The sequence below is a fragment of the Flavobacterium sp. 40-81 genome (assembly GCF_001898245.1).
Classification (GTDB): Bacteria; Bacteroidota; Bacteroidia; order Flavobacteriales; family Flavobacteriaceae; genus Flavobacterium; species Flavobacterium inviolabile.
In genome coordinates this window covers 1-57,671 of the sequence record NZ_MKTM01000013.1, presented here as the reverse complement: position 1 = coordinate 57,671, position 57,671 = coordinate 1, and the positions used below count along the sequence as shown (strand labels likewise).

At 38.4% G+C, this 57,671-nt stretch carries 48 protein-coding genes, 2 tRNA genes and 1 pseudogene (1 of these 51 running past the window's edge); 21 read left to right on the top strand and 30 right to left on the bottom strand.

The window, feature by feature from the left end; all coding sequences use genetic code 11:
* The 3 genes from BGO42_RS04625 to BGO42_RS04615 form a co-directional block, all read left to right on the top strand.
* A protein-coding gene (locus BGO42_RS04625) for a MarC family protein (protein ID WP_177731398.1) crosses the window boundary here: on the top strand, positions 1 to 264 show its 3' portion. The gene continues 312 nt to the left of window position 1, outside the view; the window shows 264 of its 576 coding nt (coding positions 313–576); its start codon lies beyond the left edge, outside the window; it ends in the stop codon at positions 262 to 264.
* Between the two features lie 62 nt (positions 265 to 326).
* On the top strand, positions 327 to 527 hold the full coding sequence (locus BGO42_RS04620) for a hypothetical protein (RefSeq protein WP_246297037.1): 201 nt from the start codon (positions 327 to 329) through the stop codon (positions 525 to 527).
* A 4-nt stretch (positions 528 to 531) separates the two neighbouring features.
* Entirely contained in the window at positions 532 to 1,140 is a 609-nt protein-coding gene (locus tag BGO42_RS04615) for an FAD-dependent oxidoreductase (RefSeq protein WP_273246505.1), read from the top strand.
* Between the two features lie 36 nt (positions 1,141 to 1,176).
* Here the strand turns inward: BGO42_RS04615 and BGO42_RS04610 are convergent, their stop codons facing one another.
* From BGO42_RS04610 to BGO42_RS04600, 3 genes are all read right to left on the bottom strand, one after another.
* Positions 1,177 to 2,754 carry a S41 family peptidase gene (locus BGO42_RS04610; protein WP_273246506.1) on the bottom strand — a complete coding sequence of 526 codons (1,578 nt, stop codon included), beginning with the start codon at positions 2,752 to 2,754 and terminating at the stop codon, positions 1,177 to 1,179.
* A gap of 1 nt (position 2,755) precedes the next feature.
* Positions 2,756 to 3,184: a deoxycytidylate deaminase gene (locus tag BGO42_RS04605; RefSeq protein WP_177731392.1), complete on the bottom strand. Its 429-nt coding sequence runs from the start codon at positions 3,182 to 3,184 to the stop codon at positions 2,756 to 2,758.
* Positions 3,185 to 3,350: 166 nt separating this feature from the next.
* Entirely contained in the window at positions 3,351 to 3,944 is a 594-nt protein-coding gene (locus tag BGO42_RS04600) for a HupE/UreJ family protein (protein ID WP_177731390.1), read from the bottom strand.
* Positions 3,945 to 4,087: 143 nt separating this feature from the next.
* On the opposite strand from BGO42_RS04600, the gene BGO42_RS04595 reads away from it, so the two are divergent.
* Positions 4,088 to 4,519: a tellurite resistance TerB family protein gene (locus BGO42_RS04595; protein ID WP_177731389.1), complete on the top strand. Its 432-nt coding sequence runs from the start codon at positions 4,088 to 4,090 to the stop codon at positions 4,517 to 4,519.
* 53 nt (positions 4,520 to 4,572) lie between these two features.
* Here the strand turns inward: BGO42_RS04595 and fbp are convergent, their stop codons facing one another.
* Positions 4,573 to 5,586 (bottom strand): class 1 fructose-bisphosphatase, encoded by a 1,014-nt coding sequence (gene fbp / locus BGO42_RS04590; RefSeq protein ID WP_177731387.1) that lies wholly within the window; start codon positions 5,584 to 5,586, stop codon positions 4,573 to 4,575.
* A gap of 106 nt (positions 5,587 to 5,692) precedes the next feature.
* On the opposite strand from fbp, the gene BGO42_RS04585 reads away from it, so the two are divergent.
* The 7 genes from BGO42_RS04585 to BGO42_RS04555 all read left to right on the top strand — a co-directional run bounded on the left by BGO42_RS04585 (position 5,693) and on the right by BGO42_RS04555 (position 17,622).
* Complete coding sequence (locus BGO42_RS04585; protein ID WP_273246507.1) at positions 5,693 to 6,166, top strand: GNAT family N-acetyltransferase; 474 nt, start codon at positions 5,693 to 5,695, stop codon at positions 6,164 to 6,166.
* A gap of 48 nt (positions 6,167 to 6,214) precedes the next feature.
* Positions 6,215 to 7,468, top strand: a complete 1,254-nt coding sequence (locus tag BGO42_RS04580) for an aspartate kinase (protein WP_177731383.1) — start codon at positions 6,215 to 6,217, stop codon at positions 7,466 to 7,468.
* Positions 7,469 to 7,594: 126 nt separating this feature from the next.
* Entirely contained in the window at positions 7,595 to 11,017 is a 3,423-nt protein-coding gene (locus BGO42_RS04575) for a DUF8818 domain-containing protein (protein WP_273246508.1), read from the top strand.
* A gap of 147 nt (positions 11,018 to 11,164) precedes the next feature.
* Entirely contained in the window at positions 11,165 to 11,758 is a 594-nt protein-coding gene (locus BGO42_RS04570) for a TetR/AcrR family transcriptional regulator (RefSeq protein WP_177731380.1), read from the top strand.
* A gap of 128 nt (positions 11,759 to 11,886) precedes the next feature.
* Positions 11,887 to 13,011, top strand: coding sequence for an efflux RND transporter periplasmic adaptor subunit (locus tag BGO42_RS04565; RefSeq protein WP_273246509.1), 1,125 nt, complete (start codon positions 11,887 to 11,889; stop codon positions 13,009 to 13,011).
* Positions 13,012 to 13,034: 23 nt separating this feature from the next.
* Positions 13,035 to 16,202, top strand: coding sequence for an efflux RND transporter permease subunit (locus tag BGO42_RS04560; protein WP_273246510.1), 3,168 nt, complete (start codon positions 13,035 to 13,037; stop codon positions 16,200 to 16,202).
* Positions 16,203 to 16,218: 16 nt separating this feature from the next.
* A complete protein-coding gene (locus BGO42_RS04555) occupies positions 16,219 to 17,622 on the top strand; it encodes an efflux transporter outer membrane subunit (protein ID WP_273246511.1) in 1,404 nt (467 codons plus the stop codon).
* A gap of 72 nt (positions 17,623 to 17,694) precedes the next feature.
* Here the strand turns inward: BGO42_RS04555 and BGO42_RS04550 are convergent.
* Positions 17,695 to 17,768 (bottom strand) — tRNA-Ala (locus tag BGO42_RS04550).
* A 90-nt stretch (positions 17,769 to 17,858) separates the two neighbouring features.
* On the opposite strand from BGO42_RS04550, the gene BGO42_RS04545 reads away from it, so the two are divergent.
* Both BGO42_RS04545 and BGO42_RS04540 read left to right on the top strand, forming a co-directional pair.
* Positions 17,859 to 18,629, top strand: coding sequence for an enoyl-CoA hydratase/isomerase family protein (locus tag BGO42_RS04545; RefSeq protein ID WP_273246512.1), 771 nt, complete (start codon positions 17,859 to 17,861; stop codon positions 18,627 to 18,629).
* A gap of 3 nt (positions 18,630 to 18,632) precedes the next feature.
* Positions 18,633 to 18,803, top strand: a complete 171-nt coding sequence (locus BGO42_RS04540) for a hypothetical protein (protein WP_177731351.1) — start codon at positions 18,633 to 18,635, stop codon at positions 18,801 to 18,803.
* A gap of 34 nt (positions 18,804 to 18,837) precedes the next feature.
* Here the strand turns inward: BGO42_RS04540 and BGO42_RS04535 are convergent, their stop codons facing one another.
* The gene (locus BGO42_RS04535; protein ID WP_273246513.1) at positions 18,838 to 19,461 is read right to left on the bottom strand and encodes a 2OG-Fe(II) oxygenase; all 624 of its coding nucleotides are present in this window, start codon (positions 19,459 to 19,461) and stop codon (positions 18,838 to 18,840) included.
* A gap of 91 nt (positions 19,462 to 19,552) precedes the next feature.
* Here BGO42_RS04535 and BGO42_RS04530 point away from each other — a divergent pair, with 91 nt between their 5' ends.
* Positions 19,553 to 20,005, top strand: a complete 453-nt coding sequence (locus BGO42_RS04530) for a 6-pyruvoyl trahydropterin synthase family protein (protein WP_177731347.1) — start codon at positions 19,553 to 19,555, stop codon at positions 20,003 to 20,005.
* A gap of 11 nt (positions 20,006 to 20,016) precedes the next feature.
* Positions 20,017 to 20,778 (top strand): UDP-2,3-diacylglucosamine diphosphatase, encoded by a 762-nt coding sequence (locus BGO42_RS04525; RefSeq protein WP_273246541.1) that lies wholly within the window; start codon positions 20,017 to 20,019, stop codon positions 20,776 to 20,778.
* Here the strand turns inward: BGO42_RS04525 and BGO42_RS04520 are convergent.
* The 4 genes from BGO42_RS04520 to BGO42_RS04505 all read right to left on the bottom strand — a co-directional run bounded on the left by BGO42_RS04520 (position 20,772) and on the right by BGO42_RS04505 (position 27,551).
* Entirely contained in the window at positions 20,772 to 21,224 is a 453-nt protein-coding gene (locus BGO42_RS04520) for a hypothetical protein (protein WP_177731345.1), read from the bottom strand. The genes BGO42_RS04525 and BGO42_RS04520 overlap by 7 nt on opposite strands.
* 157 nt (positions 21,225 to 21,381) lie before the next feature.
* Complete coding sequence (locus BGO42_RS04515) at positions 21,382 to 22,314, bottom strand: bifunctional riboflavin kinase/FAD synthetase (RefSeq protein WP_273246514.1); 933 nt, start codon at positions 22,312 to 22,314, stop codon at positions 21,382 to 21,384.
* Between the two features lie 99 nt (positions 22,315 to 22,413).
* A complete protein-coding gene (locus BGO42_RS04510; RefSeq protein ID WP_273246515.1) occupies positions 22,414 to 24,492 on the bottom strand; it encodes a T9SS type A sorting domain-containing protein in 2,079 nt (692 codons plus the stop codon).
* Positions 24,493 to 24,683: 191 nt separating this feature from the next.
* Positions 24,684 to 27,551 (bottom strand): T9SS-dependent choice-of-anchor J family protein, encoded by a 2,868-nt coding sequence (locus BGO42_RS04505; protein ID WP_177731339.1) that lies wholly within the window; start codon positions 27,549 to 27,551, stop codon positions 24,684 to 24,686.
* 428 nt (positions 27,552 to 27,979) lie between these two features.
* Here BGO42_RS04505 and BGO42_RS04500 point away from each other — a divergent pair, with 428 nt between their 5' ends.
* Entirely contained in the window at positions 27,980 to 30,682 is a 2,703-nt protein-coding gene (locus tag BGO42_RS04500) for a zinc-dependent metalloprotease (protein ID WP_273246516.1), read from the top strand.
* A gap of 53 nt (positions 30,683 to 30,735) precedes the next feature.
* Here BGO42_RS04500 and BGO42_RS04495 read toward each other — a convergent pair whose 3' ends face one another.
* The 4 genes from BGO42_RS04495 to BGO42_RS04480 all read right to left on the bottom strand — a co-directional run bounded on the left by BGO42_RS04495 (position 30,736) and on the right by BGO42_RS04480 (position 33,609).
* Positions 30,736 to 31,176 carry a hypothetical protein gene (locus tag BGO42_RS04495; RefSeq protein ID WP_273246517.1) on the bottom strand — a complete coding sequence of 147 codons (441 nt, stop codon included), beginning with the start codon at positions 31,174 to 31,176 and terminating at the stop codon, positions 30,736 to 30,738.
* A gap of 114 nt (positions 31,177 to 31,290) precedes the next feature.
* Entirely contained in the window at positions 31,291 to 31,857 is a 567-nt protein-coding gene (gene pth / locus BGO42_RS04490) for an aminoacyl-tRNA hydrolase (RefSeq protein ID WP_273246518.1), read from the bottom strand.
* Positions 31,858 to 32,025: 168 nt separating this feature from the next.
* Positions 32,026 to 32,637, bottom strand: a complete 612-nt coding sequence (locus BGO42_RS04485; protein WP_177731331.1) for a 50S ribosomal protein L25/general stress protein Ctc — start codon at positions 32,635 to 32,637, stop codon at positions 32,026 to 32,028.
* A gap of 30 nt (positions 32,638 to 32,667) precedes the next feature.
* A complete protein-coding gene (locus BGO42_RS04480) occupies positions 32,668 to 33,609 on the bottom strand; it encodes a ribose-phosphate pyrophosphokinase (protein WP_177731329.1) in 942 nt (313 codons plus the stop codon).
* 160 nt (positions 33,610 to 33,769) lie between these two features.
* Between BGO42_RS04480 and BGO42_RS04475 the strand changes: the two genes are divergently transcribed.
* Together BGO42_RS04475 and BGO42_RS04470 are read left to right on the top strand one after the other, a co-directional pair.
* Positions 33,770 to 33,849, top strand: a tRNA-Leu gene (locus BGO42_RS04475).
* Positions 33,850 to 34,877: 1,028 nt separating this feature from the next.
* Entirely contained in the window at positions 34,878 to 35,189 is a 312-nt protein-coding gene (locus BGO42_RS04470; protein ID WP_273246519.1) for a hypothetical protein, read from the top strand.
* A gap of 87 nt (positions 35,190 to 35,276) precedes the next feature.
* On the opposite strand, the gene BGO42_RS04465 is transcribed toward BGO42_RS04470, so the two are convergent.
* Complete coding sequence (locus tag BGO42_RS04465; protein ID WP_273246520.1) at positions 35,277 to 36,899, bottom strand: recombinase family protein; 1,623 nt, start codon at positions 36,897 to 36,899, stop codon at positions 35,277 to 35,279.
* A 266-nt stretch (positions 36,900 to 37,165) separates the two neighbouring features.
* On the opposite strand from BGO42_RS04465, the gene BGO42_RS04460 reads away from it, so the two are divergent.
* Positions 37,166 to 38,224, top strand: coding sequence for an HNH endonuclease domain-containing protein (locus BGO42_RS04460; protein WP_273246521.1), 1,059 nt, complete (start codon positions 37,166 to 37,168; stop codon positions 38,222 to 38,224).
* Between the two features lie 180 nt (positions 38,225 to 38,404).
* Here the strand turns inward: BGO42_RS04460 and BGO42_RS04455 are convergent, their stop codons facing one another.
* Entirely contained in the window at positions 38,405 to 42,268 is a 3,864-nt protein-coding gene (locus BGO42_RS04455; protein WP_273246522.1) for a protein NO VEIN domain-containing protein, read from the bottom strand.
* A gap of 111 nt (positions 42,269 to 42,379) precedes the next feature.
* Positions 42,380 to 43,069, bottom strand: coding sequence for a DUF4339 domain-containing protein (locus BGO42_RS04450; protein ID WP_273246523.1), 690 nt, complete (start codon positions 43,067 to 43,069; stop codon positions 42,380 to 42,382).
* Between the two features lie 551 nt (positions 43,070 to 43,620).
* Here BGO42_RS04450 and BGO42_RS04445 point away from each other — a divergent pair.
* Positions 43,621 to 43,803: pseudogene (locus BGO42_RS04445) on the top strand (type I restriction-modification system subunit M N-terminal domain-containing protein); the annotation flags it as partial.
* Positions 43,804 to 44,672: 869 nt separating this feature from the next.
* A complete protein-coding gene (locus BGO42_RS04440; protein ID WP_273246524.1) occupies positions 44,673 to 45,746 on the top strand; it encodes an ankyrin repeat domain-containing protein in 1,074 nt (357 codons plus the stop codon).
* 219 nt (positions 45,747 to 45,965) lie between these two features.
* Here the strand turns inward: BGO42_RS04440 and BGO42_RS04435 are convergent, their stop codons facing one another.
* The 13 genes from BGO42_RS04435 to BGO42_RS04375 all read right to left on the bottom strand — a co-directional run bounded on the left by BGO42_RS04435 (position 45,966) and on the right by BGO42_RS04375 (position 57,336).
* The gene (locus BGO42_RS04435; RefSeq protein WP_273246525.1) at positions 45,966 to 46,478 is read right to left on the bottom strand and encodes a hypothetical protein; all 513 of its coding nucleotides are present in this window, start codon (positions 46,476 to 46,478) and stop codon (positions 45,966 to 45,968) included.
* A 4-nt stretch (positions 46,479 to 46,482) separates the two neighbouring features.
* Positions 46,483 to 47,442: a hypothetical protein gene (locus BGO42_RS04430; protein ID WP_273246526.1), complete on the bottom strand. Its 960-nt coding sequence runs from the start codon at positions 47,440 to 47,442 to the stop codon at positions 46,483 to 46,485.
* Positions 47,426 to 47,950, bottom strand: coding sequence for a hypothetical protein (locus tag BGO42_RS04425; RefSeq protein ID WP_177731321.1), 525 nt, complete (start codon positions 47,948 to 47,950; stop codon positions 47,426 to 47,428). Before BGO42_RS04425 ends, BGO42_RS04430 begins: the two co-directional genes overlap by 17 nt.
* A complete protein-coding gene (locus BGO42_RS04420) occupies positions 47,943 to 49,133 on the bottom strand; it encodes a PilN domain-containing protein (protein ID WP_273246527.1) in 1,191 nt (396 codons plus the stop codon). Before BGO42_RS04420 ends, BGO42_RS04425 begins: the two co-directional genes overlap by 8 nt.
* On the bottom strand, positions 49,133 to 51,046 hold the full coding sequence (locus BGO42_RS04415; RefSeq protein WP_273246528.1) for a type II secretion system protein GspD: 1,914 nt from the start codon (positions 51,044 to 51,046) through the stop codon (positions 49,133 to 49,135). The genes BGO42_RS04420 and BGO42_RS04415 overlap by 1 nt, the downstream gene beginning before the upstream one ends.
* A gap of 3 nt (positions 51,047 to 51,049) precedes the next feature.
* The gene (locus BGO42_RS04410; protein WP_273246529.1) at positions 51,050 to 52,453 is read right to left on the bottom strand and encodes a GspE/PulE family protein; all 1,404 of its coding nucleotides are present in this window, start codon (positions 52,451 to 52,453) and stop codon (positions 51,050 to 51,052) included.
* Positions 52,450 to 52,932 carry a prepilin peptidase gene (locus BGO42_RS04405; protein ID WP_273246530.1) on the bottom strand — a complete coding sequence of 161 codons (483 nt, stop codon included), beginning with the start codon at positions 52,930 to 52,932 and terminating at the stop codon, positions 52,450 to 52,452. Before BGO42_RS04405 ends, BGO42_RS04410 begins: the two co-directional genes overlap by 4 nt.
* Positions 52,933 to 52,939: 7 nt before the next feature.
* The gene (locus tag BGO42_RS04400; protein WP_273246531.1) at positions 52,940 to 53,374 is read right to left on the bottom strand and encodes a type IV pilin protein; all 435 of its coding nucleotides are present in this window, start codon (positions 53,372 to 53,374) and stop codon (positions 52,940 to 52,942) included.
* A gap of 72 nt (positions 53,375 to 53,446) precedes the next feature.
* The gene (locus tag BGO42_RS04395) at positions 53,447 to 54,568 is read right to left on the bottom strand and encodes a type II secretion system F family protein (protein WP_177731308.1); all 1,122 of its coding nucleotides are present in this window, start codon (positions 54,566 to 54,568) and stop codon (positions 53,447 to 53,449) included.
* Positions 54,565 to 55,020, bottom strand: coding sequence for a hypothetical protein (locus BGO42_RS04390; RefSeq protein ID WP_177736184.1), 456 nt, complete (start codon positions 55,018 to 55,020; stop codon positions 54,565 to 54,567). Before BGO42_RS04390 ends, BGO42_RS04395 begins: the two co-directional genes overlap by 4 nt.
* A gap of 22 nt (positions 55,021 to 55,042) precedes the next feature.
* Positions 55,043 to 55,390 carry a hypothetical protein gene (locus BGO42_RS04385; RefSeq protein ID WP_273246532.1) on the bottom strand — a complete coding sequence of 116 codons (348 nt, stop codon included), beginning with the start codon at positions 55,388 to 55,390 and terminating at the stop codon, positions 55,043 to 55,045.
* Complete coding sequence (locus BGO42_RS04380; RefSeq protein WP_273246533.1) at positions 55,365 to 56,579, bottom strand: hypothetical protein; 1,215 nt, start codon at positions 56,577 to 56,579, stop codon at positions 55,365 to 55,367. Before BGO42_RS04380 ends, BGO42_RS04385 begins: the two co-directional genes overlap by 26 nt.
* Positions 56,563 to 57,336, bottom strand: a complete 774-nt coding sequence (locus BGO42_RS04375; RefSeq protein WP_273246534.1) for a toxin-antitoxin system YwqK family antitoxin — start codon at positions 57,334 to 57,336, stop codon at positions 56,563 to 56,565. Before BGO42_RS04375 ends, BGO42_RS04380 begins: the two co-directional genes overlap by 17 nt.
* Positions 57,337 to 57,671: the final 335 nt, after the last annotated feature.

The window sequence follows — 57,671 nt, the reverse complement described above, 5'->3', positions numbered from 1 at the left end:
GTACCAATCGCATTTCCGCTGATTGCCGGTGCCGGAACCATGACCACTTTATTATCCCTTCGTTCGGAATACCAGACGATCAATATCATCTTTGGTATTGTAGCCAATATATTAATTGTGTACCTGGTCTTAAAGTCATCTGCCAAAATTGAAAAAACATTAGGTAAAAACGGATTGGGCGTAATCCGAAAGGTATTTGGAGTAGTGCTTTTAGCGATTGCTGTTAAATTATTTGCAGCTAATGTTAAAGGTCTCTTTATTTAAGCAGATTTTTATTAATTTCACCGCCATAATTTAACTACTCGTAGTTCTTTTTTTTAATTACAATGAAAATTTTCTCATACATACTAATTGCTGCTGCAATAGGGTTAATCATTTTTAATGTAACTCTTTTAGATTTTTCAAATCTTTTCGAAGGCAACAGTTTAGTGGCGCTAATAGGAATCGTAGCTTCTTTATGTGCTGTTTGTATTTTACTTATCTTTAAGATGTCGAAAGCCATCGAAGAAAAAACAAAAGGAAACTAGATTCATGTTTGATGTTTTAATTATTGGTGGCGGTGTAGCCGGGGTATCCTGTGCCCTGATTTTAGGCTCCGCACACAAGAAAAATTTCGTAGCCGATAAAAAGATCGGTATTATCACCCATCAAAAAGCGTCAGCATTACAAGATGCGCTTTTTAACAACGCCTATGGCATTCCTGCCGGAAAACCGGGCGCTGAAATCCTGACCGAAAGTACTGAACACCTGGCGATGACCTATCCGCACATCGAGCAGATTGCCGATGAAAAGGTTATTAGCGTAACCGGAAGTTATGGTAATTTTACGGTAACTACCAACAAAGCTTCTTATCAGTCAAAAATAATTGTAGTTGCCATTGGTGCTTCCAATCTGTTTAGCATTGAAGGTTTAACACAGTATATTGAACCGCATAAAAAGTCATTGGCAGAAAAGAACCGAATTCAATTAAAAAACAACGACCATCTTGTTGCCGAAGGCATTTATGCAGCCGGAACATTAGCCGGATGGAGAAGTCAGCTGGCTATTGCAGCCGGAAGCGGTGCTGCTGTTGCCACCGACATCCTGACCTTATGGAATGGCGGCATTGAAACCCATTCACACGACAGTATTCGAAAATAATACCAGCATATAAAAAAACAGGGAGACAATGTCTCCCTATTTTTTTGCACTTAAAACAGCCTTAATCATCGGATCCTGTTTTAAGATGATCTGATAATATTTTTGTTCGTTAAAGAGCTGTCGCACAAACTCCGCTGCCAAATATTGTTTTACCACATCCTGGTGTTTTTCAAGATTAAAGATCAAACCGCTTTTGGAAAGGTGCTTTCTAAATCCGTTAAAGTAATAATCGGTATTCCTGATTTTCTCTTCAACCTGAACAGCGTTTAACTTTTCAAATTCTTTTCTGTTTTTATCAACTTCTTCAAAAACGAAATAGCTTACAATTCCGGATTGCATGATCATTGTTAAGGCTTCATCGCCGTGTTTTCCTTCCAGCGGAACAAAGATGTCCGGAATGATTCCACCGCCGCCGTATACAATTTTGCCTTTTTTGGTTTTAAATTTCAGGCTGTCCGCCACTTTAATACTATCAAAGGCATACAGCTCACCGCTTTCAAAACGTTTTTCGAAATCACTGAAATAATCATCCGCTCCTTTATTATAAGGTTTCTGGATAGAACGTCCGGATGGCGTATAATAACGTGCCACCGTTAAGCGAACGGCAGAACCGTCGCCCAAAGGCATTTCACGCTGTACCAATCCTTTACCAAAAGAACGTCTGCCTACAATTATTCCCCTGTCGTCATCCTGAATGGCTCCGGCTAAGATTTCACTTGCAGAAGCACTGTTTTCATCAATAAGCATGTATAATTTACCGTTTTCAAAAGCGCCTTTGGAAGTGGCATAGGTTACTTCTTCTGTTCCTTTACGGTTTTTGATCTTTACGATCTGTTCTTTATCTTTCAGAAACTCATCGGCTATTTCCACTGCTTTTTCCATATAACCGCCGCCGTTGTTGCGCACGTCAACGATCAGCTGCTGCACTCCGGCCGCTTTTAACTGCAGCAAACCTTTGTGAAATTCATCATAGGTGGTTTCGGCAAACCGGTTAATTTTAATATATCCCGTTTGATTGTCCAGCATTAACGCCACATCAACACTTTTAATAGGCACAACATCGCGGGTAACCTTTACTTTGAATTTTTTATTTTCACTTTTTCGGTAAATCGTCAGCTCTACTTTAGAACCCACTTCCCCTTTCAGTTTTGAAAAAAGGGTGTCGTTGGAAATTTTTCTTCCGAAAAGTTTGGTATTCCCGGCAAACAAAATCCGGTCACCGGCTTTTATCCCGGCTCTTTCAGACGGCCCTCCCGCTATGGGTTTGATTACCGCTACCGAATCCTTATAGGTATAAAAGTTAACCCCGATACCTACAAAATCCCCTTTCATGCTTTGGGAAATGGCTTCAAATTCATTTTTTGCAATGTATACCGAATGCGGATCCAGTTTTTCAAGAATACCGTTAACCGTAATATCCACAATAGAATCGGTATTCACTTCATCGACATATTCATTATTAATAAAATCAAGCAGTTTGTTGAGCTTGTTTTTACTTGCATTGGATGAAAATGTAGCTGTGGGTGCCGAAAAATTCAGATAGCCGCCAATAAGTACCCCAACGGCTATGGCCGTAGCGATGATAACGGGCAAATATATTTTTTTGATTCTCATATTATTCCAAGTCTGTAATATGATCTACTTCTACGCCTGCCTTTCTCAGGAAATCCAATCCGGCATCGTCTTTATAGCCTTCATAATAGACCACTCTTTTAATTCCCGCCTGGTGAATCAGCTTACTGCAGTCTTTACAGGGCGAAAGTGTTATATAAAGTGTCGCTCCTTCGCAGGACTGTGTAGAACTGGCTACTTTTAAAATAGCATTGGCTTCTGCATGCAGTACATACCATTTTGTCATCCCCTCATGGTCTTCACAACAGTTTTCAAATCCTGAAGGTGTCCCATTGTATCCATCGGAGATAATCATCCGGTCTTTGACAATTATTGCTCCAACCTGTTTTCTTTTACAATATGATAATTGTCCCCATTCTTTCGCAATACGCAAATAGGCTTTATCATATTTATTCCGCTTTTGTTCTTTCATTAATGATTGCTTTTAAGCCTTAGCTAAAACGCTATGGTTTCCCGTTTGCCCCGATGGCAATACATGCTTGTTACTGCAACAAGCTATCGCGAACAGCCGGCATTTTAGGCTTTACAAAAATACGCAAACGTTTCGCTACTGATACTGAAAAGATAAGCATTTTTTATTAGCGCTTCCAAATTTCGCTTTCGATAATCATCGGCAATACGACTCCAATAACAAAAGCAGACATTACCAGCGTCCAGTCGCGTTTTGAAAAACGGAAAAATGTCTGAATAATATACGATAAAATCAGCACAACCAGTACAACAATGATCTGTGCGCCTTCAATTCCCAAAGCAAATTCCAGCAACGGCAGCAGTTTGTCTGAAGCACCACCCGGAAGCAGTGTTTTAAAGTAGTTGGAAAAACCCAAACCGTGTATAATTCCAAAAAACAGAGTTACAAAAGCAACAAAGCTCACACTTTCATTCTTACCCGATTTTCCGGCAGTAAACAAATGAAAAAGTGCCGTAACCAGTATGGTTATTGGTATTAAAAATTCGACCAGGCTGGCTTTTATATAAACAACGCCATACACAGAGAGCAATAACGAAAGGGTGTGTCCTAAGGTAAACAGGGTTACCAGAAGCAACACCCGTTTCCAGTCTTTAAAAGCATAAGGAACAACAAGAGCAATAAGAAACAACACATGGTCATAAGCCCTGATATCCAGCACATGGCGCAGGCCGATATTAAAATATATCCAAAATTCCGACATAATTTTATTTTATTTAATTTGGGTTCTCAAACTTACAATTTATTTTGATATTTGATTTAACTGCTCAATAAAAGCTTCTCAATTGTTTTCAAACGATTGGAAATACAAGTATATTTGCATAACACCATTAATACCAAAAAATTATGTCATTTTCAGATTTATTCGATAGCGAATTTAAGAACAGAAATAAAGGTCATTTTTCTGCTATTGTAAGAGTTGCAATCGCCGACGGTGATTTAACCAATGAGGAAAGAGCCTTTTTAGACAAACTGGCTATCCAATTAGAAATTTCCAAGGAAGAATATGAAGAGATCCTGGAAAACCCTTCAAAGTACCCTATTAACCCTCCTTATTTATACACACAACGTTTGGAGCGTTTGTATGATTTATCCCGTATGGTTTATGCTGACCATATTTTAGGACCTAAACAAAAAGAAATTTTAATGCGTTTCACTCTGGCTTTGGGCTTTACACCCGGAAACGCTTCTTATATTGTAGACAAAGCCTTATCCCTTTTGGTTCTGAGTGTGGACCTGGATACTTTTGTATATGAAATGCAGAACATGAACAAATAAAAGATTCCGCTATAAAAATAAAAAGTCCTGATTGCTCAGGACTTTTTTTATGGTTACGACTGACTTGCTTTTGTCATAAATTCTTCTGCTTTTTCAACCATGTTACGGCTTCCGCAGAAAAAAGGAACCCGCTGGTGCAGTTCCGTCGGTTTTATTTCCAGTATTCGGTCAAATCCATCGGATGCTTTTCCTCCTGCCTGTTCTGCAATAAAAGCCATCGGGTTGCATTCATACAGCAAACGCAATTTTCCGCTTGGCGCTTTGGAACTGGTCGGATAAATATATACTCCGCCTTTGATCATGTTTCTGTGGAAATCGGAAACCAGACTTCCGATATAACGGGACGTATACGGACGATCTCCCTCTTCCTGCTGACAGTATTTGATATAATCTTTTACACCCTGCGGGAAATGAATATAGTTTCCTTCGTTAATCGAGTAGATCTTACCATCCTGCGAATAACGCATGTTTGGATGCGAAAGATAAAACGTTCCGATAGCAGGATTCAGTGTAAATCCGTTTACGCCGTGACCGGTAGTATAGACCAGCATGGTCGATGTTCCGTAAATCACATATCCGGCAGCTACCTGATTGACACCCGGCTGTAAAAAATCTTCCAGCGTTACCGGTGTTCCCATTGGTGTTACTCTTCTGTATACCGAAAAAATGGTTCCTACCGAAACATTCACATCAATATTGGAAGAACCGTCCAACGGATCCATCAATACCACATATTTATTATTGTGGCTGGCGTCTTTTCCCTGAACCGTAATGAAATCATCATTTTCTTCCGAAGCAATTCCACAAACAATCTCCCTGTTGATCAAGGTCTGAATAAAAACCTCATTAGCATAAACATCCAGTTTTTGCTGATCTTCACCTTGTATATTCTGTTCGCCGGCTGCCCCTACTATATCAACCAGTCCGGCTTTGTTTACTTTGTGGCTAACCACTTTTGCTGCCAGACGTATGGAGTTGATAATACGAGATAATTCTCCCGATGAGTACTTGAATTCTTCTTGTTTTTCAATGATAAACTCACCTAGCGTTATATTGCGATCTTTCATTATTAAATAGGATTGTTGTTGTGTTTTCGAGTACAAATATCGCTATTTTTGTGCAATGCGAATAATTATTCTCGCAATAATAAAACTCAATAATTTTTCTAAAAAAATGACAATACGGGAAGGAAGAAAAGAAGATATGCCTGCTGTTCTTGATTTAATTCAGGAGTTAGCTACTTTTGAAAAAGAACCGGATGCTGTGGTAATAACGGCTGAGGATCTGGTTCGTGACGGATTTGGAGACCGTCCGCTGTTTAAAACCTTTATCGCAGAGGTAGATTCCGAAATTGTAGGCATGGCTTTGTATTACCACCGTTATTCGACCTGGAAAGGAAAAACGATCCATCTGGAAGACCTTATCGTAAAAGAAAAAATGCGCGGAACCGGACTGGGTCATGCCTTGTATTCCGAAATTATTAAACAGGGAAAGAAAGACAATGTCCGCCGTATCGAATGGGCAGTTCTGGACTGGAATCAGAATGCCATTAATTTTTATGAAAAATCCGGGGCTAAAGTTTTAAAAGACTGGTATGTCGTTCAGATGAGCGAAGCCGGAATTGCTGATTTTACAAATAATTTATAGCTTCCAGCAGTTATAAATCACAATATTTATATGTCTAATTAATAAACAATGAGAGTATTCAAATTTGGCGGTGCTTCTGTAAAAGATGCCGGTAGTATCAAAAACGTATATGACGTTTTGCAAAAAGTAGGTTTTGACGATGTTCTTCTAGTTGTTTCGGCAATGGGAAAGACCACAAACGCTTTAGAAGTGGTAATAAAGAACTATTTTGATAAGTCCCCGGAGCTGAAGGCTTCCATACAGGAAGTCAAGAAATACCACAATCAGATTTTACTGGATTTGTTTGAAGACGAACAACATGCCGTTTTTGCTGCGGTGAACAGACATTTTTCCGATATGGAAAATTTCCTGAACATCAACAAATCCCCGAATTACAATTTTGTTTACGACCAGATTGTAAGCTATGGCGAGATCCTGTCGACAACCATATTGAGTTATTATTTTAATTATGCCGGACTGAAAAACGAATGGGTGGATGTCCGCAACCTGATTAAAACCGATACAACCTATCGCGATGCGATCGTAGACTGGGAACTGACCCAAAAAACCATTTCCAAAAACATCCGGAAAAAAGTACTGAACATTACCCAGGGCTTTTTAGGTTCGGATGAAAACAATTTCACAACAACTCTGGGACGTGAAGGTTCCGATTATTCGGCAGCGATTTTTGCATACTGCCTGAATGCGGAAAGCGTAACCATCTGGAAAGATGTACCGGGTGTTCTGAATGCCGATCCGCGTTATTTTGAAAATGCCGTTTTATTGAACCAGATCTCCTATCGTGAAGCGATTGAGCTGGCTTTCTACGGCGCTTCGGTAATTCACCCGAAAACGTTACAACCACTACAACGCAAAGAGATTCCTTTGTATGTAAAATCGTTTGTCAATCCGTTGTTACCGGGAACGAGTGTTTCCAAAGGTGCCGATCTGGAACCGCAGACATCCTGCTTTATTGTCAAGAAAAACCAATTGCTGATTTCGCTTTCTTCAATAGATTTCTCTTTTATCATGGAAGAAAACATCAGCGAGATCTTCGGCCTGTTCCATCAGTATAAAATAAAGGTAAGCCTTATTCAAAACACGGCTATCAGTTTCTCGGTTTGTATTGAAGATAAATTCAATAACTTTAACGAGCTGAAAAACACTTTATCTAAAAAATTCAAAGTCACCTATAACGATAATGTTTCGTTATACACCATTCGTCATTTTACGGAAAAGGCGGTACAAATGGTCGAAAAAGACAAAGATGTACTGGTTAAGCAAATGAGCCGCGAGACCATGCAGATTATCACTAAAGAATAATCCAAAATATAAACCGTTAAAAGGAGCGCTTTCCTTTTAACGGTTCTTTTCCCTGCCCTACTTTGCGGCTTTTTTAAAATTTAAACGAAATTACACTACTTTTGGCATTTTGGAGTTATATCTTGTATGCTGAAAAACTGGATTTTAATTTTGTCTTTTTTATGTGTTTCTGGGCTTTATGCCCAAGAAATAGAGACTCCCTATAAATCCAAAAAGATCACGGTTTCCAAAGACACCATTACCATTGACAAGGTCAGCATTAATAAGGAGTTTTTCAAGCTTCTGGACAAAGCCGGAAATGAAATTGACACGACTTATTATACCGTAAATTTCCAGAAAGGCACACTTGCTTTCAAAAACAATTTTCAGACAAGCGACACTTTAACGGTTCGCTATTTAAAATTCCCGGAATTCCTGACCCGAAAATATACGATTTACGACCCGTCCCGCGTGGTCAACAACGGAACCGGGCAAAAGCTATATACCATTACCCGGGAACCGGTAAACAATTTCAAACCTTTTGACGGCCTGAACACTTCCGGAAGTATTACCAGAGGTGTTACAATCGGGAACAACCAGAATACGGTTTTAAACTCCAATCTGGATTTGCAGATCACCGGTAAAATATCCGATAAGGTCAGTTTGCGTGCTTCCATTCAGGACAGCAATATTCCTTTGCAGGAAGGCGGTTATTCCCAAAAGCTGGATGAATTTGACCAGATCTTTATCGAATTGTTTTCGGACAAATGGAACATCCGTGCCGGGGATTTATTCCTGGAAAACCGGCAATCCCGCTTTTTAAATTTCAATAAAAAAGTACAGGGACTTTCCACGCATTTCACTTTTGGCGATGCCGGTAACAAAACCGATGTTTTCGCTGCCGGGGCACTCGTACGCGGACAATATACCCGAAGTACCTTTATCGGGCAGGAAGGCAATCAGGGACCTTATAAATTAAAAGGGCCAAACGGCGAATTGTATGTACTGGTCATTTCCGGCTCCGAACGGGTTTATGTAAACGGGATCTTATTGAAACGCGGGGAAAGCAACGATTATATAATTGATTATAATGCCGGGGAAATACGCTTTACCTCCCTTTTCCCGATTACTTCCGAAATGCGTATCAATATTGAGTACCAATATACCGACCGGAATTATACGCGGTTTGTAACCTATGGCGGAGTAACCCATGAACGCGAAAAATGGAGTGTCGGCGGTTTTTTATATTCCGAAAGTGATGTAAAAAGCCAGCCGTTACAGCAAAACCTGTCGCCTGAGCAGATTCAGATCCTAACCGATGCCGGCGACAATCCGGATCTGATGAATGCTCCTTCGGCTTATGTGGACAGTTATTCCGAAAATAAGATCCTCTATAAAAAAGTAGTGGTAAACGGCGTCACGACCTACCAGTATTCCAACAATCCGGAAGATGAATTGTACAATGTCCGTTTTACTTTGGTGGGTAACAATCAGGGAAACTATATACTGGCCAACAATCAGGCGGTGGGGCGTATCTATGAATACATTGCACCGGAAAACGGCCTGCCAAGAGGAAATTACGAACCGATTATCCGTTTGGTTCCGCCTACGAAAATCCAGATTGCCACTTTTTTAGGAAAATACAATCCCAGTGAAAAAACACTGGTTGATTTTGAAATCGGGTTGAGCAATAATGACAAAAACCTGTTTTCTCCAATTGACAATGACGACAACCAGGGATTAGCCGGAAGACTGAATATCAAACAGCGTTTATGGTCAAAACGCTGGGAAGTAGATGCCCTGCTCAACTATCAGTTTGTACAGAAAGAGTTTAAAACCATTGAACGTCTTTTTACCATAGAATTTGACCGGGACTGGAATCTTACCAATCCGCTGGGCGATCAGACGCTTTTGGTTTCCGGACTGAATTTCAGATTGCCGCAAAAGGCCAATTCTGCCAACAGCGGTTTTGCCAAATACCAGCTGGAAAAGCTCGATTTTTCGGAAAGTTTTTCCGGAACCCGCCATGTTGTTGACGGTCAGTTTAGCTTAAAAAACTGGACAATCCGCAATAACAGCAGTTTCCTGAACAGCGACAGTAATTACTCGACCTCAAAATTCATCCGAAGTCAGTCGCTGGTAAAATACCATATCGACAAAAACTGGGTGGGTGGCAGCTTCCGACTGGAAAACAACGAAGAAAAAATTAAGGAAAGCAATCAGTTTTCGGCTTTAAGCCAGCGCTTTAAAGAATTCGGCGCTTTTGTGGGACGTGGTGACAGTACCAAAGTTTTTATGGAAGTCGGCTATTTGCAACGCACCAACGACAGTTTGCAGCAAGGTCTTATTAAAAAGGTGAACACCTCTTATTCTTATTACCTGAAATCCCGGTTGATGCAAACCGAAAAAAGTGATCTATCCTTATTTGTCAATTACCGGAACCTGAAGTTTGAAGATCCGGTAAGAGCCAGCGAGCCTTCCTTAAACTCCCGCCTGCTCTATAACGATCGTTATTTCAACCAGCTTATCCAGGTTACTACTGCTTATGAAACCACTTCCGGTACAATTCCGCAGCAGGAATTCACCTATTTGCAGGTCGAACCGGGACAGGGAATTTATATGTGGAACGATTACAACGGCAATGGCATTCAGGAGCTGGAAGAATTTGAAATTGCCCAATTCCCCGATCAGGCAAAATATGTCCGCGTATTCCTGCCAAACCAGATTTTTATCAAAACCCATCAAAATAAGTTTTCCCAATCGGTAACCCTGAATGCCAATCAGTGGCAGAATGAAAAAGGGTTAAAAAAACTCTTATCTTATTTTTACAACCAGACGTCTTTTATCATGGACCGGAAGATCATACGCAAAAGCGGCAATTTCGATCTGAATCCGTTTTTTGGCAACGACGACGATTTATTAGGACTGAACTCCAGTTTCCGAAACAGTTTATTTTACAATCGCGGCAAGCAGGACCATTCCATTACCTATACTTTTTTAACGAACAGGGCTAAAAACCTGTTGTCGGTAGGTTCACAGGAAAACACCAGTTCTTCCCACCAGATCCAGTATGCGCATCTGATCCAGAAAAGCTGGCTTGTTGGCTTTAACGGAAAAACAATCCGCTCCAATACCTATTCTCAAAACTATGCCAGCCGTAATTTTGAGCTCTCAGGCTATCAACTGGCGCCCAAAATCTCGTATTTATTCTCCAAAAACGCAAGCTGGGATCTTTTTTATGAATACCAGCTGAAAGACAATAAGATCGCCGATTTTGAAAAGCTGAACCAGCAACGTGTAGGAACTTCTTTTAGTTATGCTTCCGACAAGCGCTTTACGATTAACGGCGAGCTGTCCTACTATCAGAATAAATTCACCGGAAACGAATTATCGCCGGTTGCCTATCAAATGCTGGAAGGTTTGCAGGCAGGTGAAAATTTAACGTGGCGCCTGCTTTTGCAAAAGAATCTGACGCAATACCTGGATATTAACCTCAACTATCAGGGCCGAAAAAGCGAAACCAGTCAGACTATTCATACCGGAAACGTTCAGTTAAGAGCTTATTTCTAATCCTAATAACCGGCTATTCCCTACTGTTTCAGGCATTTTCAGGCTGCTGTTTATGGCAGCATAGAAAAAAATTATAGTTGTTTTGTTGCATGATTAAAATTTGTATTACTTTTGCTTAACACTGTTAAATGATTTAATAGATGGGTTATGGGAAGTAAAGACAGAATATTACGGCAAAAAGAAGAGACGCGAAATAACATCCTGGATGCAGCCTGCACTATTGTAAAAGAAGAGGGCTGGCAAGGACTTAGTTTGCGTAAAATTGCTGATGCCATTGAATATACTGCTCCCATTATCTATGAATATTTTGCGAATAAAGAGGCAATACTGCAGGAGCTGACCATAAAAGGTTATGTTGTTCTGAACAAAGATTTAATTGCTGCACGGGACAAGTTTGACAATCCTGCCGATCAACTGGAAGCCATGTGGCTGGCTTACTGGGAATTTGCATTTGCAAACAAGGAAATGTACCAGTTAATGTTTGGAGTGGAAATGACCACCTGCCAGATGAGCAAATATCCGGAAGTGGAAACACCTTTCAAACTTTTCACTGCTCCTATTAAAGAGCTGATGAAAGATAACAATCCGGGTGAAGATACTGTTTGTCAAAAATATTACACTTATTTCTCAGTAGTACACGGTTTAATCTCAATCAATATTGTCGGTAATGGGCTTCCACCAGATATCAACCAGCAAATATTAAAAGATGCCATTATTGGAATCACCCGTTCTATCCGCTAGCGCGGTTTTTTTTAAACACATTACTTAACACTGTTAAACAGTTTAATATAGTAAAACGCAAACAGTATGCAACGCACTGTTTTTTTTATTCAATTTCACTTAACACCATTAAATAATTTAATATCATTATGAGACTACTAATTCTAAGCTTAACTTCACTTTTAGTTTTTGCCTGTGGGAATAAAACTGAGAATACCGCCATGCCGGCACCGGAGTTACCTGTAATCAGCATTAATGCCAATAATGCTGTTACCTCATCGGAATATCCTGCTTCCATTCAGGGTATGACAAACGTGGAGATCCGTCCGCAGGTGGCCGGAAACCTGGAAAAGGTGTTTGTAGATGAAGGCGCTTTTGTTTCCAAAGGACAATTGCTTTTTAAAATTAACGAACAACCTTTCCGGGAGCAGCTAAACAATGCCCTTGCAAGCCTGCATGCAGCAGAAGCAGCGGTAATTAACGCGCAACTGGAAGTAGACAAACTAACGCCGCTGGTTCAGAACAAAGTGGTTTCCGACTATCAGCTGAAAGCCGCTAAGGCCGGTTATAAAATTGCCGTAGCCAATGTGAACCAGGCCAAAGCGATGGTAGGAAGTGCCGAAATTAATCTGGGCTATACTTCCATCAAAGCTCCGGTGAGCGGATATCTGGGAAGGTTACCTAAAAAACAAGGAAGCCTGGTTGGCCCTGCCGACGTGGAAGCGCTGACACAATTGTCTGATGTACACGAAGTACACGTATATTTCTCGTTGGGAGAAAGTGATTTTATTGCTTTCAAATCGCAGCATGCCGGAAATTCCATCAATGAGAAAATCAACAATCTTCCTCCGGTTACACTGGTACTGGCAGACAATTCCGATTATTCCGAAAAAGGACGTATTGATATGGTTGACGGGCAGTTTGACAAAAACACCGGTGCGATTACCCTTCGTGCTTCGTTCCCTAATGCCAAAGGTTTGCTTCGCTCCGGAAATACCGGAAAAATCAAACTGGATATGAAACACAGCGATGCACTGCTGATTCCACAGGAAGCGACTATGGAAGTTCAGGATAAAATCTATGTTTTCACGGTGGACAAAACCAATAAAGTAAGCAAACAGCCTATTGTTGTTGCCGGAAAAAGCGGTACCGACTACCTGGTTACCAACGGGATAAAATCGGGCGACAGAATTGTCTTCAAAGGATTTGAAAATTTACAGGAAGGTACTGTGATCAACCCTGAAAAGGCTAAAAAAGCAATTGCTCAGAAATAATTAAAAACTAACCAACAACATTTATGTTTAAAAAATTCATTGACAGACCTGTACTGGCCACTGTCATCTCCATACTATTGGTAATGGTGGGTATTTTGGGCTTAACAAAATTACCGCTCCAACAATTTCCGGATATTGCCCCGCCGGCGGTTCAGGTAACCGCCTTATATCCGGGAGCGAATGCCGAAACCGTATTGCGTTCGGTGGCTCCTTCGCTGGAAGAATCCATCAACGGAGTGGAAAACATGAGCTATATGAGTTCCACCGCCAGTAATGACGGTTCTCTCGTGATTACCGTATTTTTCAAACTGGGAACCAATCCCGATCAGGCAGCTGTAAACGTTCAGAACCGTGTAGCCCAGGCTACAAGTCAGCTTCCGGCCGAAGTGGTTCAGGCGGGTATTACTACAGCCAAACAACAAAACAGCCTTTTAATGGTTGTGGACCTGTATTCGGATGATGAAAAAACATACGACCAGACGTTCCTGGCAAATTATGCCCAGATCAATATTATTCCGGAGATCAAACGTATTCCGGGTGTAGGACAATCCATCATTTTTGGTGGTAATAAAGACTATTCCATGCGTGTCTGGCTGAATCCGACACAAATGGCTGCCTATAATCTGACTCCAAAAGAGGTAATGGCGGCAATCCAGGATAAAAACCTGGAAGCAGCTCCGGGGAAATTCGGGGAAAGCAGCGCCGAATCTTTTGAATATGTGATCAAATACAAAGGAAAATTAAACAAGCCAACGGAATATGAAAACATCATTATCCGTTCCAATGCCGACGGTTCAGTATTGCGCTTAAAAGATGTGGCTAAAATAGAATTCGGGGCTTACACTTACGGAAACTTTACCCGCGTGAATGGTAAACCGGGTGTTAATATTGCTTCGATGCAGTTAGCCGGTTCGAATGCCAATGAAATCCAGATTGCCATTGACAAGTTAATGCAAAAGGTTTCCAAAGATTTCCCGAAAGGCGTAAAATACCTGATTCTTTACAATACCAAAGATTCCCTGGATCAATCCATAAACCAGGTAATTTCTACTTTGATTGAAGCTTTTATACTGGTATTTATCGTGGTTTTCCTTTTCTTACAGGATTTCCGCTCTACTTTAATTCCGGCCATTGCGGTTCCGGTAGCGATCCTGGGTACATTCTTTTTTATGTCCCTGTTCGGATTCTCGATCAACCTGTTAACGTTGTTTGCATTAGTACTGGCTATCGGTATTGTGGTGGATGATGCGATCGTTGTGGTCGAGGCGGTGCATTCCAAGATGGAGCACAAACACCTTCCGCCCAAAGCGGCTACGACTTCTGCCATGAGCGAAATTACCGGAGCGATCATTTCGATTACGCTGGTAATGTCGGCAGTATTCTTACCGGTAGGTTTTATGGAAGGTTCAACCGGTGTATTCTACCGTCAGTTTGCCTTTACGTTAGCCATTGCCATCATTATTTCGGCTATTAATGCTTTGACCCTAAGTCCGGCTTTAGCGGCTTTATTCTTAAAAGAGAATCATTCCCACGGAAATGCCACGGAAGAAAAGAAAACCTTTAAAGAGAAATTCTTTATCGGCTTCAACCAGGGTTTTGACAAATTAACCAGCAAATACCTGGGCAGTATCCGTTTTCTGATCCGCCACAGATGGTTAAGCCTTGGTGGTCTTGCCGTTGTGATTGCTGCCACTGTTTTTATGGTACAGCGAACGCCGACCGGATTTATTCCTTCGGAAGATCAGGGCTTTATTGCCATTTCCTTATCCATGCCGGCAGGAGCTTCTCTGGAAAGAACAACCAAAGTGATTCATGAGGCAGAAAGTTTGCTTCAAAATATGGAGTCCAAAAAGACGTTAATGGGACTGTCCGGATTTAACATCCTTACCCAGTCTTCCAGTCCGTCATCGGGTGTTGCTTTCGTTTTATTAAAACCGGCTAAAGAGCGTGGTGCCGTAAAAGATATCAATGCGATCATGGATGAGGTACGTCAGAAGTTATCAACCATAAAAGGGGCTAATTTCTTTGTCTTTACCTTCCCTACCGTACCGGGATTCAGTAATGTTGACGGTTTGGACCTGGTATTACAGGATAAAACCGGCGGCAGTCTGACCAAATTCAGCGAAGTCGGCAACAAATTCCTTGGAGAATTGATGAAGCGTAAGGAAATTGCTTTTGCCTTTACTTCGTTTAAAGCCGATTATCCGCAATATGACATGGAGGTTGACGATGTCAAAGCGGAACAACTGAGCGTGAATACGAAAGATATCCTACAGACCATGCAGGCTTATTTTGGTAGTGCCCAGGCATCCGACTTTAACCGTTTCGGAAAATATTACCGGGTAATGGTTCAGGCTGACAAGTCGGCCCGTACGGAAGCGTCTTCCATGAATGGCATTTATGTAAAAAACAGAATGGGCAATATGGTTCCGATCAATACGCTTGTAAAGCTAAAACGTGTTTACGGACCGGAAACAGCATCCCGCTACAATCTCTTTAATTCGATTGGTGTGAATGCGATTGCCAAACCGGGCTTCAGTTCCGGAGATGCCATTAGAGCGGTAGAAGAAGTTGCCGCACAGCATCTGCCATCGGGATATGCTTTTGAGTTTTCGGGCATGACGAAGGAAGAGCTTTCTTCCGGAGGACAGTCGACCGTGATTTTTGTACTATCCTTATTGTTTATCTATTTCCTGCTATCGGCACAATATGAAAGTTACATCCTTCCGCTGGCGGTAATCTTATCGATCCCGACAGGAGTGTTTGGTGTATTTGCGGCTATCGGAATAGCCGGTATTGAAAACAATATTTATGTACAGGTTGCCCTGGTAATGCTTATTGGTCTATTAGCCAAAAATGCCATCCTTATTGTAGAGTTTGCCTCACAACGCCGGAAAGCCGATAAGTCGCTGCTCGCTTCTTCCATTGAAGCTGCGAAGCTCCGTTTGCGTCCGATTATCATGACGTCCCTGGCTTTTGTGGTTGGCATTATCCCGATGATGAGTGCCAAAGGACCATCGGCTATGGGTAATCACTCTATCAGTATTGGTGCTGCGGGTGGTATGGTTACCGGAGTTGTATTAGGGTTGTTTATCATTCCTGTTCTATTTGTGGTTTTCCAGTATTTACACGAGAAAGTTTCCACCAAGAAAACAGAAACGGTACCACACGAAGAAGTGGTAACGGTTTAATCAAATGAAAAAATACATGAAAAAATATATCATCTTATCTTTATTTATTGCAACGTTAAGTTCCTGTCAGGTCTCCCGGAATGTGGAGACTCCAAAAGATGCGATTCCCTCTGAATACAGAGGGGTTGCTTCTACCGACAGTACCACCGCAGGTGATCTGGAATGGAAATCCTTTTTCACCGAAAAAACATTGCAAGGCCTGATTGACAATGCGATTGCCAAAAACAATGAGCTGCAACTGGCACAAAAGAATATCGAAATTGCCCAGCTACAGTTCAGCCAATCGAAATGGAATACTATTCCTTCCCTGAATCTTCAGGTAACCGGCAATTCCACCAATCCGTCTAAAAACAGCTTGAACGGGGTGAGTTTAAGTCAGTTTTTAGGTAAAAATCATATTGAAGATTTTACTGCTGCCGCCAATTTATCCTGGGAAGCAGACATCTGGAGTAAACTCCGCAATCAGAAAAAAAGTGCCCTGGCACAGTATTTACAATCGGAAGAGGTAAAAAAAGCATTGCAAACCACTATCGTAGCAACGGTATCCAAAGGTTTTTATAACCTGCTGATGCTGGATGCCCAGCTGGAAATCGCCAAACAGAACCTGGCGCTGAATGACAGTACGCTGTTTATCATCAACCTGCAATATGAAGCGGGACAGGTTACTTCGTTAGCGAAACAACAGGCTGCATCGCAACGTTTGGTTGCCGCTCAGCTAATTCCGTTACTGGAACAGAATATTGTTATCCAGGAGAATGCGTTGAGTGTGCTGACCGGAAGTTTTCCAAAAGCGATAGACCGCAAAGCAACGCTACAGGCTATTGCTGCCCATGAAGATCTGAAAGCCGGAATTCCATCAACTTTGGTGAACAAACGTCCGGATGTGAAAAGTGCGGAACTGGCTTTACAAAGTGCCAATGCTAAAGTGGGCCTTTCAAAAGCAGCTTTATATCCGTCCCTGTCCATCACGGCAACCGGCGGTTTAAATTCTTTTGAGTCCAGCAACTGGTTTACCATGCCGGCTTCTTTATTTGGCGTTGTTGCCGGAAGTATTGCACAGCCTTTGCTGAACAATAAAAAACTGCGTACGCAATATGAAATTTCCAAAAAGGAGCGTGAAAAAACGGTTATCAGTTTCCGCCAGTCGGTACTGACTGCTGTTGCAGAAGTTTCGGATGCGATGGTAAAAATAGACAAACTGGATGCACAAAATAAGATAGCTGCTTCCCGTGTGGAAACGCTTCAGGAAGCAATCCGCAATGCGACTATGCTATTTAAAAACGGTATGGCCAATTATTTAGAGGTCATCACGGCGCAAAGTAATTTATTACAGAGTGAGCTGGAACTGGCTGCTCTTAAAAAATCAAGGCTGGAAGCCGATATCGAATTATACCGCGCATTGGGCGGCGGATGGCGATAACATTATCTTGCAATTATTATATTCACAAAAAAACGCTGTAAAACTTTCGTCTTACAGCGTTTTGTCTTTTAGTGGAGAAGATGGGGCTCGAACCCACGACCTCTTGACTGCCAGTCAAGCACTCTAGCCAACTGAGCTACATCCCCGCTTATTAACGGGTACAAATATAGCTTTTTCAATCATTCTACAAATAGATTCTGCTAAAAATTGTATTTTTAAGGCAAAATATTTTACGAATGACTACTGACAGAATAAACGGCTCCTTATATACCCGAATTGACAACAAAATTGCCTTTGTAGAATTTGGCCATCCGGCCAGTAATTCTTTCCCCGGTGAATTATTACAACGCTTAACGGACGAACTGCATAAGCTGAGCGGCAATCCGGACGTTTCAGTGATTGTTTTAAAGAGTGAAGGCGACGGTGCTTTTTGTGCCGGAGCATCTTTTGACGAATTATTAGCGGTTTCGAATCTGGAAGAAGGCGCAAAATTCTTTTCCGGATTTGCCAATGTGATCAATGCGATGCGTAAATGTTCCAAACTGATTGTGGGAAGGATCCACGGAAAAGCTGTTGGCGGCGGCGTTGGCCTGGCTGCAGCCTGCGACTATGCCCTTGCAACCGAACAAAGTGCCATCAAACTATCGGAATTGGCTATCGGCATCGGACCGTTTGTGATTGAACCGGCAGTTTCCCGAAAAATTGGCAAAGCGGCTTTAGCCGAAATGACCCTGGCTGCTCATGAATGGAAAAATGCTTATTGGGCGCAGGAAAAAGGTCTATATGCCAAAGTATTGGAAAATGTATCGGAACTCGATAAAGAACTGGAGCTTTTCACGTCCAAACTGGCCAGCTACAATCCGGAGGCCTTAGCCGAAATGAAAAAAGTATTATGGGAAGGAACCGAAAACTGGGACAGCCTGCTGTATGAAAGAGCCGGCATTTCCGGAAAACTGGTACTATCCGATTTTACCGTAAAGGCATTAAATCAGTTTAAAAAGAAATAAACCATGAAAAATATACTCCTGTTTCAGCACGCTACTATTGAAGAGAAAATAAAAAATGCTCCCGATAACAACTATGAGATCGGAGTCTTTATCGGTTCCTTACTGCCTTTTGTCGTGCTGGTTATCATAGCCTATTTGATGTACCACAGGGCCCGGAAACGAAACAGGGAATAACAAAAAAGCTGTTCATCAGAACAGCTTTTGTTTTTTATCGGGTTTTTAACCAGCCGGTAATACTCAGCCGGGGTTGTTTGACCGGTTTTACTTCGTGTTCCAGCAGCTGACTTTCAAAAATGACCATTCTTCCTTTAACGGGGTAAATATTTTCGGTAACTTCTACCCCATTATTATCTTTATAAATAGCCAGTTCACCACCATAATCGGGCTGCCAGTTTTGCTCGTTCAGGTAACACACCATCGACAGCTTCCTCCTGCTGTCGTTCTGGAACGTATCCAGATGCCTTTTATAAAAAGTCCCTTCCGGATACAGGGCATAATGAAACTCCTGGTTCTGAATCCCCATAAAACAGGTTCTGTTCAGGTATTGTACGAAATCGTTTATTTTATTGAAAAATGCTTTTTCTGCTGCATTGCTTTCTTCTTCATTCAGCCAGAGAATAAAATCGCCGCGAACGGCATCTATAATTTTTTCATTGCTGAGGTTTCCGATAGCGGATTTTTTAAAGTTGTCTTCTTCATATTTCTGCAACAAACTTTCCCGAAGGGCAATTACTTCATTATCAGAAAAAAAATCATCAGCGATGCTGTATTGCTGCTGCAGCAAATCGTCTATGATCTGCTCGTATATTGGATTCAATTGAAAATCACTCATACTTATTTATAATGGATGTGTAAAGATATGACAAAACGGAAATCCGATCGCTTTATTTTATTTACTAAATTTGCAGTCTAATTTCTACAGAATGAGTAACATCAGAATCACCAAACAATTCACTTTTGAAACCGGACATGCCCTATACGGATATGACGGAAAATGTAAAAACGTTCACGGTCACAGTTATAAATTATCGGTAACAGTAATCGGAAGGCCTATTACAGACAATACAAATGTGAAATACGGTATGGTTATCGATTTCGGTGACTTGAAGAAAATTGTAAAAGAAGAAATTGTTGATGTTTTTGACCATGCCACGGTTTTCAACCAGAACACGCCGCATCTAGAGCTGGCGAATGAGCTTAAAAACCGCGGTCATCATGTTATATTGGTGGAATACCAGCCAACAAGTGAAAACATGGTTACCGATTTTGCCGCAAAAATTAAAAACCGCTTACCACACGGAATTCACTTGCATTCTTTAAAATTACAGGAAACGGAAACCTCCTTTGCTGAATGGTACCAATCCGATAATCTGTAATATTGATGATGATGAACATTCCGCATAACAAGAAAATATATTTTGCATCCGACCAGCATTTTGGCGCTCCAACCCCGGAAAAGAGTTTTCCGCGGGAGCAAAAGTTTGTGGCCTGGCTGGATCTGATCAAAAAAGATGCGGAAGTACTGTTCCTTCTGGGAGATTTATTCGATTTCTGGTTTGAATACAAAACTGTTGTTCCAAAAGGTTTTATCCGGGTTTTAGGCAAACTGGCGGAACTGAGAGACAGCGGCATCCACATTTATTTCTTTGTGGGCAATCACGATTTATGGATGTATGATTATTTTGAAAAAGAATTGAATATCCCGGTATATCACACACCACAGGAGTTTTTTTTTAACGACAAGTTGTTCCTGATTGGCCATGGCGACGGACTTGGTCCCGGCGACAAAGGCTATAAAAGAATGAAAAAGGTGTTTACCAATCCTTTTTCGAAATGGTTGTTCCGATGGCTTCACCCGGATTTAGGGGTTCGGCTGGCACAATATCTTTCGGTAAAAAACAAGCTGATTTCCGGTGCTGAAGACGTAAAATATTTAGGAGAAGAAAATGAGTGGCTCGTACAATACTCAAAACAAAAGCTGAAGTCCAAACAATATGATTTCTTTGTTTTCGGGCACAGACATCTTCCTCTCGAAATTACACTTTCCGAAAAAGCTACTTATATCAATCTTGGCGACTGGATAAGTTATTTCACCTATGGTGTTTTTGACGGTACGGCTTTTGAGTTAAAAAAACATACCGATCAATGATGTGGTTTCGGCTTTAAGACCTTTCCGTGCCAGTACTGCATTAAAAGAATACAGCCAACTACAGACGACGCAATACCTTCAAAAAGTAATCCGATACAATATTCATTTACTTTCGGTCTGCCTCCGGTAAATATAAAGCCATCGGAAAGTCTGCTCAGATACGGTTCACCTCCTCTTATATGAATATAAACAATAAGTGCCACAACGCTTATTAAAATCCCGATAACGCAGGTTTTAAAGCTCGACAGTATATTATTCAGATATTCGGCATTCCCGTCTCTAAAGTTCTCTTTTATCGTCCTGTTGGCACCATAAAGAACAATTACCGCGTTGAATAACCGCAAATACAATTTATCCGTCAGGCCCAGCAGTTCCATTACAAGGAAATACAAGGCAATACCGATAAAAATAACCATCCCGTTTTTAAATTCTCTTGACTTGAACATAATCTTACATTTTAACAGTTAAACAAGATTTTATGTTTCTGACGAGAAGTTTTAAGAAACTTACTATCAGGCATTTAATCAAATTTACAAAAAAATAAGGTTCCGAAAGTCAATTGAGCGGAATAATCGTTAAAGTCAAAAAAACACCTGTTATGGTTTATTGCTGGTTTGCAAAATAGGCAGAAGCGGTCTGTTTATCCAGAGCCAGCTGTTCTTTGAGCGCATCCAGAGATGGAAACTTCTGTTCTTCCCTGATTTTTTCATGAATGGCAATTCGTAGTTTTTTACCGTAAAAATCTCCGTCGAAATCCAGGAAGTTAACCTCAATGGTCAGGTTTTCACCATCAACTGTAGGTCTTATCCCGATATTCATCATACCGTTAACCGGCACACCATCGATTTCTGAAGATACGATATAAACCCCTCTTTTCGGGATAAGCTTGTACTCTTCTGCAATCTGCATATTGGCGGTTGGAAAGCCTATTGTTCGTCCCAACTGGTTTCCTTTTACTACGGTTCCGGTAAAGAAGTAATCATAACCCAGATAGGAATTTGCCAGGGCTACATTACCTTCATCCAGGGCATTTCTGATTTTGGTAGAGCTAATCGAAACATCATCGATTTCCTGAGCCGAGATCTGCTCTACTTCAAAACCATATTCCTGTCCGAAACGGATTAAGTCCTCAATAGTTGCCGTTCTGTTCCTTCCGAAACGGTGATCGTATCCGATTATAATTTTGCCGATATTGAATTTATCTACCAGGATATTTTTTACAAATTCTTCGGCTGTCAGTCGGGAAAAGGTCTGATCAAACGGATGAATAATCAGGTTATCGATTCCGAATTCTTTCAGAAGATAGGATTTTTCGTCTATAGTATTCAATAGTTTTATATCCGAATCCTGCTGCAGGACCATTCTCGGATGCGGAAAGAAAGTAAGCAACAGACTTTCTGCATGCAGCGTCTTACTGCTTGTGATTACTTTTTCCAATATACTTCTGTGTCCCAAATGTACACCATCAAAGGTTCCTAAAGTAACAACTGTTTTCGATTCCGAATGAAATTCCTGTATTGATGAAAATATTTTCAATTGGCAAATTTTGATTCGCAAATTTAAGCTATCCTATTTATATAAAAAAAGAGGATTGTAATAAAACAATCCTCTTTGTACTATAAAGATACGGTTAATTTAGTTTTTAACGAATTTGATCGTTTTAGTGTTACCGTCTTTGTTTATTTTGATAAAGTAAACACCATTACTCAAGTCGGCTGTATTAACACTTAAATCAGCAGTAGTAACTTTATTTTTAGCTACAATTGTCTGACCTAAACTATTATAAACAACATAACTTTCCGGAAGGTCTAAACCTTGCGGGATCATAATGTTTAAAATATCTTTAGTAGGGTTCGGATAAACTGTTATCGCTCCTAACGCGTTAAATTCAGTTGTTCCTAATGCGTTTATTCTGAATGCTTTTGATTCTGAATCTCCAAATTGTCCTCCGGAAACAATTACAGTTCCTGTTGGTGTTTTGATATCATAGAATCCACTTCCGTAATCACAGCAGATTCCGTCTCCTTCTGCATCTAAAATTGTGAATGTATAACAATCGTTACTTGCCAATGTCCAGTTTTGCGTTAACAAAGCCGGCATGCTCGGATTGGTATTTGAATAACCACTTCCCTGATACAGGATCGTTCCGGCACTGTTTTTAAGGTTCCAGGTTGTTTCTGCACCATAACGATCACGTTGCAATCTGAATACTACCTGATTGGTTTCAAAGTTTGCCGGTAATGAAGCAGCAATAGTACCGGAAGCGGTATTATTTGTCGCTCTTTGATCTGCTACACCGTTAGCCGTTGTAACAGCTACATTGAACGTTCCGCTTGCTGTAGCCGCAACCGGTAAGCTGATTACCGCATAAGCATTAGATACTAATGATCCGGTCCATGTATATGGTGTGTTTGCACCACCGTTAACATTGTAGTTTAATCCTACAGACGTAAGCGTACTGGTACCTCTGTTATAAACAATTACTTTTTTCACTGCCTGACCACCTGCTCCGCATGCTGCTCCTAAAACAGCTGTACAATCCGTATCGATTTTAATTTCGGCATCATTTGCAAAAAGCGCAATCGGCTGGTCTTTGGTAGATGTTTTCAATTCAACTCTTCTAAGCGCATTGTTCATTACAGTTGCAATTCTTGTTTTCTGATTAGCTGTAAAGATATTCATACAGGTATCATCTGTATAATCCATATAGTTCTGAATCATATCTAATCCCGGGCTTGAAGGACAAGAATCTGTTCCTGTAGGGCATTCGTAGTTTTCCTCTGAAGCCGCCGGAGTATCCGGACAGTAATCGTTAAAGCTATCTGCGATATTTACCGTACAGCTGGAGTTATCACCCCAGATATGACGTAATCCTAACCAGTGTCCCACTTCGTGTGTCATGGTTCTTCCTTTATCATAAGGAGCAGCTAACATAAATGTTCCGTCTGTATAATCCGAGCTTCCGAAAGTAGAGAAATTCGAAACAACACCGTCTGTATTCGCCGGACCTTCATCAGGAGATAATCCTCCTAAAGTGGAGTTGGATGGAAACTGAGCATATCCTAAAAGCGTATCATCTGTAAAATTAACAGACCACATGTTCAGGTATTGTGTCGGATTCCAGATCGTATTTGGTTTTACATAATTATCAATCTCGGTTGTTGACCAGGAAGACTGGCATAAATTTACACGATCAATACCGTTAGTAGGGTTTCCGTTCGGATCCTGTTTTGCCAATGCAAACTGGATCATCGTATCTGCTCCAACAGGATTCGTGTTGAATCCAGGAGTTCCCGCTAATCTTCTGTAGTCATTGTTCAATACCGTGATTTGCGACATTACCTGTGCATCTGTAATATTCGGAGCAGCACCTAAAGCCTGACCGTTATGAATTACGTGTACTACTACAGGGATAGTGATTACCCCGCCTGCTTCCGATTTATTGTTTTTAGCCTGCTCCACTAATGGTGCCAACCATGCCTCAAACTGGGCAGTAGTTGCTCTTTTTGGGTTTTGAGCACGCAGGTATTCTTCATATTCAGTTGTAGCACATCTGATATGTCCTGTTTTAGGGTTTACCGAAGAAGCATGTACTGCTTTTCCAAAAACCATCGCTCCTTTTTGGTTGGGTGTTTTTTGGGCAAACGTAGCCATTGGAGTTAGTCCCGTCAATGCCGCTACACCCAGTAACCCCAATAAAGTATTTTTCTTCATAATCACTTGGTTAAAAAATTAGTAACCTACAAATCTATTGAATATTTTATTTTTTCATACAAAAACCACAACTTTTTTCAAAAAATACACATTTTAAACCATTATTGTTTTAAAAATACAGTAATAATTTATTTAAAAACAAAAGGGGATTACCATTTGGTAATCCCCTTTTTCAGCTATTAAAAAATATATTAGTTTTTAATAAATCCTAATGTTTTAGAAGAACCGTCTTTATTGATTTTAATAAAGTATACTCCTTTTGCAAAAGCTGACGTGTTTACAACCAAGTCAACCTGAGAAACATTATTTTTAGCAAGAACTGTTTGTCCTAAGCTGTTATAGATAATATAATCTGTTCTTGACAAATCTCCAGGAATGTTAATATTCAGGAAGTCATTTGCCGGGTTAGGATAAACGCTTACAGAGTTGATTATCTCAAAGCTTGAAGCACTTAAGCTGGCATCTGTTCCGAAGAAATAAACACCATTCATACCTGTATTCACAACAGTTTCTAAAGTAACGTTAGGTCCGAAAGCACCTAAAGTAGCTGTATTTGCTGTAGTAGCTCCCTGTTTGATAACTTTAAGAGCATTTCTTGAATTTCCGGTTGCAGCTTCCCATGCAGCGATTTCCGCTTCTGTGAAGTAGAATTTCAACGTAACGTTTCCAGAAGTATTGTTAGTTGCAGGCGTAATTGTAAATGATTTCGCCATAACTAATCTGCTAGGAGTATTATTTCCGTTATAGGCTACAGCAGCAGCACCTGCAGTTGCCTGATCTCTGGAAACAGCCACTGAAGTACATCCATAGTTGAATGCATCACTTGTAATACTTGCCATTACTTTACCGGTAGTAGCATCTTTAGCATACGTTACACCGCTTGTAGGAACACTTGCCTGGTAAGCAGTAGAAGTGTTAACAGCTGTTTGAACAGCAGTAGAAACGGTTGAAGTAACATCAACTGTATCCAGCATCAACATTCCATTTCCATTTGGATTGTGGAAGTGTCTGAAAACCAAATAACCTGTCTGACCTGCATAAGCCGTAAGGTTATGCGTTCTCATTTCTGCAGCTCTCGCCGGAATTTCTCTGTTATTTTCTAAAACTGCACCAGCCTGAATTGCTGCAGCTGTAGCTTTATTTGTTGTAAAGTACACATAATAATGCTCTTTATAACCTGTAGGGTTAGCTGTTCTGCTATAACCTCCAATTGCGTATGAAACACTTGCTGCAGTAGCACCTGCAGGAATTGTAAATTGCGGGCTGATCATATAGTTATCAGCGTTAGGATTAGATCCTACTCCACCGGTTAAAATAAGGTTATCTGTTGCAGAATAAGCAAACGCACCTGAAATACCTGTCCATGGAGCTCCTGATAAACCAGAAATTAATCCCCAGTTTTTACCATCACCGTCACCATCAAGGATAGTCCATCCTGTTGCATCTTCGAAATCTTCCGTTAATAAAACAGTTGTTTGCGAAGCTGAAGGAGCAGCATCATTGTCGATAATTGTAACAACAATTGAGCTTGCAGCTGTATTTAAGGTAGCATCACCACCATTAGCATTTAATGTCATGTTCACTGTGAACGTTTCATTAGCTTCTACCAAACCATCATTAAACACACGAACTGTTAAGTTCTGAGAAGTTACCGCACCGGCAGCAAAAGTTACTGTTGGTGTCATGATTTGGTAATCTACTCCCTGAGTTGCTGTTCCGCCAGCAGCCACATTAAAAGTAACAACTGCATTAGCAGAAGGCGCTTTTCCGATAGAAACCGGGAAATTAACTTCTGTATAACTACAGTTTGTACCTTCATTTACAGAACCTGTAGAATTATCAAAACGGATAATTGGTGTAGGTGTCTGACACTTCGTTGAAGCGTTTAATGAGTTTCTTCTTGGTGAGTTCTGCATAACCGCAACGATACGGTCTTTTTGATTTTGTGTAAATGTATCCATACACGCATCGTTTGTATAATCCATATAATTCTGGATCATATCGTTTCCTGGAGACAACGGGCAAGAGTTAACGGTAGCACAAGTATAGTTTGCTGCCGCAGCTGCCGGTGTATCCAAGCAATAGTCATTAAAACTGTCTGTTGCATCAACAGTACAACTGGAGCTATCTCCCCAAATGTGACGTAAACCTAACCAGTGACCTACTTCGTGTGTCATGGTTCTTCCTAAATTATACGTTCCATTCATCATGAATGTACCATCATTTTCAGCAATTGTTCCAAATGCATCGTAACCTGCAACAACACCATCAGTATTCGCTGCACCACCATTTACATTCAGACCTCCTAAGTTAGAGTTTGAAGGAAACTGAGCATAACCTAACAACCCGTCTAATCCAGGTGCTGTTGGGTGATTTAAAGGATTACCACCCGGACGAATTGTCCACATATTCAAATATTGATTCGGATCCCAGATTGTAGCCGCTTTCATCGTCTCAACATCTGCTCTGGTTTCCCAGTCAGGACCACCGGCACCATTGGTAATATTATTGCTGTAAGGCGCAATATTATGTCTGATGATACCTGTCGTTAAGTTTCCGGAAGGATCTGTCTGAGCCAGACAGAAGTTAATTTCAATATCTACAGCCAAACCGGTTGAGTTTGCTCCTCCCGGAGTTCCAACCATTTTTCTGTAATCCTGATTCATCACATTGATCTGGGAACGTGCCTGAGCATCGGTAATATTCTCACCGGTACCAATCGCATCTCCGTTGTGGATAATGTGAATTACAACAGGAATGTTATACACTTGCTGAACATTTTTCCCGGCAGCACGATCTGCTTTTATCTGAGCGATCTTTGGAGCCAGCCATGTTTCAAATTGCTCATTTGTAGCTCTTTTTGGGTTTTCCGCTCGCAAATAAGCCTCATTCTCATCCGTCATACATCTGATATGACCACTTGGCGTTAGTGCTTGCGTTGGGAGTTCAATCACCTTACCAAAATGAGTAACTTTTCTTGTAGGATTCTGCGCCATCGCTGCATTGGAAAACATTCCAACTGCGATTAATGCAAAAATCTGCAATGTAGTTTTTTTCATAATTTGTTAGTTGTTTAAATTTTAATCTCGGTAAATATAAATCTTTTATCAAAAGTTTACCTAAATTTAACACCAACCCCTTATTTTTCAGCAGCTCACGAGAGAATACATTAATAAATTATTCACACCTAAAAACATAATTTAAAACCAAAAACATATATTATTTGTTAAAAAATAAACACAATTAAACAACAAAGTATTAAAAAGTTCAAATAAAAAATTATCTCCGCAATAAAGCATCACTAGCTGTATTTTAAAACATATTGTAGGAATATTTTAAATTTTAACTTCATTTAACCCAATTATTCAGCGCATCAAACATACCGGTTCCCACAAAAAACAACGGCGATTTTTGTTAAAAAAATAAACATATAATTTATTATTAGTATATTCACGGCCAACTAATTAATAACTTAAACCCTTAACTAATGAAAAGACAATTACTTTTTGTTGTATCGGCCTTTTGTATTTTTGCTTCCGGCTATGCACAAAGTTCATTATGGAGTAAAGTTAGCGAGGACAAAATTCGAATGTATGAGAAAACGGAACGTGCTTCCCAGCCTCAAAAATTTGAATTATTTTCACTTGATCTTGCTGCTTTAAAAACAAAATTACAAACAGCACCGCTTAGAGACAACTCCAATGGCAATTCCAATGTAGTTATTTCCTTTCCTAACCCACAAGGAAATTTAGACAGCTATCGTATTTTCGAATCTCCTGTAATGGATGCTGCATTAGCAGCTAAATACCCAGGTATCAAATCCTATATCGGAAAAGGAATTGAAGACCCTACTGCTACAATCAATTTCACAGTAACCCTATTCGGATTACACACAATGACATTGTCTGCAAAAACAGGAACAAGCTATATTGATACCTATACAAAAGACTTAAACAATTATATTGTTTACTCGAGAGACGGATTGACTACCAACCGCACTTTCAGCTGTATGATTGAAGACGATCACGAACAAGTTTCCGGAAAAATGATCCAGGATGCTTCTCTTGCATTGGCAAGTGACGGGAAATACCGTGTTTTCCGTTTAGCTATGGCTTGTACAATCGAGTATGCAGCTTACCACGTAAATGCAGCTGGTCTTAGCACCGGAACTCTTGCTCAGAAAAAAGCAGCCGTTTTAGCAGCAATGAACGTTACCATGAACCGTGTTAACGGATTATACGAAAGAGACATGGCTATGCACATGAATTTAGTAGCTAATAACGACCTTATCATCTTTATCGATTCGGATAACTTCACTAACGACAACGCTAATACGCTTATTAACGAAAGTCAAACCGTTATCGATGCAAACATCGGTCTTTCCAATTACGATATCGGACACACCGTTAGTACAGGTGGTGGAGGTCTGGCTCAGCTAAACTCTCCATGTACAAACAACAAAGCAAGAGGAATCACGGGTTCACCAGCTCCGGTTGGAGATCCATACGATATTGACTATGTAGCTCACGAAATGGGACACCAATTTGGTGCCACACACACTTTCAACGGTATTGGAGGAAACTGTACAACAAGTACACGTAGCAACGCTACAGCTGTAGAACCAGGAAGCGGTAACACGATTATGGGTTATGCAGGTATCTGCCCTGGTGTAGACGTACAAAACAATTCTGATGCACATTTCCATGCTGTAAGTATTGCACAAATGCAAACTTTCGTTAACGGAGCAGGTAGCTGTGCCGTAACAACCAATAACGGAAATGCAGCACCGGTTGTAAATGCCGGAGCTGATTACACGATTCCTTACGGAACTGCTTTTATCCTTAAAGGAAGCGCTACTGATACTGCAGGAGAATCACTTACTTACTGCTGGGAGCAAACAGATACACAAATATCTACACAGCCTCCTGTAGCTACTGCTACAACCGGACCTAACTTCAGATCATTCCCGCCATCTTCGAATCCTAACCGTTATATGCCAAGATTCCAGGATGTTTTAGCCGGAAACCTTGTACCAACATGGGAAGTAGTTCCTAATGCTGCAAGAACAATGAACTTTGCGCTAACCGTTAGAGATAACAAAACACCAAACGGAGGTCAGACAAACCGTGACAACATGGTTGTTACATTTGCTAATACAGGACCTTTCAGAATCACGTCTCCAAGTACTGCTGACGTTTCATGGACACAAGGTTCTTCACAAACTGTTACCTGGGATGTAGCAGGAACAACTGCAAACGGTATCAATACCGCTAACGTAAACATCTTATTATCTACTGACGACGGAGCAACCTTCACTACTTTGGTAGCCAACACTCCAAACGATGGTTCACAAGTAATCACTGTACCAAACGTTGCCTCTCCTAAATGTAGAATTATGGTAGAAGCAGTTGGAAATATCTTCTATGCTTTATCAAAAAATATCGCAATAGGATATACTATTTCTACAACTTGTAACACATACACTGCTAATCCTAACACTACAATTGCAGCACAAAATCCAATTGCATGGCAAATATTAGGACAGGTAAATGTTCCGGACAACGTAACAATATCTGATTTAAACCTTGCGGTTAATATTTCACATACAAAAATCAATGATCTATACATTGGTTTATTAAAACCGGGAGCAACTACAGTAGGAGAAATCCGCATTGTTTACCAACAAGGATGTTCTGCCCTTACAACAAGCAACATGGTTACTACTTTTGATGATGCAGGAGTGGCGCTTGCCTGTGCAGGAATCGGAGCAAACAACACTTACAAACCATTAAACTCATTAGACGTATTTAACGGACAGAGTTCTGCAGGAAACTGGAGATTGGTTATCGCTGACGTTGCTGCCGCAAATAACGGTACTTTAAACAGCTTTGGTGTAAACATTTGTTCCAGAACAGAAACTCTGGGAAGTGAAAGTTTCGGATTACAGGATTTCAACATCTATCCAAACCCTAACAATGGTAATTTCAAAATTGAATTCAACTCTAACTCTAACAACGACATCAAAGTTGTTTTACACGATATCAGAGGAAGAGAGATTTTCAACAAATCATACCAAAACTCAGGATTATTCAACCAGGACATCCAATTAAACCAGGTACAATCTGGCATCTATATCGTTTCCGTTCTTGACGGAGAGCGAAAAGAAGTAAGAAAGATTGTTGTTGAATAATCAAAACAAAATACTTTTATAACAAAAGAGTCCCGGAAAAACCGGGACTCTTTTTATTTTACAACAGCTTTAACTTCTGTAAACAGCTGCGATACTTCTGTGACTTTAAAATTCAAATTAAAAGACACTACATTATCTTTTTGCGTCAGTTTAAGGTTTCCTTTGTTAACCCTGAAATAACCCGCCTGACCCCTGCAAAAACAGTGTCTGCCAAACAACATCTTCACATTACTCAAATCCCCATCGCTAAAAGCAATTTCCGAAGCTTTATTATCTATTTCAAAAATAATTTCTTCCTTGTGTTGCCCGTCCTGCAAACCTTCCGGCACATCGCGGTTATACTCGTAAATAACAACCGATTTACTGCTATCGTCAACTAACTGGTAGTATGTCGAACCCAGTCCGTCCATTTTAACATCTACGCTCTTATTTTTAATCAACTGAACAGAACATTTCCCGTTATCAGGACAAACAGATTCAATAGTAACAGCCATATCGGTTTTTTTTGTTTTTGCAGTATTACAAAATGACACCGCGAAAATCAGCGGAACAAACAACAATTTTTTCATAATTACTTATTTTTCATCTTTAAAGATAGTCAAAACCAATTACTTCCCGTTAAAAGTATTCATTGTATTTGCCAATCCGGATAACGCAAACGATTGTATCACCTCAACAGCCACATCCAAACGCTCCGGCAGTTTTGCTTTTTCCTCCTCACTCCATTCTCCTAAAACATAATCAACCTGCTGCCCTTTTTTAAACTGGTCGCTTATCCCGAAGCGAAACCGGGGATATTCAACAGAGTTCAATATCAGCTGAATATTTTTAAGTCCGTTATGTCCTCCGTCACTTCCTTTAGCTTTAATGCGTATCGTTCCAAACGACAGGTTCAGATCATCCGTGATTACCAAAACGTTTTCTTTTGCAATTTTCTCCTTATCCATCCAATACTGTACAGCCTTACCGCTCAGATTCATATAAGTGTTCGGCTTAAGCAGCAAAAGCGTTCTTCCTTTTATCCGGTATTCCGTAAGGGATCCGAGTTTAACCGTTTCAAACGACAGGCTTTCTTTTCTTGCCAGATGGTCCAAAATCTTAAACCCTATATTATGTCTTGTATTGGCATATTCTGCTCCAATATTACCCAAACCGACAATTAAAAACTTTTTCATGGGATCTGTATTTTCTATTATCTCTTTCTTACTAAAAAATCTCTCAAATAATTTCATGCGCAAAAATAATCTTTTTCAAACGGATCTGCTTCAAAAACCAGTCCTTCACCTGCAAACATAAAAAAAGCACCGAAAAATCGGTGCTTTTGATATAGGTAAAAAATAAAATTATTTTTTCTTTCCTTTTGCAGGTGCTTTTGCAGCTTTTGCAGCCTCCTGAGCAGCTTTCATAGCAGCACGTGAAATTCTCACCTGACATACTACAGTGTTGTCCGGGTGCAATAACTTGAAGTTATTTGTAGGTAATTTAGTTACATACAATTTGTTACCCATCTCTAATTCAGTAATATCAGCCTCAACAAAGTCAGGTAAGTTTGCAGGTAAAGCTCTTACTTTTAATTTACGTTGGTTTAAACGTAAAACACCACCAGCCATAACACCTTTAGAGTTACCAACGATTTTCACAGGAACTTCCATAGTGATTTCTTTATCGTTGTGTAATTGATAAAAGTCAATGTGTAGGATTTTATCAGACACCGGGTGAATTTGGATATCTTGTAAAATCGCGTTAAGAGTTTTACCGTTTTCCAATTCAATTACCACTGTGTGTACGTTTGGAGTGTAAACTAAATTTTTAAACGCTTTTTCTTCAGCGATAAAATGTACTGGTTGATCTCCTCCGTATAACACGCAAGGTACCATTCCAGCATTACGTACCGCTTTCGTTGCCGACTTGCCTACGCTTTCTCTTTCAGATCCTTTGATCGTAATTGATTTCATTTGAAATATAATTAAATTAATAAAAAATTCTTAAACAATAAATTTGCTGCTGATCGAATTATTATTCTGAACCATATGCATTACATCTGCAAATAGTTGTGCACAGCTAACAACTTTAATTTTCTTACTCTCTTTTTTCAACGGAATCGAATCGGTAACGATCAATTCCAGAATTTTGGAGTTCTCTATTTTTTCATAAGCATCACCCGATAAAATGGCATGCGTACAAATTGCTCTTACACTTAAAGCACCTCTTTCCATCATCATGTCTGCCGCTTTCGCCAAAGTTCCTCCGGTATCAACCATATCGTCAACAAGGATAACATTTCGACCGGTAACATCACCAATCAATTCCATGGTATCAATTACATTCGCCTGTTTTCTTTGTTTGTAACAGATTACCACATCCGATTGTAAGAATTTCGAATAAGCATACGCTCTTTTCGAACCACCCATATCCGGAGATGCAATTGTCAGGTTATCCAGGTTTAAACTTCTCACGTAAGGCAAGAATATTGTAGACGCAAATAAATGGTCAACCGGTTTTTCAAAGAATCCCTGAATCTGATCCGCATGTAAATCCATCGTCATGATTCGGGTTGCTCCTGCCGATTCTAAAAGTTTCGCTACCAATTTAGCTCCTATCGGAACCCTTGGTTTGTCTTTTCTATCCTGGCGTGCCCATCCGAAATAAGGAATAACCGCCGTGATGTGACGTGCCGAAGCTCTTTTTGCAGCATCAATCATTAACAAAAGTTCCATTAAATTATCAGAACTTGGAAATGTCGAACACACTAAAAATACGCGTAATCCACGTATTGATTCCTCAAAAGACGGCTGGAATTCTCCATCGCTGTATTTTGATATGGTAACCTTACCAAGCGTTACGCCATAGTGCTTTGCTATCTGCTCTGCCAGGTACACACTTTGGGAACATGCAAATATTTTTGCCTCCGGTTCTATATGTGACATTTTAATTCGTTGTTTTGTAGTTAGTTAGTGTTGTATCGTTTTAACGAGGTGCAAATTTAGAAATTAAATTCCACACATAAAGAATATTTTCATCTATTTTTTTGATTATTTATATTTTTTTTATTTACATTTGCACCCACAATTGAATGAGATAATTCATGCCTAGGTGGCGGAATTGGTAGACGCGCACGACTCAAACTCGTGTACTTCGGTGTGTGGGTTCGATTCCCACCCTAGGTACAAATCGGAAAGATATTTAACTGAATATTTTTCCGATTTTTTATTTTACAACAATCTGAATATCAATCATTTACAAAATAAATCTAATTTCAAATTCTCTTTCTCTCAAAAATCATCATTTCTCCATATCGAACTAAAACAGCAAAACATAAATTACTATATTTCAAATAGTTACAATAAAAAAATAAGATTTTTCAATCATTTTTAAACTACCTTCCCAGCAACTAGGTTGACAGTACTCGAACCACACAACATACTGATTTACAATTAAAAACGAATTCAAAAAATTCATTTTACTCTCTAATGACCAATTAAGGTTATTTTCTTTAGGTAAACGATGCTATTTAAATATTTGCAGATTGAACCATTCTCTTTTTCGTAAAACAGTCCTCAATAAAGCCAACCCCTATGAAAAATCGTCAGAATCGCGATCCATCTCTACTCTAACATTCTAATAAAAAAGCATTCTAAAAAATACGGAAAAGCAATGTTATTTCCATAAAAAGCCAAATTAAACTCAATATCATCCACCACAATTCAAAATATCCCCTCCTAACCAACTGTATATTAAGTATTTTTAGTATTTTAGAATACACAATTCCCCCGAATTAACCTTAAAAGACAACTTATGGTTAGAATATATAAGCTGGTAAAACGCTCCAACCGAATTATTTATTTTGAAACATCTCTTGTTACATTAGTGCTGACTATTCTTTTATGGAAACAAATAGATCATCATTGGACTTTCATGCTGATTACTTTTCCTCTTTTTGAAATTATTTTCATCCGTACATTCTTTCGAATCGCATTCATGCGTTATATAATCACTATTCTGTTTTCTATTATCTATGGATTAATCGTTTATTTTATAGGTCGTTATATACAACCTGATGGAATTTCAGTTTCCGTCGTTTTTGCATTTCTCACCTATTTCTATAGCCTACTACTACATAAGGATCATTTCGATTATATCAAAAACTCAGATGTAGTCAAGGTAGAATATGAATAATTTAAAAGTAGAATCATTTATGAAAAACAAACAACAAATCATCTTTTTAATAATAGGAACCCTGCTGTTTTCATTTATTATCTGTGACTTGGCAATATCAGATTATAAGTCAAAAAAAGCTCGATTCGCTCCCAATGCCCAGACATCGATCGAAACAAAAATTTATAATGATCCTGATTTAAAGAGTAAGATTATAGATTCACTTCCTAAGAATATAGACATCACAATCGGAAAGGAACATTCTAATTTTTACAAGATAATAGGCTCAGAGAGTCATCCTTCTGTAAAGGGTGGATTCATACCTAAAGAAACTGTTATTAAAACAAGATAAGCATATCATGGCTTAATTCTAAAACCATTTTCACTTCTGATTCTCTTATGTGATGAGGGAAATTAGTACAATGAAAAACACTTCAACCTAACCTCTAATGATCAACAAGGTTATTTTCTTTAGGAAGATGACTATATTTTTAACATTTGCAGGTTGAGCCATTTTCTTTTCCGTAAAATAATCTTCAATAAAGGCTAAATACTTTTCATCCATTACCTGAAAAGAGCCTGCCCCATTGTCTTCATCGCCTTGTTTTGGATTTGAACTCTTGATATTAAAAACTATTCTTGTGGGTTCATTGATCATTTCATCAAATCCTCCTTCTAACAAAGTCGTTTTTTCCGGCAATATATAGCTAATAAACTCCCTCTTGACTTCTATCGAAGCTTCTTTGTAAAAATCATACAGCTTATCCAGAATACACGATACTTCTTGGAAGGGTACTGTTTTCGATAGTACAGCTAACTGCTGCACTTCTTCAACACATGTTTTGATTTGTCTTTTACAATTGGACTGTATTAAGAGGTAATCATCATAATCGATATCTCCTTTTACAAACAAATCATGCGCATTAACCATTTTGTCTGAAAACCTCTCTACCATGGAAGCCTTTTGAGCTCTTTCTGCTTCATTTTTTAGATCGGATGCAGTCTTGATATTTTCCTGAATCATTCCGACCAAAGCAGCATAGGGTTCATTTGCTTTTAGTTTCTTTAGAAATTCAACACACTGGAGGTTTACCTCATCCGCTCTTCTACGGAAATGACATCCCGGATGACAATGATAATAATGATACTTCTTAGACCGCCCTTTCGAAGCACTTCCTGTTAGGCTTTTACCACATTCCGGACAGGATAAAAACCCTCTTAATATGAGTTCTTCACAGATTATTTTTCTTTTTGATGTTTTTCGCTGACGCATCTCAATCACTTCCTGAACTTTTTCAAATAGTACAGATGAAATAAGTGGCTCATGTACCCCATCAATATCATATTCTCTTCCGGTATCCGATTCGGAGATTCTAATCTTTCCACAATAAATCGGGTTCTTTAGTAATCGAAAAAAATTACTCCTACTACATTGCAAACCTTCCGAAACAATTTGACTGTAAACATCCCCTACACTAAATATGTTTTTAGCTACTTCCTCAAAAGCTTTCTTCAGCAATTTAGCCTCCGGTTCTTTTAATGCTATATATTTCATTCCATTACTGGTCTGTCTATTTTGATAACCCAACGGAGCTTTACCGATCCACTTCCCTTCTTGCTTTGCTTTTAATATTCCTCGCTTAACCCTTTCACTCAATCTGGCATTTTCTGCTTCTGATTCCGCAAAATGTATTGCCAATCGATATTTAGATTCCACAGTATTAAAGTCAACCGGATGATCTACTGTTTGCACACTTACACCAAGCGCTTTAAGCTTTTCAATCATCGTATACGAATCGATTATACTTCTACTAAAGCGATCCCAACTGGTAAATAACAGCATATCCACACCAGTCTTTTTGGTTTTAAGCAAGCTGAAAAGCTTTTTCCATTCTGGCCTATTGAACGATTTTGCAGAACAATCTTCATAAACCGTATCATATATTTTGACATTATTATCCCTGCAATACTTCTCAAGTCTATCCAACTGACTTCTTTGTGAATACCCTCTGGCCGCTTGCGCTCCCGTACTTACCCTGATATATAAAATTGCTGTCGGCATATAATATGTTTTACATAATGAAACAAAAACAATATCATTGCAAAAGCAGACTGCTCTTACAACATTATTGAATACTAAAGGCTAGCTCTTTTTATGCCTTAAAAGTTAAAAGAGCACAAAAAGCCAATCGATATTTTTAGGGGATAGAATTTTTACAAGGATAGAATTGTAAAGATATTATTTTTTATTCAGAATATCTTGATCGTTTAATTTTAATACCTTAGACAAAAGACAATTACTACAAAAAATTATACCAAAAGAGTAACATGAGTTTACCGTTTTCCGAAAAGCTACCTATTTCAAAATTAGCATCTGCTTTTAATAATACTTCAGCAACATACAAATTTTACTGGCTCATCGCCATCGTTGAAGCAATAGAGGAAGATCGATTGAATTTAGACAAAAAAGAACTGTTTGCCAGAATGATCAGCAACGCATGGTACACCGTAAACTACTTTCATATTTCTTTTGGACAACAGGATATTATACAACAAGCAGTAAACACAATTATCATCACAGAAAAAATCGCAATAGACACTGCAAAAAACAACATTTTAAAGCAACTTTGTGAGAGTCAAAATCCTATTACTGTAAAATCATTAAACCATTTCAACAAAAACGTACCTCATTGGTTCTTATCACCTTGGTTTCCCAAAATCAATACTGAGAATGACACTCAATATCGCAAAAGGATTTATTCCGAATCAAAAACATTTGCGAATCACTCGTTATACGCTCTTTTTGATGATCAAATAAAAATAAATCCGGAATGGGCATCTTACATCAAACAGAATGGCAGGATACTAAAAGATTTTTGCTATTGGAATTTGTCTTTATTCCTTCAGACACGTAATCCAAACGTTCCCAACATACAAGGTAAATTGATAAAGCCTGCTGTTCGTAGCTCTCTGATCAAACAACGGAAAAATTATTGGGACATTATTTTTAACGAATTAGGCACGATTGACTGTATCTATACAAATAAAAAACTACAAATCGATAAATATGCCCTGGATCATTTTGTCCCATATGCTTTCGTCACACACGATCTAATATGGAATCTTGTTCCGATAGACACACAGTACAATTCTTTTAAAAGCGATAAACTTCCTGAATTAGAAAAACACTATGATCGTTTTTTTAACATTCAAAAAATAGGATTTGAAATCATTAACCACCATCATCCCAAAAACCGATTTCTTGAAGAGTATGTAAGTATTTTCCCTTTAATGGACAACACGATTCGTTTTGATTATACTAGACACAAGGAGGTAATTCAACCTTTGATTACAATCGCACACAATAATGGGTTTCAATATATTTGATATTCTTTAAATTTTAAAATTAGCCAACATCAATGATACCTTTTTTATTTTCTAAATACTATAACACACTTTTATTTTTACATTAAAGCATCAAAATAAAAGACACATCATAGATTATAACATTTATAAGAATTATTCAGTATTTTACAAAACAGTAATGCAGAACCTTACACCAGTTATTTATCTAAGAAAAATTTCTATTGGGAAGTTCAATAATTTTCCTACTTCTATTTCACTCCGAATATTATCATTTCGTTCCAACCTACTTTTAATCGTTCCAGCACCATAGACTCTGAATATAGAATAATCATCACCATGGACGAACATTTGTTTCCATTCTTCCGCTGATAGATTGATCATCTCTTTAGTTAGCGATGGAGTTCCTTTCACCTCAATATATCTTACAATGCCATTCTCCTTTACTGTAAAATCATACGGCAGATAACTTTCTGAAGTCTCATTATACCAAGTTATTTCTGTAAAAATTTCAGAATTTTCAAGCAGGTACTTATTCACATATTCTTCAGACCACTTTCCTATATCTATTTTTACTTGTGAACTTTCAATTGGCGCATAAATCTTGGTAGTATTGACCTCTTTTTGCTTCAAATTATTCACTACAATTTCAACCTGTTTAAAATCAATATCATCTACAGTTACTTCCGGTGTAAAAATATCATCTAAAACTTTTTCTAAATCAGTAAAAGAATTTTCATCGCCTATTATTTCTTCCAAAACTTCGGCAGCATCACTTGTAAACAAATCGTCTTCCTCGGAAATTTCATTTACAGGATATCCTTGTCCAAAAAGCCATTCACGAATCTTCTTAGGCTGAAGCTTCATTATTAATCCGAACTCTCTTTCCATACCATCCAATTTCAAAAAACCACATAAACTATTACTGAGATTGTATAAGGTAATTGGAGAATCCCATTTACCAGTGAAATAAAATTCACCAAACCGCCCTGGCCAACAATCAACTTTAGAATCCACAATCAATTGCCCTTGATCATTATAAACCAGACTAAGCGATTCTGCATTAATAAATTTTGTGTTCTGGAGTTCTATTCGAATCCGAGAAAGTACTTTACCATAGTTCTCGGTACTTTTTTTAGAACAAATGAGCGCAAGGAATGGTACTCGTTGTGATAATTCTCGCTGTATTTCAGCATCCTCAACAATGTTAATGGGAACAAATTCCAACATGTCATAAGTAATCATTGGAATACTTAAAAAATCAGACAAAGCTTTTATTTCATCTTTTGATCTTGATGCAACTTTTAGAAATTTATTAGTTCCCAAGGGCGGTTGTACATTATGTACAGCATAAATATACAGATCACTAGCATCTTGAAAAATATTGTCAATAGTCAGCAATTTAGCATTGGCTTTCCACTCAGTAATTCTCGTTTTTAAAGAGCGAACTATATCAGTAGGCTGACTTATAAGCTGATCATATATTAAAGATAATTGTTTATTGGTATCACTATCAAGAGGATGAGAACTTATTAGATCTAGGAGTTGTAAACATTCCTCAGCGCTAAAACTTTTTTTGAATTTAAAAAAATCTATTTGTCCAACCGTCATCGCCACAGGAAAATCCGCCACAGGAAAATGATTCCCAATAATTGATTTTAGTGATGGAGCAAAAACATCAATTGATTTATAACACTTCCCATCTGTACAAGGAATACATTCAAAATTTTGAACATAATATTGAATATAGCTGGGTACAACATCATATCCTCCAAGACGATAATAATATGTTCTTATACATTTATCTATTAAAAGATCCCAACTATCTAGCATTTTTGCCCAAAAGAACTTAGCAAATATAACTTCCTGTAGATTTTTCTTAAATTCAATTTCAGTATGATTTTGTATGTAATGTTGTCCACTATAACGATAAGAATGATATAACTTAGGATAGGCCTCGATATTCTCCAGCCAATTAAGGTATGCGGTTGCATCTGGATATCTCCGTTCGAAGTCTTGTCTTTCAATCTTTTCTTCGATAAGATCAATAGAAATATTCTCCCGTACACCAATCTTCTTGAAAAAAGCTTTCAACATTACACAATCTTCATGGCTTTCAACATAGTCCTCAGTCAAAAAGTTTGCGTACGGTAGTATCGTTGATAATTTTTTTTCAGGATTGTAATAATCAGAAAAGTAACTATATTGAGGAGCCTTCAAACCATTTGACGTAGACACTTTTAGTAATTTCAAATTATCGTAATCTGTATCAGAAAGTAATTTGGATTGATATACTTTAAAAATGAAACGTGTAACTCCTAATACATTTTCATGATCTATACCATCGTTTAATATCATTGGTATAATGGCTTTTCGTACTATCTCTAAATCCGTAGGCTCTCGAACTCCTAAATCTTGCAGCCACAACATTAACTCTTCGTTCTTTCCATATCGAGCTAAAATTTTCGGGTGTACATAATGAAGTCCCTCAAAGCTTATGTCAGCAATCTCCGTTTGTATCGGAATAAAAATTTCTTTAGGAGTTTTATATTGTCCAGAATCATCCATAATAAAAGTAGCCTCCTCCAATTTTGTCAACCAAGTTGGATTTTGACCATTAAACGTATTATTATAGAAAAATCCAATAATATCAATAGCTCCTTCTACATCATCAATAGTCATGCAACCAATAAGTTTGAGCAGATCCGAAAAAGTAAATTGTTGAGCACCTAAAGCGATTAAAGAATCTTGATTTTTTAATCGTATATCAATAACACTATGTGTATAATGTATATCAAGATATTCTGTTATTAATGTCGGATTAAAACACTCTGAAAAACGCAGACTATCTACTACTCCATTGGTTATTACAAGGGTATATTTTTCATCAGCTTGCTTCGGCAAAAAATCTATGGTGGACGCCGCAAACTCAAGTCCCTTATTGTATTCAATTTCTATTCCTGAGCTCGGGTAGAGGTACTTCCCTTTCAACAATTTGAGCACATCAAAGCGATATAGTGTTTTTCGCAACTCGTAAAACCATTCCAATTGTAATCTGGCAATTTCTTCAAATAAAAATTCATTCCAAATATTAGGCATAAGTTCCGTACGCTCAGCATTTGTAAGAAAGTCCCCATTTATTAAAAAACAAAAACCTTTTTGCGCTTTTGTTGGCAGGTATGAGTAAATAACAGCTTTATCAACTGGTATTATATTTTGACCATTTACTTGAGCAGCAAAAGTTAACTTGGTTGCTTTTGCTTCTTTTAATTTCCGAGGGCACTCAGTATCTGAAAGTTGATCCAGTTTTTTCGACAACTCATCACTAATTGGTAAATCCATTATTTTAAATATCCAAGAGCTTTCTAACTTACCATTATTATATAAAGCTACCACTCCCTCAGAGGTATTTTTTGACACTTCAAATATTTTTTTATCTCCATCAAAGAATACTACTTTTTTTACTTTACGGAGAAAAAGAATAATCTGACAATCTTCAAAAACATTGATAATTTCTTGTTTAATTTTTTGCCGATCACTAATACGGATAATTGTATTCACCCTTTCCGGCTTACAGACCCCATTAACTTCTTCCGCAGGTTGATCCGTCCAAATCGGCACTACCTGCCACGGATATTCTTCGGGATCAGTATAACCCTCAAAATTTTTATCAAACCGAAAAGAAAAGCCTCCTGATACTATATGTGCATAATCAGATGTCCCAAAGACAGACTTAAAACCTATTCCCTTATATCCTGTTTTTTCTATATTTTTATCTTTATCACTAATTCGGCTACCTATACTTGATATTCCCATAACATCCTCTTTCGTAAAGTGTTTACCATCGTGTGAAAAAACAAGATAATTTTCCAGCAATTGAAATTCAACACTGATTGGATTTTCGTCAGAAGAGGAATCATCTGCATTTTGTAGTAATTCAAAAATGAAACGATTTACTTCACCAAAGACTGTTTTAGACAATACATTAAGTGTACTAGCAAGATCTCTCGAATTGCTATCGTTTTTCGCTTTCTCTTTGTGTATTCTATCGACTAATTCTTTATGCATAACCTTCTATTTTTTATTATTTTTCTTTGGAGAATTATTATCATATACTAATTGCTGTACTAGATTATACTACATATAATCAACAAATTCCCTAATATAGATTTACCATCTTTAATTCAAACCCAATGCTGATGATTTAATCGACACAATCTCATATCTCACACTAGTCCCTCTATTGGTATCTGGAAGATCTATAGTAGTTGTCGATGATGGCTGTAAAATGTTAAAATCAACTACTTTCGAATCCCAGACATTCCCATCAGCTTTAATATAGCTTACTTTAACCTTAACATTATCCAGCAAATAGTTAGTTCCATTGGTGACAAAAATTTTTAAATCTGAAATTCCTCCAATCGCTCTGTATTGATAATTACTATTTCCAGCTGTAACATAATTCCTTATATTCTCCCTTATTGATGCCTTAATATTTTCCTCATGTGCAAGTTCATTAATCCGATTATCCTGATTCCTTTGGTAATTGATTCTGTCAACAACAAAAATTACGATTAAAACCAATAAAATAACAAAACCAATTTTTCTTATTTGATTGAATGATTGCCCTTTATTATTTTCTATAACGGCATTAGTTTTATGGATTGGAGGTTGAATATCTTGCTTTTGAAATTGAGGAGGCCTTTTGTTTAATATCAATTTTAAAGCATCTATTTCACCTGCTTTTTTCCAATCGTCCAACCCTTCATGCCAAACAGGTGTATCCTTTGTAATATTTTTTGATTCTAATTCATCTATCAGAAAAGGTCCTAATTGATTTACCCCATCATGTAAAAAGTATTCTGTCATATCCAGACAATTTTATTTAAAATAATATAGTTTTAGCAACGTAAATTTTAAAATAAAAATCAGTACAACATTCTGGTTTTCCAGAAAACCACTTAAAATCAGTATTAATAGGTAATTTAATTAAGTAGAAATACTACACGATTTTTAAAACAAAAAATAAACACTAGATCCTTCTAATCGTATCTATTCCTTTTATTTCAATAGTACTCACAAATTCATCCCAAACTCAAATTAGAGCTAGCTATTTCTTGAAGAGATTGCAATTATTTTTAACACATCACATTGGCACTTGACAATACCTCGAAAATTCACCCCTCCATTCCAACCAAAATATTGATTATTTCAAATATCTCCATTTGACCAAGATCGACTACAAATCAGTTTGATATTTGTACCAAAGGGAGTATAAACACGTTTTTCTATATAGTCTAAAATAAATTTAATTGTTATTTATTTTTTGTATGGGAATCCATAGTACCGTCAAATAAAACTTTATTATTTTAACGTTTCTTTGAGGGTAAAAAATCCTGAATTAAATAACGCTATTTCTAATGTCAGAAGAACAGAAAAAAATATTAGAGCAACAGCTTTGGAATATTGCCAATACGTTACGAGGAAAAATGAACGCGGATGAGTTCCGTGATTACATTCTAGGATTTATTTTCTATAAGTATTTGGCTGAAAAAATGGAAATTTTTGCTAATCCCATTTTACAACAAGACAAAATTCAATTCCGGGATAAATTTATCCCGGAATTGAATTTTAAACACCAATTTCTCGAATAAATAATAGTAATTTTTCACTTCATTACCTCGGAACTTGACAGTACATCGAACACCTCCTCCCCTCCTTCAACCAGAATATTGTCCCAAAGTGACTCCATTTGTCCAAGATCGACTTCGAATCGGTTCGATAATTGTACCACAGTGGGTACAAAAGCTCCAAACTATGTTTGGAGCTTTTTTTTGTTTACAACAGCCTGAAAATCAATAATTCACAAAGTAAAATTGATTTAAAATTCTCTTTCTCTCAAAAATCACCATTTCTCCGTATCGAACTAAAACAGCAAAACACAAATTACTATATTTCAAATAGTTACAATAAAAAAACAAGATTTTTCAATCATTTTTAAACTACCTTCCCAGCAACTAGGTTGACAGGAATCGAACCACACAACACACTGATTTACAAACAAAAACGAATTCAAAAAATTCATTTTGCCCTCTAATGCCCAATAAGGTTATTTTCTTTAGGTAAACGATGCTATTTAAATATTTGCAGATTGAACCATTTTCTTTTTCGTAAAATAGTCCTCAATAAAGATTAAATATCTTTGAGAAGTTTCTTTTTCAAAATATCGTTAGCCATACAATGACAAAAATATTGAAACGATAAGAAACGGCAGCTAACAAGCTGTTTGGAAAAATGGCAGGTTTTGGAAAAATTGAAAGTTTGCACATTTTTTTGTCACCAATACTGTTCTCTTTGGCTTTTTTATTATTTTAGTCAACGGCTCCTGCGTTTCTGGCAAATTGAACTTCCCGTCCAATTTATCCGCCACTTCGCCAAGCTGCCGAACTGTTAGCTGTAATTAAAAAACGATATGGCAAAAAAAAGAAAAACATTACCGAAAGACTTTGAGGAACTTCTAAAGAAAGGAGACATTCAAGAACTCATTCAACTATTTGACAAATGCGAGATAGAAGCCCGTGGCGGATACAGCAAAGGAACTGCGTTGTCATTTGCAGAATGTCCGCACGAATTAGCCAAATGGCTGGTTGAACAAGGAGCAGACATAGAGGCGCTTAATGACTATAGCTATACCCCGCTTCAGGAGCGTTCCGGGAAGCGTTTTTCGGGCAACATCAGGAGTTTATTAGAATTGGGAGCAAACGTAAACACAAACACCCATAGAGGAACAGCGTTACATTGTGCAGCAAAAAACCATAACACGGAGAACATAAAAATACTGCTAGAATACGGCGCAGAAATTGAGGCTTTAGTTTCGGACGGTTATGGAGAAAAAAGAGGAGATTACACAGCGTTGGAGCTGACTTTAAGGTCTTGTTGTAACATCGATATAAAAGATACCCTTGAAATTTCCAAAATATTATTGAACGCTGGTGCTCAGAAAACAGAAAAAATGAAAGGGTTCGTTACTGAAATCGGAAAAACGTTTGAACAACACAGACCGAATTTTTATGATGAATCAACGGAACAAATAAGCAATGATTTAGATGAACTTTACAGCATCTTTGAGGTTGAACCTGTCCCAAGACGGATAGTGTATGACGGCAAATCGCCTATTACTGTCAAAGCTACAACCTGGCAGAAGCAACACGAAGAATTATGGGAGCTTTTGGTTCCCGGACGTGGTGCTGCCCAAACCGTACAGGGAGAAGTTATTCGTATCACAGGAAAAGTAGCCCGGGAATTATTAGATAACGGAGGCGGTAATTGGGACATTGAATTTAAAAAAATGGTGGACAGTTATTTCAAATATATTCAGCAAGAAAATCAACTTTCCCAGGAAGAAATAGAAGAACTGGCTATTATTACAAGTGAAGTGAAAGCTAGAAATACTGAAAACATATATTTAATGAGTGAATTAGGAGTAAAGTGGGTACTTAATAATCCAATTCCTAAAAGTCTTACTGTAACAGATTATAACCGTTAAATAACTACAGCCAACAAGGGTTTTGCAAGTGCATTAATTCTAATTTATACGCGAAAGCGTTTCTAAGTGCCTTTATTTGTTCAAGATCGGCTTAGAATCGGTTCAATATTGGTACTTCAGTCGATACAAAACCCTGAATGTTTCACATTCAGGGTTTATTTTTCAGAACACATCCAAAAAAAATGCCCTGTAGTTAATACAGGGCATTTTTATGAGTATTTATCCTCTTCTCAGCATTCTCTTTTCTTTATTAAAGCTCAATTCTACAGAATCTTTATAGACTTTATTCAGCACCAGTCCTTCCACCTCCTGTCCTTTTCGAAGGCGGTGAATACTGTTCCCTACTTTAAGCATTACCAGTTCATCTTTTTTCTCCCCCGATTTGATAAAACCGTAATAAGCAACCGAAGGCCAGTTTTTAATTTCCTTTGGTTTTTCAACAACTGTTTTCACAGGAGCAGTGTGTCGTTTGACACCTCTGTTTATAGTACCGGCAACAGCGACACTTTCACTTCTTACCAGCGTTTTATTTAAAAACGGATCCCGGTGGATTTTCTCCAGCACAAAAGTATCCCGTTCAACCTGTCTTCCGCTGCTGCTATAACTGGCAACACTATTCGCCTCGACCGTTTCATTTGAAAAAAAATATTGCGCAAGCGCCTTATAGCCTACGGTTCCCCAAAGCCCCAAAACAACAATAATCAACACAATATTTATTTTCTTCTTTGCCATGATCTTAGTTTAAAACAAATTTATATCCTCCGCTATACACTCCTTCATTACCGGCTTTATCTTTGGCTTTAACTCTCCAGTAATACGTTCCGGGATTCGTAAAAGTTTGCTGTAATGTCGTACCGCTCACATCGAACTGCTGTGTGACATTTGTAAAGTTAACATTGTCTGAAAACTGCAACACATAGCTTATAGGCGACTGAACCGTTCCGGAATCCTGAGGAATAGTCCACGAAAAGGTGATTTGCTGGTTAACGGTTAACGTTGCATTATTAGCCGGCGCTACATTTTGCGGCTGGTTCGGATTCACACGGTCTATCGAAAACTTACGGGTACTGTATTGTGTTTGTGTATCGTTATCACTGTTTACCGCCTGAACTTTCCACTGGTAAACACCTTCTGCCGATAAAGCAACATTATTTAACTGCACTATGGTTGTTGTCTGGTTTGTATTTGAATATACCGACTGACCGGTAGTTGTATTGATCACCTCAACCACATAGTGTGTGGCTGCCTGAAGGCTTTGCCAGCTAAGGGTCAGGGCTGTCAAATTCGTATAGGCATCAATGTCCGGACTTGATAAAATCACCGATTGATTCGTTAAGTCTTCCGAAATTTCCGTTGAGAACGCTATCGGAAAGGTATATTGCGACTGGTACGCAAAATTTTCTGCCCGCACACGCCACTGGTAGTGACCGGACGGCAATTCCTGCTCTAAATGCGTATCTTCCGATTCTTTTTCTGCGATCAGCGACTGGTTCATATCAAAAACCTGAACACGATAGGTTTTCGCACCATCCATTTTGTTCCATTGAAAATTAACGACGTTACTCTGAATAACCGCTCCGTTTAAAGGATAGGTAGCCTGAACCGAACTGTTCGAAATATCTTTTTCCAAAATATCTTCACAGGAAGACATAAAAACAGCCAATAGTACGATGATAATTTTATTTATTGTTTTCATAATTTTGAAATATCATTTTTAAATGTAAAACTTCTTCTTTATTATTCTTTTTTGTCGCAAAAAATTTCATTCCAACCATTCTGGAATAGTCGTATTTCTTTTCAAAGTCGTAAGCCATCTGCAAGAGCTGGTTGGTATTCCCAACGACATCCAGCTGATTGGTATAAACCGTATAATTTTCATCAGCAAAACTATGAATCGGCGCCAGCTCATTTATGGAAACATGCGGCTGTGACTGTGTTGCAAAACTAACCATTCCCTGCTGCACCATTTCTTTTGTGACACCTTCTTTACCAAGCATCTGATCCAGATAGGCAATTTCGCGTCTTAACTCATCGGCATTCTTTGCCTTTTTATTAATATCTCCCACACGTGCCGAGAGTTCTTTATACTCTTTTACCACCTGGAACAGTGAGCTAAAAGACCGCTTATAAGCCGTCACGGACAGCATTATAAAAATGACGATTAAAGCACCGCATTTTTGTTTATACGAGTAATTCTCAAACATCTTTAATCGTAATTTTCACTTCAAACTGGGACTTGTTTTTCTTATCCTTTTTTAAAGTTGTTATTTCAAACTTTTTAATCCACTTTACATTCTTCAAACTGCTCATCCAATTATTAAAAGAGGTTTCATTATAGGTTTCTCCTTTTAACAGTATGGTTCCCGGATCGAACAATACTTTTTCATTCGATTTAATCTCTTTGACCACCGGCACTATATTCAGTTCGTTAAGCAATATATCGCCCGGAATGATCTTAATCAGTTCATACGAATAAAAAGACAAGAATCTTGAAGAGGAAAATCCCGAGTCTCTGAGAATATTCTGTTTATTCTCTTTTTGTTTCTCCAGATCCAGCACCAACTGATACGATTGGTTGGAATAGACATTCTGAAGGTTCAATTCGGCATTTTTAGTCCCGTAATACTGTATCAGGAAATAGCTCACCAAAAGGCTTAGCAGAAACCCGACCAGCATTACCGCTCCAAAAAGCGTAAAGGCCTTTTTATAGATGATCTCTTCAATATTTAAGGCATCGCTTTCTGTTTTTGTAACTTCTTTTTGCCGCAGAAAAAAATGAACCAAAACACCATAAAGCGGTACAAAATCACTGCTTATCTGGTCTTCGTTGATCTTGTATTTCAGTTTCATCGGTATTTCCGCAAACTGCTTCGTAAAGCCAACAAATTCAGCATCTTCAAATTCCAGCATCAAATCGCCGGAAAGTATTTTCTTTTCGTTAATAGCGGGCTGCAACAGCACTGTCAGGAAAGCACCAACATATACATCTATTACCTGCAATTTATGGTTTATAAATTTTTGCAGGACTTCCTCAACGGCATTTTTTCTGCAAAAACTGATATAGTTGCTTGTTCCGGTCTTATAGGCTGTAAAATAGATCGCATTATAATCGACGTTTTTCTGCCAGTTTACATCGGCTTCATTATTAAAATCGATTTTCTTATTCAAAACACCTTTCCCGTCGACCACGATGATAACCGGTAATTTGGCATCTATCTTTTTCTCCAAACCGTCAAAAGAATCGTAGGTTTCCGTTGCCACGATATCGATTTTATTGCCTTTTCGTTTTACAACAAGCAGGTTAAAAACGTCACCGTTTTCCGTTTTGGAAACCCCAACGATATTAAGACTGTTAATCTTTATTATTTTAGACAGTATCGGCAGCATTAGTAAATAATGGTAGGTTTAATAAAAATGTGCAGCTTCGAATCGTTCTTACCTTTTTTTCTACTGCTGAAAAACCATTTCAGGATCGGAATACGGGAAAGCAACGGCACACCCGAACCGGAGTTTTCTTTTTTCAGTTCGTCCAGACCTCCCAACAAAATCATTTCGTTGTTTTTCACTCGCACCAAGGATTCAAATTTCTGCGTTGCCTTACCCGGAGGTGCCGTATCGCCCGCTCTACCTAAGAAAGAACTTTTTTCCACAGATATTGTCAGCGTTACATTTTCGTCTGTTGACACAAACGGCTTGATCGAAACACTCAGGTTTGCATCGGTCGATTTCCACGTACCGGACTGTAAAATATCGTTTCCAATACTATTGGTCAGCAATCGGTTGTTTTGTTCAAAATAATAGCTGGTTTCCCCTATTGCCAGTTTCGCTTCATGTCCGCTGATTGTTGCGATTTTAGGTGTGGACTCAATTTTCACAATGGAGTTGTTTTCCAGTAATTTCAAGTTCATATAAAACGACTGTGTTACTTTCCCCAGTTTAAAAAGTCCGAATCCGTTAAAGGCATTGATCAAACTGTTAACGGAAGATCCGTTAACGGTCATATCTGCCGACGGGTATAATGTACCGCCTGTCTGCGCGATATTTTTACTGTCTATCCCCGCTTTAATCCCGGATTGTATGTCGTATGATTTATTATACTGCGCAATGATCACTTCAATCTGAACCAAAGGAACCACTTTATCAATTTGCTTCATGTATACTTTCAGCTCTTCTATAGCGCTTCTGGAACCGGAAACGATAAGTCCGTTTAATTCCACAAATTCTTTAATCTCTAATTTTTCGGAGAACGTTTTCGGCAATGACGGCAATACGGATTCTATGGAACGGTTTTCGAGCGGGATCAGTTCTGTAGCACGCAATCCTTCTGTAGCGTGTTCTCCGATCAGATACAGGTTTTCCTGTTTTCTGTAAATGTATTTCTTTCCTTTAAAAACATGTTCCAACAGGTCGTCAAACGTGATATTGTCTGCCGACAAACTTGTTTTTTCATTTTCCGGCTTGTTGTACAGGAAGTAGTTTACATGCAGTTTTTCTGCCGCTTCGGTAATCAAATCGGAAACATCGGCAACATAGGCTTTTACCGTTAAAAATCCGGCTTTATTCAGGTCAACTTCATAATATCCGGCTGCACCGACCGATGCTTTGGGCTGTTTGGTTTTTTGACCGCTACTGCCATAAGTATTTCCGGTAGCACCGCTATTCGCATCCTTATTTTTTTCAATAAAGTAGAAACCGTTTTCATCTTTGGTCGCCAGTAAATCATTTGACTTGGCCATCATTTCAATTACCTGGTCGAACGGGCGGTTCAGGATATAGGAAGATACCTTAAGGCCTTTAACATCCGGTGCCAGGATCAGGTTTTTACTGGATTTATCAATAATCGCCTTCGCAACAGACGGCAGTGAATCGTTTTCCAATTTCACCGACAGGAAATCGTTCTGAGGGTTATAGCTGACATCGACCAGTTTAGGCTGTTTCCGCTCTATGATCTTCACTTCTTTTCTTTTCTTGAAAGTGATGATATTACTCATAAAACCAACTTCCAGATCGTATTTCTGCGCCAGGAAAAGGAACACGTCTTTTACCGTTACATCGAAAAAGTTGTTTACAACCGATTGGGTCAGATCACTTTCGGCACTGACATTCAACTGATGTTCTTCGGCAATGGAGAGAATAAAGTCGTGTAATGTTAAGCCTGAAACATCAATTTTTATAATTTCGTTCAGTCCTTTTTTCTGTTTGGCTAATTCGTCAAATTTCTTTTCCAGCTCAATATCCTGAGCCGACAGTAATCCTGTGATTAATAAACTTATAATTAAAAAAACGGTCTTTTTAAACATTTCTTAGGCGTTAATTAAAATAGAATATATTTCTTCTAATGAAGTTTCTCCTTCGGCTAATATATCAAAGGCTTTTTCAGATAATGATTTGTGTTTTTCATCATTACCCAAAAACTGCGCTATGGTATTGTTTTTTATCGATTCGGAAACACTATGGTTAATATTTAAAACTTCATAAATAGCTCTTCTGCTTCTGTATCCGGTATGGTAGCATTTGTTGCAGCCAACCGGTTTATAATAGGTTTCGATTTCATACGGAAATTCGAAATGGGACGGAAAATCTTCTTTATTACAAACAGCTTCTTTTTTGCAGTCATTGCAAAGTTTCCGAACAAGCCGCTGTGCTACCGAAAGATTGAGCGTTTCCGCAATCAGATAGGACGGCACTCCCATATCTACAAGTCTGGAAATTGTCCCGATTGCAGAGTTGGTGTGTATTGTGGACAACACAAGGTGGCCCGTTAATGAGGCACGTATTGCCATTAATGCGGTTTCGGAGTCACGAATCTCCCCGAGCATAATGACATCGGGATCCTGACGCAGGAACGATTTTAAGGCCGACGCAAATGTCAGTCCGATATCTTCTTTCAGCTGTACCTGGTTAATTCCTTTTAAGGTATATTCGATCGGGTCTTCTACCGTTACAATATTTCTTTTGGAATCATTGAGCAATCGCAATGTGGCATACAGCGTAGTGGTTTTACCGGAACCTGTAGGACCGCTGATCAGGATGATCCCGTTTGGTTTTTTTACCGCTTCCAGATAACTTCTCAGTTCTTCTTTTTCCAGTCCTAACGTGTTCAGATCAATATTTGAGGCATCCTGACCCAATAAACGCATTACGATTTTCTCGCCAAATAAGGTCGGCAATATGGAAACCCTGATATCAAATGATTCATTGGTAATCCTTCCGTCCTGCGGCAATCGCTTTTCGGTAATGTTCAGCTTGGACTTGATCTTGATCTTATTCACTAATTCCAGGTAGTTATCTTTTTCTACCTTGTAGCGTTCGATAAGCTGACCGTCGATTCTGAAACGAATACGGGACGACTCTTCATAAACCTCAAAATGAATATCACTGCTTTTTAGGGATTTTGCTTCTTCTAAAAGGTTTTCCAGGAAATCGCCTTTTTCAATATTCAGGGATTTATTACTACTGGTATGACGTTCTTTCCGGTAATGAATGGACAGTGCTTTTTCGATTTCGGAAGCATCCGAAATTTCAAATGAAATCTGTTTCCCCAATAACAATTCCAGTTCGTCTTTTATGTCCTGATGATTGTGGGAACCATCAATATATAATTCGATTGTATTTTCATTTACAGTTTTTGGTAAAACCCTGTAATGATTTGCCATATCACTTGAAATAATATGCTGTATATTCGGATTGACCATTATATCATTCATATTCTGGGTATCAATGTGATTTTATAAAAATTTAAAAATAGATCGCCTGCCATCAGTATCAATAGCAAAAGGGATGCAAAGCCAGCCAAAGGAATTGTCCTGTGTTTCATGATTTTCTTTAATCCCAATTGTAGTACTATGGAAAACAGCATGGAAAAAATAAAATAGACCACATAGTTTTTAAGCAGGAATAAGGGTGTTATTGCTAAATAGAACAGCAGGTCACCAAGTCCGAAATAGTGTTCAAACGGGTTTAAAAACTGTTTGTTCTTCCAGCTCATATAGAGTATTAATATCACAAAGGTGATCAGGAAGAAACCGGCATTATAGGCCGTTATCATCCACACGCTGCTATATTCCTGTTTTATCAACAGCAAAGACAATACAAAGACCAGCAGCGGTAAAGCCACGTGAATGGTCCTGTTTTTCCAGTCCTGAAAAACCATCAGCAATAAGCATAGTAATACTCCCGGCAACATATACACGTTATTCTTTTGTCACTTCTGTGAGCACTTTTTTACTGTCTATTTCCCATGTATTGAAATTACCGTCGCCATCCAAATCGGAAACCGAGGTCGCTCTTGCCATAAAAGAATCGTTTGACGCTTCAATGATTTCAACTTTGTAAACAGCCTGTCCACCTTCCTGAACGGTTTTTTCCTGTTCGAAGCCCAATTCCTCCAAACTGTTGGAATATTTTGAGTGTCTGTAGAAATAACTTTTCTGCAAGCCATATACCTGATTGAGCATTGCCTGTGCTTCAATTGCCTTGGCCTGGCTGATTACCGAGGTCTGATTGGGCAATACCATCAGTAATAAAATTCCGATGATACACAAAACGATTAGAATCTCCGTTAAGGAGTAGGCTTTAACAGCGGCTTTCTTTATTTTTTGAAGATATTTTTTTGTGGTAGTAAACATCTTTATACTATTTTATTTATTAAAAAGTGTTAATTAACGGCGGCAAAAATACAAACATTAATGAGATGATTCTTAATTATTTATTATTTTACTTAAATCAAACATCGGCGCATACATCGATACCATGATCACCCCAACGATAACGCCAATTACAATAATAATCATCGGTTCCAGGATTACTCCAATCATTTTTGTCTGGTGACTGATCTCTTCATTATACTGTTCGGCCAGTCGTTCAAACATGGTATCCAGCTGATTAACCTGTTCGGCCACTTCAACCATGGAAACCATTTTGTTTTCAAAAACATGGTGTTTCTTTAAACTGTCACTAAGCGAAACCCCTCTGGTAATATCCTCCTTGATTTCTTCAATTGCAATTTCAATCGGATAGAATCCGATCATTTTGGAGGTTAACGACAGCGCATTGATGAGCGTTGTTTTTGAGGTTATCAGCAGGTTCATGGCCTGACAGAACCTGGATATGTATATTTTACGGATCAGGCTTCCAAAATAGGGTATTCTTAAAATCATGTTGGTCGTAAAAGCCCTGTAGCTATTTTTACCTTTCAGGAGGACATGGATTAAAACCAGTCCCGCAATCACAATCGCCACTATTGTAAAAATGGTTCCGGAATGATTCGATATCTTAAGAATGATCTGCGTGCTTTTAGGCAGCTCGCTTCCGAATTGTTTGAAAACGGAGCTAAACATCGGCACGACTTTATTCAGCATAAAATACAATACCAGTATGGTCACACACATTACAATCGCCGGATAGGTCAATACCGAAACGATCTGCCTGCGCATCTGGATTTTCCGGTTGAAGTATTTTTGCAGTTCGGTTAAAACTTCTTCCAGTTTCCGGGTTTCTTCCCCAATCTGGATACTGTAATATTCATAGGGCGAAAATTGCTTGGTTTCCCTCATGGATTCATAGATACTCCTGCCTTCTACTACTTTATCCTTTATTTCGATAATGATTTCTTTTTCCAGCTTATTACTGGACTGATTGCTCAGAATTTCCAGTGCTTTTTTAAAATCTACCCCGGACTTTAAAAGCATACCCAATTCCCGATAGAAAACTTCTTTCTTTTTATCGGATAGTTTTTTTGAGAACTGGAGCTGACCGGTTTCGATCCTGAAATCCTTTTTCTCCGTTTTTTCTTTTTTATAGGTACTTAAATCAAAACTCATTTCTCCTGTATTGCTTGTAATAGTTCGTTAGCATAAATCTGCTTATAAAAATTCAGCCCCATTTCTTTTTCGCTGACTTCCAGCTTCATTTTCAGTTTCCGGAAGGCCAATCGTTTTGAACGACTAAAGACAGAATCCATGACCATTTCTTTTATCTGAATTTTAAATGTGTCAACAAACTCACCTTTGGTGCGTAAAGCATAGTCTTCCTGAACGCTATATCTGACCAGTTCACCCGAATATCCGGTAAAAACAAGTTCTTCCTGCCGGATCTGCATTTTATCATTTTCGAAAATATCTTTATTAACCGAATACGTCAGGCGGTTCAGATCGTTTACCGGCTGGTTCTGGTTTTTAAAATCCAGCAGTCTTTCGGTGACAATAGAAAAAACAACAAATATCAGACTCATGATAATTGCTGTAATGGCCATACCCACAATGGCCTCTATCATTGAAAAGGCCTGTAATTGTGTTTTATTCACCGCTGCTTTGTATGTAAAAACTTTTTTCAAATTTGAAATTAGTACTGTCTTTATACTGTATGAATATTTTCTTCACTCCGGGGTTAACGACTTCTTCCTCTATTTCAAGGTTCTTATCTTCACTATCATATTGCAGAGAATCTCCTTGCAGCTGCATCAGATAAAACATTTCATTGACTTTATTCTGGGTATTGTAAAACCTGGCAGATGTGCGCGGTGTAAATACCGCGGCATAAACCGTGATCGCAATATACAGGCATACCGAAATTATTGTCAGCGCAATTACGGATTCCAGAATGGAGTTTGCCGGAATATTACAATACTTTTTTAATAACGCCATAATTATTTTTTTTAGCCTCAAATAACGGAATCGCCATAAAGTACTCCGGCCGCTTTAAAGGATCTATTTCGATGTCTACAATCATATTATCATTGACGGAAGAACCGTTTTTATAGAAAAAATAGTTGGTGTACACCGAACCGCGTACATTGCTTTTTAAGTCCAGTTTTCCGGTACAATAGATATCGCCCAGTACAAAACTTTTTTCATCAAGCTCCATAATGTTTTTATTGATTGTCAATATCGAGCTTCCAAACAGGACTATTGCGCCTTCTATTTTACATTCCTTTTTTATTTTGAGCTTACTCTCCCCTTCCGTGTCGTTATACACGCAAACTACAGACGGGTATTGCAGATTCACTTTTTCCTGAAGTTCTATTCTTTTGGTTGCAAAAGCCTGAACCGTTCCTTTAAATCCTTCCTCGAAAGTTATTTTCGGGGCTATCAGTATGACATCTTCCAAAACCGTATTTTTCCTGATCACTATCGAATCATTCGAACGAAGTACGAAATTCCCTTTGAATATAACATTGGCCAGGAGCGTATTCGACAATAGTATTTCTTTAGTTTCTTTCAGAAAGGAATTGAAATACAGGGAGTCTTTTGTTTTTTCAAACTGGGATAAGGCTACTTTTTCTGTTTTGATTCCTTCAAAGATCTTCTTAAAGTTTTCATTGATCTCCGGAAGTTTGATCTCCGAAACAGTATTTTTCCCGGTAACCGTCAACTGGCTTGCTTTGTTCGTGAGATACGACGTTTCTATAAATGTTGACGGTAATTTATTATCGCCATTCAGCCTGACCGTTCCCGAGTAGCGAAGCGATTTGGTAAGGTTCGCCAAATGAATCGCTGTTTTATCATTGGAATAGCTTCCTACAATATGCGCCGAAACAACGGTATCATTCCTTAGGGATGTTTTTGCCAGCAGCACATTCAGTAATCCGTATTGTCTTACTTCATAATTTCCCTGAACTCCGGAGGCTTCGTCTGCCGGAAATTCCTCTGTAGCCAGTTTATTCCCCAAAGCATAATTCACCACCGACTGGTTATGAATGTATAATTCCTCCTGTAAATTGTAATACAAATTCAGCTGATTGTACAAACCGGAGAAATACAGCAATGCGCCGCAGATTATGGATACAATCAGGCAAATATAAACCGCATATAAAAGACTATGCGCCTTTACCATTCGTGTTTTCTTTTGGTTCTTTTTTCTTAAACAGCCTTTTAAAGAAACTTTCTTTTTGTTCCTGTGGCTGGTTCACTCTTTGTGACTGATTCGCCTTTTGTTGTTTGTCCAGCTCTTTTTGCTTTTTCTTATTTTCTTTCTCAAGGGCTTTTTTTTCTTTGTCCAGTTTCTCCTGAGCTTTTTTAGCAGCTTTTGCTACTTTTTCGTCTTCTTTTACTTTTGCTTTTTCTTCTTTGGTCAACTTGGGAGGCGCCACAAATACTTTTCCGTTTTTATAAACGGTAGTATCTTTTTTGATATGGTCAATCCACTCCCCGTGTTTGATATGGCTTTTATAATATCCTTTTTCAATCAGCACTCCTTTATCATCATAGCGGTAAAAGTTTCCCGTTTTCAAACCACTGCTCCAGTATTGAGTTGTTTCCAATGTTCCGTTCGGATACCAGGTTTTCCACAAACCTATCTTTAGTCCTTTTTCAAATTGCCCCTGTTCTGCCAGTTGGTTGCTGTGGTACATTTTAGTAAAGGCATCATCCAGCAATTCACCAGCTGTACCGCCTTGTGCATTATGTATGGCTCCTCCTTTAAACCAATAGTAGGTTTTTTCCGATTTGGGTTTTACTTTTTTATCCGTCACATAGAATTCATAGCGGAAGTTCGCATCGGAAACGCGCTTTATCAGATACGGATCTGTAAAAGAAAAGAATATTACTACTAAGGATATGCAAAAAAAACGAAATAAAGTCTTTGTTTTCAAGGGATTCAATTATTTTTTTAATCGTCGCAATATAGTACTTTTTCAAAAACCAGAAAAAACCTTTTTCGTGAGAATATTATTTCTAAAATTTAACCATTTGTCATTTTCGCACTATTTTTTTATTTACTTTTGAAAGGGCTCATTTTTACCATAATTGGTGATTTTGCAGATCAAAATTAAACCTATAAGTTCTTATAAATATGCTTTTTACAAAGATATGATTACTATCCTTTCGGGATGCTCGTACCGAATCGTCACGCAGCTAACGAAAATTACCGCTATGGCTTCCAGGGACAGGAAAAAGATGATGAACTAAAAGGTGGCGAAGGGAATTC

Excerpts from the sequence above, each read along its gene's own strand:
- BGO42_RS04620 (WP_246297037.1), top strand. The coding sequence starts at position 327 with ATGAAAATTTTCTCATACATACTAATTGCTGCTGCAATAGGGTTAATC.
- BGO42_RS04615 (WP_273246505.1), top strand. The coding sequence starts at position 532 with ATGTTTGATGTTTTAATTATTGGTGGCGGTGTAGCCGGGGTATCCTGT.
- BGO42_RS04610 (WP_273246506.1), bottom strand. The coding sequence starts at position 2,754 with ATGAGAATCAAAAAAATATATTTGCCCGTTATCATCGCTACGGCCATA.
- BGO42_RS04605 (WP_177731392.1), bottom strand. The coding sequence starts at position 3,184 with ATGAAAGAACAAAAGCGGAATAAATATGATAAAGCCTATTTGCGTATT.
- BGO42_RS04600 (WP_177731390.1), bottom strand. The coding sequence starts at position 3,944 with ATGTCGGAATTTTGGATATATTTTAATATCGGCCTGCGCCATGTGCTG.
- BGO42_RS04595 (WP_177731389.1), top strand. The coding sequence starts at position 4,088 with ATGTCATTTTCAGATTTATTCGATAGCGAATTTAAGAACAGAAATAAA.
- fbp (WP_177731387.1), bottom strand. The coding sequence starts at position 5,586 with ATGAAAGATCGCAATATAACGCTAGGTGAGTTTATCATTGAAAAACAA.
- BGO42_RS04585 (WP_273246507.1), top strand. The coding sequence starts at position 5,693 with ATGACAATACGGGAAGGAAGAAAAGAAGATATGCCTGCTGTTCTTGAT.
- BGO42_RS04580 (WP_177731383.1), top strand. The coding sequence starts at position 6,215 with ATGAGAGTATTCAAATTTGGCGGTGCTTCTGTAAAAGATGCCGGTAGT.
- BGO42_RS04575 (WP_273246508.1), top strand. The coding sequence starts at position 7,595 with ATGCTGAAAAACTGGATTTTAATTTTGTCTTTTTTATGTGTTTCTGGG.
- BGO42_RS04570 (WP_177731380.1), top strand. The coding sequence starts at position 11,165 with ATGGGAAGTAAAGACAGAATATTACGGCAAAAAGAAGAGACGCGAAAT.
- BGO42_RS04565 (WP_273246509.1), top strand. The coding sequence starts at position 11,887 with ATGAGACTACTAATTCTAAGCTTAACTTCACTTTTAGTTTTTGCCTGT.
- BGO42_RS04560 (WP_273246510.1), top strand. The coding sequence starts at position 13,035 with ATGTTTAAAAAATTCATTGACAGACCTGTACTGGCCACTGTCATCTCC.
- BGO42_RS04555 (WP_273246511.1), top strand. The coding sequence starts at position 16,219 with ATGAAAAAATATATCATCTTATCTTTATTTATTGCAACGTTAAGTTCC.
- BGO42_RS04545 (WP_273246512.1), top strand. The coding sequence starts at position 17,859 with ATGACTACTGACAGAATAAACGGCTCCTTATATACCCGAATTGACAAC.
- BGO42_RS04540 (WP_177731351.1), top strand. The coding sequence starts at position 18,633 with ATGAAAAATATACTCCTGTTTCAGCACGCTACTATTGAAGAGAAAATA.
- BGO42_RS04535 (WP_273246513.1), bottom strand. The coding sequence starts at position 19,461 with ATGAGTGATTTTCAATTGAATCCAATATACGAGCAGATCATAGACGAT.
- BGO42_RS04530 (WP_177731347.1), top strand. The coding sequence starts at position 19,553 with ATGAGTAACATCAGAATCACCAAACAATTCACTTTTGAAACCGGACAT.
- BGO42_RS04525 (WP_273246541.1), top strand. The coding sequence starts at position 20,017 with ATGAACATTCCGCATAACAAGAAAATATATTTTGCATCCGACCAGCAT.
- BGO42_RS04520 (WP_177731345.1), bottom strand. The coding sequence starts at position 21,224 with ATGTTCAAGTCAAGAGAATTTAAAAACGGGATGGTTATTTTTATCGGT.
- BGO42_RS04510 (WP_273246515.1), bottom strand. The coding sequence starts at position 24,492 with ATGAAGAAAAATACTTTATTGGGGTTACTGGGTGTAGCGGCATTGACG.
- BGO42_RS04505 (WP_177731339.1), bottom strand. The coding sequence starts at position 27,551 with ATGAAAAAAACTACATTGCAGATTTTTGCATTAATCGCAGTTGGAATG.
- BGO42_RS04500 (WP_273246516.1), top strand. The coding sequence starts at position 27,980 with ATGAAAAGACAATTACTTTTTGTTGTATCGGCCTTTTGTATTTTTGCT.
- BGO42_RS04495 (WP_273246517.1), bottom strand. The coding sequence starts at position 31,176 with ATGGCTGTTACTATTGAATCTGTTTGTCCTGATAACGGGAAATGTTCT.
- pth (WP_273246518.1), bottom strand. The coding sequence starts at position 31,857 with ATGAAAAAGTTTTTAATTGTCGGTTTGGGTAATATTGGAGCAGAATAT.
- BGO42_RS04485 (WP_177731331.1), bottom strand. The coding sequence starts at position 32,637 with ATGAAATCAATTACGATCAAAGGATCTGAAAGAGAAAGCGTAGGCAAG.
- BGO42_RS04480 (WP_177731329.1), bottom strand. The coding sequence starts at position 33,609 with ATGTCACATATAGAACCGGAGGCAAAAATATTTGCATGTTCCCAAAGT.
- BGO42_RS04470 (WP_273246519.1), top strand. The coding sequence starts at position 34,878 with ATGAAAAACAAACAACAAATCATCTTTTTAATAATAGGAACCCTGCTG.
- BGO42_RS04465 (WP_273246520.1), bottom strand. The coding sequence starts at position 36,899 with ATGCCGACAGCAATTTTATATATCAGGGTAAGTACGGGAGCGCAAGCG.
- BGO42_RS04460 (WP_273246521.1), top strand. The coding sequence starts at position 37,166 with ATGAGTTTACCGTTTTCCGAAAAGCTACCTATTTCAAAATTAGCATCT.
- BGO42_RS04455 (WP_273246522.1), bottom strand. The coding sequence starts at position 42,268 with ATGCATAAAGAATTAGTCGATAGAATACACAAAGAGAAAGCGAAAAAC.
- BGO42_RS04450 (WP_273246523.1), bottom strand. The coding sequence starts at position 43,069 with ATGACAGAATACTTTTTACATGATGGGGTAAATCAATTAGGACCTTTT.
- BGO42_RS04440 (WP_273246524.1), top strand. The coding sequence starts at position 44,673 with ATGGCAAAAAAAAGAAAAACATTACCGAAAGACTTTGAGGAACTTCTA.
- BGO42_RS04435 (WP_273246525.1), bottom strand. The coding sequence starts at position 46,478 with ATGGCAAAGAAGAAAATAAATATTGTGTTGATTATTGTTGTTTTGGGG.
- BGO42_RS04430 (WP_273246526.1), bottom strand. The coding sequence starts at position 47,442 with ATGAAAACAATAAATAAAATTATCATCGTACTATTGGCTGTTTTTATG.
- BGO42_RS04425 (WP_177731321.1), bottom strand. The coding sequence starts at position 47,950 with ATGTTTGAGAATTACTCGTATAAACAAAAATGCGGTGCTTTAATCGTC.
- BGO42_RS04420 (WP_273246527.1), bottom strand. The coding sequence starts at position 49,133 with ATGCTGCCGATACTGTCTAAAATAATAAAGATTAACAGTCTTAATATC.
- BGO42_RS04415 (WP_273246528.1), bottom strand. The coding sequence starts at position 51,046 with ATGTTTAAAAAGACCGTTTTTTTAATTATAAGTTTATTAATCACAGGA.
- BGO42_RS04410 (WP_273246529.1), bottom strand. The coding sequence starts at position 52,453 with ATGAATGATATAATGGTCAATCCGAATATACAGCATATTATTTCAAGT.
- BGO42_RS04405 (WP_273246530.1), bottom strand. The coding sequence starts at position 52,932 with ATGTTGCCGGGAGTATTACTATGCTTATTGCTGATGGTTTTTCAGGAC.
- BGO42_RS04400 (WP_273246531.1), bottom strand. The coding sequence starts at position 53,374 with ATGTTTACTACCACAAAAAAATATCTTCAAAAAATAAAGAAAGCCGCT.
- BGO42_RS04395 (WP_177731308.1), bottom strand. The coding sequence starts at position 54,568 with ATGAGTTTTGATTTAAGTACCTATAAAAAAGAAAAAACGGAGAAAAAG.
- BGO42_RS04390 (WP_177736184.1), bottom strand. The coding sequence starts at position 55,020 with ATGATAGAGGCCATTGTGGGTATGGCCATTACAGCAATTATCATGAGT.
- BGO42_RS04385 (WP_273246532.1), bottom strand. The coding sequence starts at position 55,390 with ATGGCGTTATTAAAAAAGTATTGTAATATTCCGGCAAACTCCATTCTG.
- BGO42_RS04380 (WP_273246533.1), bottom strand. The coding sequence starts at position 56,579 with ATGGTAAAGGCGCATAGTCTTTTATATGCGGTTTATATTTGCCTGATT.